This window comes from Treponema sp. R8-4-B8, assembly GCF_054786175.1.
Window position 1 is genome coordinate 1 of the sequence record NZ_BDHE01000002.1, and the last position, 57,671, is coordinate 57,671.

At 39.8% G+C, this 57,671-nt stretch carries 49 protein-coding genes and 2 pseudogenes; 28 read left to right on the top strand and 23 right to left on the bottom strand.

Features of this window, described 5'->3' with window-relative positions:
• Positions 1–68: 68 nt before the first annotated feature.
• Positions 69–290, bottom strand: a pseudogene (locus ACYVRA_RS00350) (leucine-rich repeat domain-containing protein); the annotation flags it as partial.
• Between the two features lie 166 nt (positions 291–456).
• Here ACYVRA_RS00350 and ACYVRA_RS00355 point away from each other — a divergent pair.
• Both ACYVRA_RS00355 and ACYVRA_RS00360 read left to right on the top strand, forming a co-directional pair.
• Positions 457–1,680: a tyrosine-type recombinase/integrase gene (locus tag ACYVRA_RS00355; RefSeq protein WP_461250756.1), complete on the top strand. Its 1,224-nt coding sequence runs from the start codon at positions 457–459 to the stop codon at positions 1,678–1,680.
• A gap of 135 nt (positions 1,681–1,815) precedes the next feature.
• Complete coding sequence (locus tag ACYVRA_RS00360) at positions 1,816–2,013, top strand: hypothetical protein (protein ID WP_461250757.1); 198 nt, start codon at positions 1,816–1,818, stop codon at positions 2,011–2,013.
• 148 nt (positions 2,014–2,161) lie between these two features.
• Here the strand turns inward: ACYVRA_RS00360 and ACYVRA_RS00365 are convergent, their stop codons facing one another.
• Positions 2,162–2,869: a hypothetical protein gene (locus ACYVRA_RS00365; protein ID WP_461250758.1), complete on the bottom strand. Its 708-nt coding sequence runs from the start codon at positions 2,867–2,869 to the stop codon at positions 2,162–2,164.
• 204 nt (positions 2,870–3,073) lie between these two features.
• Between ACYVRA_RS00365 and ACYVRA_RS00370 the strand changes: the two genes are divergently transcribed.
• The 4 genes from ACYVRA_RS00370 (at position 3,074) to ACYVRA_RS00385 (ending at position 5,835) form a co-directional block, all read left to right on the top strand.
• Positions 3,074–3,178 (top strand): helix-turn-helix domain-containing protein, encoded by a 105-nt coding sequence (locus ACYVRA_RS00370; RefSeq protein ID WP_461250759.1) that lies wholly within the window; start codon positions 3,074–3,076, stop codon positions 3,176–3,178.
• A gap of 141 nt (positions 3,179–3,319) precedes the next feature.
• The gene (locus tag ACYVRA_RS00375; RefSeq protein WP_461250760.1) at positions 3,320–3,529 is read left to right on the top strand and encodes a hypothetical protein; all 210 of its coding nucleotides are present in this window, start codon (positions 3,320–3,322) and stop codon (positions 3,527–3,529) included.
• A 226-nt stretch (positions 3,530–3,755) separates the two neighbouring features.
• Positions 3,756–3,998, top strand: a complete 243-nt coding sequence (locus ACYVRA_RS00380; RefSeq protein ID WP_461250761.1) for a helix-turn-helix transcriptional regulator — start codon at positions 3,756–3,758, stop codon at positions 3,996–3,998.
• 91 nt (positions 3,999–4,089) lie between these two features.
• Positions 4,090–5,835 carry a DUF262 domain-containing protein gene (locus ACYVRA_RS00385; protein ID WP_461250762.1) on the top strand — a complete coding sequence of 582 codons (1,746 nt, stop codon included), beginning with the start codon at positions 4,090–4,092 and terminating at the stop codon, positions 5,833–5,835.
• A 79-nt stretch (positions 5,836–5,914) separates the two neighbouring features.
• Here ACYVRA_RS00385 and ACYVRA_RS00390 read toward each other — a convergent pair whose 3' ends face one another.
• The 9 genes and pseudogenes from ACYVRA_RS00390 to ACYVRA_RS00430 all read right to left on the bottom strand — a co-directional run bounded on the left by ACYVRA_RS00390 (position 5,915) and on the right by ACYVRA_RS00430 (position 17,918).
• Positions 5,915–6,460, bottom strand: a complete 546-nt coding sequence (locus ACYVRA_RS00390; protein WP_461250860.1) for a PDDEXK nuclease domain-containing protein — start codon at positions 6,458–6,460, stop codon at positions 5,915–5,917.
• A gap of 45 nt (positions 6,461–6,505) precedes the next feature.
• A pseudogene (locus ACYVRA_RS00395) lies at positions 6,506–6,787 on the bottom strand (DUF1016 N-terminal domain-containing protein); the annotation flags it as partial.
• Between the two features lie 65 nt (positions 6,788–6,852).
• Positions 6,853–7,497, bottom strand: coding sequence for a hypothetical protein (locus ACYVRA_RS00400; RefSeq protein WP_461250763.1), 645 nt, complete (start codon positions 7,495–7,497; stop codon positions 6,853–6,855).
• Between the two features lie 4 nt (positions 7,498–7,501).
• On the bottom strand, positions 7,502–10,495 hold the full coding sequence (locus ACYVRA_RS00405) for an N-6 DNA methylase (protein ID WP_461250764.1): 2,994 nt from the start codon (positions 10,493–10,495) through the stop codon (positions 7,502–7,504).
• The gene (locus ACYVRA_RS00410) at positions 10,492–13,461 is read right to left on the bottom strand and encodes an Eco57I restriction-modification methylase domain-containing protein (RefSeq protein ID WP_461250765.1); all 2,970 of its coding nucleotides are present in this window, start codon (positions 13,459–13,461) and stop codon (positions 10,492–10,494) included. The genes ACYVRA_RS00405 and ACYVRA_RS00410 overlap by 4 nt, the downstream gene beginning before the upstream one ends.
• 172 nt (positions 13,462–13,633) lie before the next feature.
• Positions 13,634–13,786, bottom strand: coding sequence for a hypothetical protein (locus ACYVRA_RS00415; protein WP_461250766.1), 153 nt, complete (start codon positions 13,784–13,786; stop codon positions 13,634–13,636).
• Between the two features lie 798 nt (positions 13,787–14,584).
• Positions 14,585–14,758 carry a hypothetical protein gene (locus tag ACYVRA_RS00420; RefSeq protein ID WP_461250767.1) on the bottom strand — a complete coding sequence of 58 codons (174 nt, stop codon included), beginning with the start codon at positions 14,756–14,758 and terminating at the stop codon, positions 14,585–14,587.
• 584 nt (positions 14,759–15,342) lie between these two features.
• Positions 15,343–15,507 (bottom strand): hypothetical protein, encoded by a 165-nt coding sequence (locus ACYVRA_RS00425; protein WP_461250768.1) that lies wholly within the window; start codon positions 15,505–15,507, stop codon positions 15,343–15,345.
• Positions 15,508–16,193: 686 nt separating this feature from the next.
• Positions 16,194–17,918 carry a leucine-rich repeat domain-containing protein gene (locus ACYVRA_RS00430; RefSeq protein WP_461250769.1) on the bottom strand — a complete coding sequence of 575 codons (1,725 nt, stop codon included), beginning with the start codon at positions 17,916–17,918 and terminating at the stop codon, positions 16,194–16,196.
• Between the two features lie 167 nt (positions 17,919–18,085).
• On the opposite strand from ACYVRA_RS00430, the gene ACYVRA_RS00435 reads away from it, so the two are divergent.
• Positions 18,086–18,427 carry a helix-turn-helix domain-containing protein gene (locus ACYVRA_RS00435; RefSeq protein ID WP_461250770.1) on the top strand — a complete coding sequence of 114 codons (342 nt, stop codon included), beginning with the start codon at positions 18,086–18,088 and terminating at the stop codon, positions 18,425–18,427.
• 220 nt (positions 18,428–18,647) lie between these two features.
• Here the strand turns inward: ACYVRA_RS00435 and ACYVRA_RS00440 are convergent, their stop codons facing one another.
• The 4 genes from ACYVRA_RS00440 to ftsH form a co-directional block, all read right to left on the bottom strand.
• Entirely contained in the window at positions 18,648–19,199 is a 552-nt protein-coding gene (locus ACYVRA_RS00440; RefSeq protein WP_461250771.1) for a hypothetical protein, read from the bottom strand.
• Positions 19,174–19,410, bottom strand: a complete 237-nt coding sequence (locus ACYVRA_RS00445; RefSeq protein WP_461250772.1) for a hypothetical protein — start codon at positions 19,408–19,410, stop codon at positions 19,174–19,176. The genes ACYVRA_RS00440 and ACYVRA_RS00445 overlap by 26 nt, the downstream gene beginning before the upstream one ends.
• A 115-nt stretch (positions 19,411–19,525) precedes the next feature.
• Complete coding sequence (locus ACYVRA_RS00450) at positions 19,526–20,077, bottom strand: hypothetical protein (protein ID WP_461250773.1); 552 nt, start codon at positions 20,075–20,077, stop codon at positions 19,526–19,528.
• Between the two features lie 84 nt (positions 20,078–20,161).
• Positions 20,162–22,108 carry an ATP-dependent zinc metalloprotease FtsH gene (ftsH, locus tag ACYVRA_RS00455; protein WP_461250774.1) on the bottom strand — a complete coding sequence of 649 codons (1,947 nt, stop codon included), beginning with the start codon at positions 22,106–22,108 and terminating at the stop codon, positions 20,162–20,164.
• A gap of 65 nt (positions 22,109–22,173) precedes the next feature.
• On the opposite strand from ftsH, the gene polA reads away from it, so the two are divergent.
• The 8 genes from polA (at position 22,174) to ACYVRA_RS00495 (ending at position 34,742) form a co-directional block, all read left to right on the top strand.
• Positions 22,174–25,077, top strand: a complete 2,904-nt coding sequence (polA, locus tag ACYVRA_RS00460; RefSeq protein ID WP_461250775.1) for a DNA polymerase I — start codon at positions 22,174–22,176, stop codon at positions 25,075–25,077.
• Positions 25,078–25,115: 38 nt separating this feature from the next.
• Positions 25,116–26,057 carry an NYN domain-containing protein gene (locus ACYVRA_RS00465; RefSeq protein ID WP_461250776.1) on the top strand — a complete coding sequence of 314 codons (942 nt, stop codon included), beginning with the start codon at positions 25,116–25,118 and terminating at the stop codon, positions 26,055–26,057.
• Positions 26,058–26,431: 374 nt separating this feature from the next.
• Positions 26,432–27,838 carry a chromosomal replication initiator protein DnaA gene (gene dnaA / locus ACYVRA_RS00470; protein WP_461250777.1) on the top strand — a complete coding sequence of 469 codons (1,407 nt, stop codon included), beginning with the start codon at positions 26,432–26,434 and terminating at the stop codon, positions 27,836–27,838.
• A 201-nt stretch (positions 27,839–28,039) separates the two neighbouring features.
• Positions 28,040–29,140 carry a DNA polymerase III subunit beta gene (gene dnaN, locus ACYVRA_RS00475; protein WP_461250778.1) on the top strand — a complete coding sequence of 367 codons (1,101 nt, stop codon included), beginning with the start codon at positions 28,040–28,042 and terminating at the stop codon, positions 29,138–29,140.
• On the top strand, positions 29,141–30,229 hold the full coding sequence (gene recF, locus ACYVRA_RS00480) for a DNA replication/repair protein RecF (RefSeq protein WP_461250779.1): 1,089 nt from the start codon (positions 29,141–29,143) through the stop codon (positions 30,227–30,229).
• 12 nt (positions 30,230–30,241) lie between these two features.
• Complete coding sequence (locus ACYVRA_RS00485; RefSeq protein ID WP_461250780.1) at positions 30,242–31,141, top strand: DciA family protein; 900 nt, start codon at positions 30,242–30,244, stop codon at positions 31,139–31,141.
• Between the two features lie 590 nt (positions 31,142–31,731).
• Positions 31,732–34,224: a DNA topoisomerase (ATP-hydrolyzing) subunit A gene (gene gyrA, locus ACYVRA_RS00490; RefSeq protein ID WP_461250781.1), complete on the top strand. Its 2,493-nt coding sequence runs from the start codon at positions 31,732–31,734 to the stop codon at positions 34,222–34,224.
• Between the two features lie 47 nt (positions 34,225–34,271).
• Positions 34,272–34,742 carry an META domain-containing protein gene (locus ACYVRA_RS00495; RefSeq protein ID WP_461250782.1) on the top strand — a complete coding sequence of 157 codons (471 nt, stop codon included), beginning with the start codon at positions 34,272–34,274 and terminating at the stop codon, positions 34,740–34,742.
• Between the two features lie 108 nt (positions 34,743–34,850).
• Here the strand turns inward: ACYVRA_RS00495 and arfB are convergent, their stop codons facing one another.
• Both arfB and ACYVRA_RS00505 read right to left on the bottom strand, forming a co-directional pair.
• Positions 34,851–35,282, bottom strand: coding sequence for an alternative ribosome rescue aminoacyl-tRNA hydrolase ArfB (arfB, locus tag ACYVRA_RS00500; RefSeq protein WP_461250783.1), 432 nt, complete (start codon positions 35,280–35,282; stop codon positions 34,851–34,853).
• Between the two features lie 13 nt (positions 35,283–35,295).
• Complete coding sequence (locus ACYVRA_RS00505; protein WP_461250784.1) at positions 35,296–36,207, bottom strand: DUF4349 domain-containing protein; 912 nt, start codon at positions 36,205–36,207, stop codon at positions 35,296–35,298.
• 324 nt (positions 36,208–36,531) lie between these two features.
• Between ACYVRA_RS00505 and ACYVRA_RS00510 the strand changes: the two genes are divergently transcribed.
• The 5 genes from ACYVRA_RS00510 (at position 36,532) to ACYVRA_RS00530 (ending at position 39,654) form a co-directional block, all read left to right on the top strand.
• Positions 36,532–36,735, top strand: a complete 204-nt coding sequence (locus ACYVRA_RS00510) for a hypothetical protein (RefSeq protein ID WP_461250785.1) — start codon at positions 36,532–36,534, stop codon at positions 36,733–36,735.
• Positions 36,736–36,762: 27 nt separating this feature from the next.
• Positions 36,763–37,011, top strand: a complete 249-nt coding sequence (locus ACYVRA_RS00515) for a ribonuclease P Rpr2/Rpp21/SNM1 subunit family protein (protein ID WP_461250786.1) — start codon at positions 36,763–36,765, stop codon at positions 37,009–37,011.
• A 124-nt stretch (positions 37,012–37,135) separates the two neighbouring features.
• Positions 37,136–37,915 carry a leucine-rich repeat protein gene (locus ACYVRA_RS00520; RefSeq protein WP_461250787.1) on the top strand — a complete coding sequence of 260 codons (780 nt, stop codon included), beginning with the start codon at positions 37,136–37,138 and terminating at the stop codon, positions 37,913–37,915.
• A gap of 125 nt (positions 37,916–38,040) precedes the next feature.
• Positions 38,041–38,970: an InlB B-repeat-containing protein gene (locus ACYVRA_RS00525; RefSeq protein ID WP_461250788.1), complete on the top strand. Its 930-nt coding sequence runs from the start codon at positions 38,041–38,043 to the stop codon at positions 38,968–38,970.
• Positions 38,971–39,276: 306 nt separating this feature from the next.
• Positions 39,277–39,654 carry a hypothetical protein gene (locus ACYVRA_RS00530; RefSeq protein ID WP_461250789.1) on the top strand — a complete coding sequence of 126 codons (378 nt, stop codon included), beginning with the start codon at positions 39,277–39,279 and terminating at the stop codon, positions 39,652–39,654.
• A 10-nt stretch (positions 39,655–39,664) separates the two neighbouring features.
• Here the strand turns inward: ACYVRA_RS00530 and ACYVRA_RS00535 are convergent, their stop codons facing one another.
• Positions 39,665–40,366: a DUF2259 domain-containing protein gene (locus ACYVRA_RS00535; protein ID WP_461250790.1), complete on the bottom strand. Its 702-nt coding sequence runs from the start codon at positions 40,364–40,366 to the stop codon at positions 39,665–39,667.
• A 77-nt stretch (positions 40,367–40,443) separates the two neighbouring features.
• Here ACYVRA_RS00535 and ACYVRA_RS00540 point away from each other — a divergent pair, with 77 nt between their 5' ends.
• Positions 40,444–41,277, top strand: coding sequence for a hypothetical protein (locus ACYVRA_RS00540; protein WP_461250791.1), 834 nt, complete (start codon positions 40,444–40,446; stop codon positions 41,275–41,277).
• 172 nt (positions 41,278–41,449) lie between these two features.
• A complete protein-coding gene (locus ACYVRA_RS00545; protein WP_461250792.1) occupies positions 41,450–42,478 on the top strand; it encodes a hypothetical protein in 1,029 nt (342 codons plus the stop codon).
• A gap of 16 nt (positions 42,479–42,494) precedes the next feature.
• On the opposite strand, the gene ACYVRA_RS00550 is transcribed toward ACYVRA_RS00545, so the two are convergent.
• The 3 genes from ACYVRA_RS00550 to ACYVRA_RS00560 are packed head-to-tail and all read right to left on the bottom strand — an operon-like array spanning position 42,495 to position 45,535.
• On the bottom strand, positions 42,495–43,250 hold the full coding sequence (locus ACYVRA_RS00550) for a WecB/TagA/CpsF family glycosyltransferase (RefSeq protein ID WP_461250793.1): 756 nt from the start codon (positions 43,248–43,250) through the stop codon (positions 42,495–42,497).
• Positions 43,235–44,029 (bottom strand): RsmE family RNA methyltransferase, encoded by a 795-nt coding sequence (locus ACYVRA_RS00555; RefSeq protein ID WP_461250794.1) that lies wholly within the window; start codon positions 44,027–44,029, stop codon positions 43,235–43,237. Before ACYVRA_RS00555 ends, ACYVRA_RS00550 begins: the two co-directional genes overlap by 16 nt.
• A 3-nt stretch (positions 44,030–44,032) precedes the next feature.
• Positions 44,033–45,535, bottom strand: coding sequence for a S41 family peptidase (locus tag ACYVRA_RS00560; protein ID WP_461250795.1), 1,503 nt, complete (start codon positions 45,533–45,535; stop codon positions 44,033–44,035).
• A 54-nt stretch (positions 45,536–45,589) separates the two neighbouring features.
• On the opposite strand from ACYVRA_RS00560, the gene ACYVRA_RS00565 reads away from it, so the two are divergent.
• From ACYVRA_RS00565 to pyk, 6 genes are all read left to right on the top strand, one after another.
• Positions 45,590–48,043 carry a CHASE2 domain-containing protein gene (locus ACYVRA_RS00565; protein WP_461250796.1) on the top strand — a complete coding sequence of 818 codons (2,454 nt, stop codon included), beginning with the start codon at positions 45,590–45,592 and terminating at the stop codon, positions 48,041–48,043.
• A gap of 26 nt (positions 48,044–48,069) precedes the next feature.
• Positions 48,070–48,609 carry an SH3 domain-containing protein gene (locus ACYVRA_RS00570; protein ID WP_461250797.1) on the top strand — a complete coding sequence of 180 codons (540 nt, stop codon included), beginning with the start codon at positions 48,070–48,072 and terminating at the stop codon, positions 48,607–48,609.
• Positions 48,610–48,682: 73 nt separating this feature from the next.
• On the top strand, positions 48,683–49,501 hold the full coding sequence (locus ACYVRA_RS00575) for a M48 family metalloprotease (RefSeq protein WP_461250798.1): 819 nt from the start codon (positions 48,683–48,685) through the stop codon (positions 49,499–49,501).
• Between the two features lie 122 nt (positions 49,502–49,623).
• The gene (locus ACYVRA_RS00580) at positions 49,624–50,100 is read left to right on the top strand and encodes an SH3 domain-containing protein (protein ID WP_461250799.1); all 477 of its coding nucleotides are present in this window, start codon (positions 49,624–49,626) and stop codon (positions 50,098–50,100) included.
• On the top strand, positions 50,100–51,011 hold the full coding sequence (locus ACYVRA_RS00585) for a M48 family metalloprotease (RefSeq protein ID WP_461250800.1): 912 nt from the start codon (positions 50,100–50,102) through the stop codon (positions 51,009–51,011). The genes ACYVRA_RS00580 and ACYVRA_RS00585 overlap by 1 nt, the downstream gene beginning before the upstream one ends.
• Positions 51,012–51,063: 52 nt before the next feature.
• Entirely contained in the window at positions 51,064–52,878 is a 1,815-nt protein-coding gene (pyk, locus tag ACYVRA_RS00590; RefSeq protein WP_461250801.1) for a pyruvate kinase, read from the top strand.
• A gap of 4 nt (positions 52,879–52,882) precedes the next feature.
• Here the strand turns inward: pyk and ACYVRA_RS00595 are convergent, their stop codons facing one another.
• Positions 52,883–55,861 (bottom strand): chromosome segregation SMC family protein, encoded by a 2,979-nt coding sequence (locus ACYVRA_RS00595; RefSeq protein ID WP_461250802.1) that lies wholly within the window; start codon positions 55,859–55,861, stop codon positions 52,883–52,885.
• A gap of 3 nt (positions 55,862–55,864) precedes the next feature.
• Complete coding sequence (locus tag ACYVRA_RS00600) at positions 55,865–57,361, bottom strand: HDOD domain-containing protein (RefSeq protein ID WP_461250803.1); 1,497 nt, start codon at positions 57,359–57,361, stop codon at positions 55,865–55,867.
• Between the last annotated feature and the right edge of the window lie 310 nt (positions 57,362–57,671).

Below are 57,671 nucleotides of genomic sequence, written 5' to 3' on the forward strand. Positions count from 1 at the left end.
TTTGCGTAAAAATCAGCAACGCTAATTTCTTATGGGATAAGCATTTACGGAAACTGTATATTTTGTAATTAGGTAAAACGTGCAGTTTTCCTTATGTTCGGTATAGTTATGCTGGTAAGGCTGGCGCATCTTTCAAAAGTGTGAGTCTCAATTCTGATAATACTGTTTGGTATGGTTACGCTGGCAAGGCCGGAATAAGCAAAAGCACTCTCCCCAATGCTGGTAACGCTATTGGGTATGTTTACGCTAGCAAGGTTTTCACAGTTGTAAAAGGCGCTCTCACCAATGCTGGTAACATTGTTGAAATTGCACTAAACAACAGTTGTCAGCGGTTTTACTCTGTGATAAATCTATATCCTGTAAAGAATTAGCGTTGCTGGTTCGGTACGCCTAAAACGCTTGAAAATTCGTGTTATCAGGTATGACATCAATTTTCAAAAAAATAGGAGTTTTGCTATGCACAACGATTTTACTTTGTTTACAAGGGTTGTTCCTTCGGGGAAAACAGTGGTCTATTATTACGCTTATGACGGAGAGGGGAAACGGTTAGGTCCCTGGACTACCGGACAGAGCAATAAGACGGCGGCAAGGAATTATTGCAATTTGTTGAACAGGAAAGGGAAGCTACTTCCGGGACCAAAGGAAATGCCGACTTTTGCCGAATTTTCCGCTGTGTTTTGGGATTGGGAAAAAAGCGAATACTTGAAAGAACGGCGCAAGCGCCGAAACCTGACACAATCTTATGCGGATAAAAATAAGGGCGTGGTAGAAAATATTTTAGTTCCCTACTTTGGGAAAATGAAATTGGACGCTATTACTGGTAAAGAGATTGACGCTTGGCTTGATTATCTGATTTCAAAAAAATATAAAAACTCAACCGCTAACGGCTTTTACGGTTCGTTGCAAACTATGTTGAAATGGGCGGTAAAAAAACACATTATCGAGCGAGACCCATTCAATGATGTGCAAAAATTGTTGCAAGAACAAAAAGAAAAAAAGATTATCACCCATGACGAATTTATGGCGTTGTTTTCTGACGATTGGAGAAAAGTCTGGAATAACGATTTTTTGATGTGTACTGCCCATAAGTTGGCGGCGTTAACAGGAATTAGGTGTTGTGAAATATTGGGATTAAAAGGCGAATATGTTTTTGATGACCATATTTATATTTGCGCCCAACATGATGAGGTGTACGGCTACAGGGAAACTAAAACGAAAACGAAACACCATATTCCGCTTGCCGATGAGGTTATTGCGGACTTGAAAAAACTGATGAGCGTAAACGGACAGGGTTTTGTGTTTTCGCTGACTGGCGGCGATAAGCCGATAAACAGAAACAGCCTTTACAGCGGCTTGATGAAGGCTTTGCAGAATATCGGCATAAGCGAAAAGGAAATAAACGAGAGGGGGCTTAATGTCCATGCGTGGCGGCATTTCTGCAATACGGAAATGTTAAAAGGCGGCTTGTCCGTCAAAAAAGTACAAGCGGTTATAGGTCATAAGACGGAAAAAATGACCGACCGTTATACTCATTTTGACCCTATGGATTTTGGAGAAGTAACGGAGATACAAAAAGCGTTGTTAAAAAAACCTGAAACATCGGGTAAAGAAATACCGCCTTTTACGCTTGTTAAAATGCCGAATGATGAAAAAGCCGAATTGAGTAAACAGGCTTCATAGATTTAAAATTATTCATTTTATGCCCCTGCCGATGATGGCGGGGGCATTTTTTTGCCCAAAACCGTTTTTTTCAAAAACTAAAAGTTGCACGTTTATCCCAATTACTTTTGGTTTTAACTCTGTGAAGGTTTAAGCATGGAAACCTATTGGGATGACGGACAGGGAAAGAAACTTGACACGGACAATAAAATTCATAGCCGCGCCCACCGAATAAATTTAGCGTTTTTCGCAAATCTGCGGCGGGCTTCTTACACGATTACAAGTCGAGTGGCTCTGGTTTTGTCCCGCAACTTTCAAAATCCGCCGCCGTTTGGTTCCCCCCTTCATGGCTAATGACTGATTGTGCAAGCGGTCTAATACCACATGGCAAGAAAAGGGGCTTTCGGACAATGATATCAATCTTAGAAATAAAGAAAATATTGCACATCATGTTCCGATATAATCAGAGTTGCAGTAAAGCGGAGAAGCAATTATTAACCGGTTATGTGACAGTACTTTTTGTTACTACTTTTATCCAATATAAAAAACTTATGAATTTATATAAGAATGAATTATATTCTTTTTTACAAAGGATTTCAAATATCTTCCTATCAATAATACATTTCGGATTTTTACAAAAAATTTCTTCCATTTCACGTTCAATTAACATACTGTTCCAATAGGATCCATTAAAATAGATGTACCTATAATTTAGCAAATCAAAATTTGTAGGATAAAAATAATTGATAAATGTCTTTTTATCATTAATCATATATATTTCTATATAATTATATGGGAAACTATTAGTTTCATTTTCAAAATTTATTTGACGATATGGTACTTCAATTAATTTTTTAGAAACTGGTTTATTGCCAATATCATATAATTCAATAACGTCCTGTTTTACGTCATTTTTCGTATAAACTTTTATTAATAACTTAATGTAATCAATTGTTTTAGAATTTGATTTAACATATATTTTAGGAAGCTGTCCTTTGTCTTCATCATAAATACTTGGTAAATTTAATAAAATAGAAAAACCATGATTTGTCGATACCCACTTGTTTTCAAACGAATGCTTTTTGTAATAATATTTTTGCGACTCAATTAATTTGTTTAAAAATATTTTATTTCTTACGTAAGCATATATTTTTTTTGGAACATCTATTTTTTCCAATAAATATTCTGCTGGTTTTGTAATTTCTAACATATTATTATCCTCCACAAGTAATATTATAACATATTTTACGAAAATTTTGCAAAAGCCCTATTTAATTCTAAATCGGCTAGACTTGTTTTTTTGTATGTGGGTGAGGTATAACGGGTTATGAAAATACGGTTTAAGAATTCTGCCTGAATTCCAGCTTTATTTATGAACCTGCAGACTGTATTTTTTATGTATATAGGAGGACATATGGAAACTTATTGGAAAGTGAGCGAAGTGGCGGCGGCGTTGCAGGTGTCGGTGCAGACCATATACCGCTGGTGGCGAATGAGGGAATACCTTTATATAAATTGAACAAGGCGTTGCGTTATCGGGAAAAAGATTACCAGTATAGATCTTGACGCAACGGACGTGGAACGGAAAACCGCCGAAGAAAACTGGCTTGACAGGCATCCGACTGTTAAGCCTAAAACCTACGGGTAAAGGGAAAAACTGGTGGAACGGATACGTTTTTTAAGGGCGATCCGTCTTGTGGCGGAGGGGGAAAAACACGAATCCGCTCAGAGGAAAACGTGCGTTACAGAAAAAAAGATGAAATTATATGGTAAGGACGGGCAAGGCTGTTTTCCGCCTGATAATTGGAATAATGTTATGGGGGATAAAAAAATAATTGGCGGGGTGTTGGCGCTATCTAGGGCGGCATAACTGCATACGGAGATAAAGAGGCGACTTGAAGCGTTAGGGTTTGAAAATGTTACTGTTACGGACGAGAAAAATAATGCGCTTAATACCGTAATTTGTGGGAGGGATATGATGAATTAAAATGGGGATTGCAGATTGTTCGGGATGAAGGATAGTATGTTTCGCCGAAGGTTCATCGCCTGATTGAACATTGCGAGGAATAGCCAGACACAAAAGCAAAATAACTAAAATGCGGAAGGAATGTCTTGTAATGCTGTGCTGCGGGTGTATTCCTGACCGTATCAGGGAAATATTGAATAAATCCATAAGGACGGTTTACAACCAACTTAACGGTTTATATAACGCTTTTCATGTCAGCAACCGTGGAGAAATGATTGCTCTTGCATGGGAGATGGAACTGGTAACTCCCAAAGATATACATTTTTACAACAGAAAAAAGAATGCTTGCCGCTTCCTGAATGGGCGGTGGTGAAACAAAAATGTGATAGGGTTTATTTTGATTGAGAGGATTTTGGGTCTATCGGCCGGCTTGACAAAAAAGAATAAAAGTCTGAAAATTAGCCATGTCTAAATTAAATGTTGATCATAAGACCATAAAGACTCTGTTCGAGGATAAAAAGTCTGATTTTCTCATACCTGACTATCAAAGACCTTATGCATGGACAGACGAACAATGCCAAACCTTATGGGATGACCTTTTTGCATTTGCAATACCTGATGACGATTACCAAAAATTTGATGACGAAAACGCCGAATATTTTTTAGGCACTATTGTAACTTTCAAAAATAACGAATCTGGTAAGTTGGAAGTGATTGACGGACAACAAAGGCTTACTACTCTGATGTTGCTTCTACGCGCTTTCTATGTAAAACTTTTAAATATGAAGGATGAACCAACAAGAATGACGAGGGAAGCCATTTCACAATGTATTTGGAAAACAGACGCATTTGGTAAAGCAAATCTGGATGTTCTAAAGATAAATTCGGAAGTAGCGACAGATAATGATAAAGATGAATTCCTTAAAATACTAAAATCAGGCGAAGTATATGATGAACAAAAAAGTAACTATGCAAATAACTACCGCTTTTTCAAAAAGAAAATAGATGAATTTGTACTAAAAATGCCAAGTTGTTTTGCGTACTTGCCAAATAGAATACTAAAAAATTGTATCTTTCTGCCTATAGAATCAGAAGAACAAGATACCGCATTACAAATATTTTCAACTCTTAATGATCGAGGTTTACCTCTTTCTGATGCTGATATTTTCAAAGCGCAATTTTATAAATTTTATGGAGACAAAGGAAAAAAAGATATTTTTATTGATGAATGGAAAACGCTTGAGGAAATATGTATAGAAATTTTCCACCCAATTACCGGAACCCCAATGGATGAACTATTTGCCCGATACATGTATTATGTCCGTGCAAAACAAGGAATTAAATCAAGTACAACTGAAGCACTTAGAAAATTCTATGAAAAAGATAAATACAGTTTACTTAAAAAAGAAGAAACATTTGAGAATCTAAAAACACTTGCAAATTTCTGGAAAGATGTTATCGACCAAGACGATGAGCGATTTTCTAATGATGTTTTGAAAAAGCTTTTTGTTTTGAACTACGCTCCAAATGGAATGTGGAATTATTTTGTTTCTGTATATTTTATGCATAATAAAGATAAAGATGGAAAACTTAATGACAAACAATTTTATGATTTTTTAACAATAATTACCGCTTTTATTTGGACATATGCCGTTGTTAATCCTGGGGTAAACGCATTAAGAACTCCGGTATATGCGGAAATGATGAATATTGTTAACGACAAACCAATAAATTTTGACGAATCTAAGTTTGACTTAGACAGTATAAGAATATCTTTTAATAACTATGAATTTAAAAATGGCAGACCAATAACAAAGTCAATGTTGACTTGGTGGGCATTTAGTACCCCTGCTCAAACATTACCAAAGATAGACACCGCTTTTGATATAGAGCATATTTTCTCAAAGAACCGACAGAAAAATGAAAAAACATTAAAAGATGAAAAAAATCTTGAAGTTCTTGGAAACAAGTCATTGCTTGAAAAACGTATCAATATAAGGGCGACCGATTATAGATTTTCTGACAAGGTAAAATATTATAAAGGTGAAATTGTCAGTAAAAGAAAAGCAAAAGAGAAAACGCAAATCATTGAATTGATTAATCTTGCGGAAAACAACACAGATTTTACCGAAAAAGATATTGAAGAACGAAACAAGCAAATTATTGAAGGGTTTTTATCTTTTGTTAAGAAAAACAAACTGATTAAATAATATATTTTTCTATATTTTAGGAAGTCAAGTATAATTTGTCTGTATTTACTCAATTATAAAAAGTAGTTGCAAATTTCAATTAATCGTCATTTACATCTATCACATTAATAATTGCCGCTATTTCATCAGGCGATGGAAGTAAAGAGCGTATGTCTTCTGGTAGGTTGTCATAAAATGAATATGTCGCAACACCAATAGGTTTATTCGCTGTTTTTAATGTATATTCAACTCTTGTACGGTTTTTGCTTTTACAAATGATAATTCCAATAGAAGGGTTTTCTTCCGGTATTTTTTTTGTTTCATCAAGCGCAGTTAGGTAGAATTGCATTTTTCCTGCATATTCCGGTTTAAATTCGCCTATCTTTAAGTCAATCGCAATCATGCATCGCAGTCTTCTGTGATATAAAAGTAAGTCAATATAATAATCATCATCGGCGACATCAAGATGATATTGATTGCCAATAAAACTGAAATCTCCGCCCATTTCGGATAAGAATGAACGAATATTGTTTATAATGCCTGTTTCAAGTTCAGCCTCGCTGTGTTCGATACCCATTTCGATGAAGTCGAAGTTGTATTCATCTTTAACTGCAAGTTTTGCTTGAAGTCTGTACTTTTCTGGCACGGTTTCATCAAAATTTGTTTGATTTGTAAGATATTTTTCAAACGCTTTATTTTCGATGTTGTTAATCAATACATCTTTTGTCCAACCGTAGCGTTTTGTCATTTTTATATAAAATTCACGCTCATTCTTGTCTTTGCATTTTTCGGTTATAACACATATTTTCGACCAGCTTATTTCTGCCACTAATGGTGGCAGAATTGCCATTGGTTTTTCTGGTGATGAGGGCGGCAGATTTGTATTTTGTGAATACTCGATATAAAAACTTTTCATTCTCCAAAGGTTACGGGCTGAAAACCCCTGTATTAGAATGATGATATTCGTCGTAAGGGGGCGTGCTAAAAAGTGTTTATGGAGTAACTCTTACTAGATCTGAGAATATAAGTATAGTTTATTTATATTTTTATCCAATAATGATATAGAGTTATAGTTGTTTTATCTTTTCTTTTATGTACAGAAAAAAAACTGTCACATTTTTTAGTATTGCATTTAACTAAACAATCTTCATTATTCCAAAACTCATTATCTTCATTAATTAATTCTTTTATCCATGTGTTAATTTTCAATAACCAATAATCTGTATTATTTTTATCCTGTATGTAACCAAACATAATAGAATAATGTAAGTTTTTAGCGTGTTTGTTTTCTTTGAAACGTTGTATACCGCCATTACCTTTGAATCCTTTCATCTTGTCAACAATTACATATTCACGTTCATCATCACATTTCTTTCCTCTATCTGGAGTTGGTAATCGTTTAGCTTCTATCCAACAAAATACTTTATGCATACTTCTTAAATAAACACCAATATCTGTTGTATATATCCCTTCCTTATATTGATTCTGAAAAATAAAACCATTATCATTGTCATGAGTTTCTTCGTTTAATAAATATTCAATGTTTTGCGTAATTTTATCTTCTTCAGTTTCTTTTGTTAAAGGCTTATAGTTATATAAGAATTCATCAATGAAAACAAAAAGTGTTTCGTATATTTCTAATTCATTAATAGGTTCCCCTTGTGATGCAATTGGTTTTTCCATCTTTTTATTTCCTGTTTAGGGCATCTTCAAGAGTATCATCGAAGTCTCTTAATGCAATTGATTGTAACCAAAACATTAATTTTTTTGGTTTTACAATTCGGATAACATTATTTCCATAAAATTTCATCACCCTACTAAATTTAACAGTATGACTTGGATTCCATGAATATAATAAATCATTTATATTTTTTTTATACAATTCATGGGTAAAATTATTATCCGTTCCAAATGTATATTCACAAGCAAAGAATGAATCTCCTTCTATAAGTTTTGTAAAATAATATTTTTTCTTTTCTTTAGCATATATTTTATTCAATGAGTCGCAATATACCTTAGAAAAAGGTTTAATGTGTTTTTCGATTCCTGCTGTCTTTTTATGAATGCTCGCATTTTTCCCCTTTCCAAATTCTTCAATGTAATAATTTAACACATCATCAATAATAATTTTTTCTGCAATATTTGGTTTGAAAGTTTTATCTATAAAAAGTGGCAAATTTAACAAATCAATTAAATCTGAAGAATATAGAGACCTAACAATACCTGCTCGTGCACTCGTAGCAACAATATAAAAACGTAAAAAATTATTATTTGTTTTTAGCTGTTTCGCCAAATTGATAAGTTCATTACGACATTTCGGCGGACAATGTATACCTAATATTTCATTCCTGAAAGTAAGATAATCATTTCGTAAATCCATTGGAATACATTTTTTGCCAATAGACTTTTTTATCATAAAATGGGGTGGGCTAAAAATTAATGCTGAATTTGCAGGAATGTCCTTAAAATGTGTTTCATTCTGAATTTCGATTTTTTCAATGCCATTATCTTTAAAAAACCTATCCAAAATTGTAAATTTCCCTGAAATAATTTTATTTTTATCTTTATACTTTTTATTTCCAACAATATAGCCTTGCCCGTAGTCCCATCCTTCCCGTTTTTTTTCTTCTAAGTAGTCTTTCAATTTTTGAAATTTTTTTAGCCTATTGACAAGATGATATACTTGAGCACCACCTAATAAATTACATCTCCACGCATAAGGGGTTGACGCTGCAACCAAAGATGGGATTTCATGAAAGTCATAATGACTTAATTCAAAGTAGGATTTTTCAACAACGGATATGGATTCTCGAATAACAATATGAGTTATTGGGGTATCATTGGCAGGTGAATTATCTATAAAAACAGCCGCAGTTTCTACATTCGATCTGAAGAGTTTCTTTAAAAGTGTAAAATCAATTATTTGTGTAACATTATATTGTTTAAATAGAGCATTACGGAAAATAAAGTTTACATTTTGATTGTTGTCTTCATCACCACTGTATAGAAATGGTCCAGATTTCATGATTAAGCATAATTTTCCAGTTTCTTTTTTCAACAGAAGAAATGAAGTTGATAAGAATAGTAATGCTTCCTGATAATTAGGGATTTGTAAATTAATATTTTCGCATTTCTCAAATTTTGACAATTTTTTCTTGTAAACGGCAAAATCTTTTTCCGGTAATTCTTTGAATGGTGGATTCCCTATGACTAAATCAAAATCTTTATTAAAAAGATCCTCTGACAGATAATCAAAATAATCTTTTTCAATAATATTGCCATCTTTTTCTAAATCATTGAATAATCCTCGTTTTGTCCATATTTGTCTTGGTTTTAACATTGAACATAATGCTAATTGGAGGCTAAATATAGTTAACTGAACAGAATTAAAATGTGTATCAATACCAAAAATATTGTTTTTTAATATTTGTTTTAGTATTTCAGGTTTAGGGTCAGCTAATTTGCCATCGTGTCTATTTTTTATTCTCCATCGTTGAACTAAGCGTTTAAATGCAATTACCAAAAAAATACCTGAGCCACAAGCAGGATCAATCAATTTTATATTTTCATTTGTATCTTTAAAATTCAACGGTAAACATTCATCAATTAAAAGATTTACCAAAAAAGAAGGAGTATAAACCGCTCCATTTTTAGGAGTATCCTTATCCTTTCCCTTTCGATTTTTTTCTCTAGGTAAAAATTCCTCATACAAATTGCTGATGAGTTCAATGGGTATATGTTCAAAAGAATATTCTGTCCATCCAAAAAGATTTTCATTTGAACCTGCTTCAAAAAAAACTGCTAATTTATTTTGTTTTAATTTTATTATATCATCATAAACAATTTTATATGGATTCATTTTATCAGTCATTGAAAATATTCCACCATTGAAATGTTCTGACAATGATTTTAAAAGTTCAGTTAACTTATTATTGCGTAATATTTCTGTTAATGATCTAAAACCAGTTTCTTTATAAAAATAATCTTGAGCAAGATTATTTCCCGTTTCAGAATCTATTCCATTCTCTTCTAAATATTTGATTAAAATACACATTATCAATAAACGGTCAGACAGTTCTGATTGCTTTTTTCCTATCAATCGCTTAAATTCATACCTTACCCCTCTTAAACTGTTAAGTAGCCGTTCAGCAACGCCTGTACTATGTAAAAAATGATTTTTTGCGGCATCGGTTTCCCAAAATGCTCCATTATTAAATAATTGAGCATGATATTTTTTCAAAGCATCATTTTGAATATCTAAATCAATAATGTCTATGGGGCTTGTTATAATTTTGTCTTTAATAATATCAACAGGTTTGCGACTGTCAAAAACTTTAATTTCTCTTTGATTAACGATCATGTAAAGTGGTATCTCACAACCACTCCATACAGCGCGGTGAATCGTATTATAATCTTCCTGTGTTCGATTTCTTAAAATATTATCATATATGTATATTTGAGCCAATGGGGGGCGTCCGTCGTCAAAAAAACGAAAATACACGGCATCAACATCAAATTCTTTTGCTTTGTCCAATGCTACAATAATATAAGGAATATAAGGAGATTCGTTTCTAGAAATATATTCATTTTGTCTATCTACAATATAAACAGATGAGTAATCAGGTTTTTCTAACTGAAAGTCAAGAGTACTTAAATTATTAATATAACCATTATTACTCACTCTTTCCCCTCCACCACCTTAATCTCCTCATTAGTCAAATTGTACAGTTGATACACCGCTGTATCTATTGCCTTATCAACACCATCAATTTCTCCCGAAATAATTGTTTTTACTTGTTTGTTAGGCTCGGCGGCTTCTTTTTGCTTGAGATCAAGCATTTTGTCTACAAGAGAGACGAGAGCGTCGTGTTTGGTCTTGTCAGCTTTTACAGAAAGATCGAGAGTTGGAATAGGCAGTTTGCCTACGCCATTTGGAAAATATTCAAAACTACCGCCGCCTGTCTGCTTACCTATTGATCTGTATCTGTATGTTAATAATTTTGAATTGAGCAAAGCCATAATATATTTCAGCGATAATTTTTCATTTGTCCCAAAAACAACGGTCATGTTAGAAAACCCCAAACAACTAAAACCTTCATCATAACAAAAAGCATTTCTAAATGAACGCCGCGAACAATAGAGTTTTGGCAGATCATAATACTCTTTATGCATTGCAAAGGTATAATTCCACCACGGTGCTGATGGCCGTCTCCTTTTATCCGCCCTTCCTTTTAGCATTTTTCTGTTATTATTCAGATGATTCTGTATTGAGACTGGCAGGTCTTGGAAGTTTTCGACATCTTCAAAATAAAGAACGTATTCACCTTCATCGCTTATAAAATACCGGTCAATATTCTTTCCGGTTATTCGTTTTTTGATAAACTTTTTGGGAAATTGCTTGGGGTATTTGTCGAATAAAAAAACATCATCAGCCGCAGTTTCCATTCCTTTGCCAATAAGAAAGAGGTCCTGTAACAGGGAATGAGTGCCATCAATTTTATTTATTAATTCGGCGGTACGGGAATCCACTAATGCAAAAACAGCGTCTTTTTCAAATTTGACTTTGAAATAATGTGCGTTGTTGTTAATATAATCCTGCAATTCCTTAACGCTGTATGTTTTATCTTTCAGCACTGCTGCCTGAATTTCTGTATGCTCACTTTGAAAAATAAAAACACCCGTCGTTATGCTCGCTCCTTCAAAAACTTGAAATTGTTCAAAATTAACGATTTTTGCAAGCCTGCCGTCATCAATGATTTTATTTCGCAATTTCTGAGCCTTATCGGAAAACAAGAACGCATTAGATAAAATAAAACCTATATTTCCTTTTGACAACTGCATTGCCTTAACAAGAAAATAGAAAAGAATATCGCTTTTATCTTGCCAAATATAATCATATTTCTTTTGGATATACCGAGCTATTTCAGAACCAGCTCCCAAAGTTTGTATATTGAAATACGGCGGATTACCAATAACCACATCAAAACCGCCGTTTTTCATAATCTCCGAAAAACCGTTTTTCCCTTCCCAATCAAAACAATTAATTTTAATACGGTCATCATCAGTTAGTTCAAGGGAAGGCTGATCGTAATAGTCTGTCCCAATCAAGCTGTTGCCGGACTTGATGTTGTTTTCAAGATACGGAAGAAGCGTTATATCGGAATACTTAAAAAGTTGCTCTGAGCTTTCCCTGCTTTCATCTTCCAGTAGTTTTAGATATAAGGATAGTTTGGTAACTTCAACCGCCTGATTGTCAATGTCAACGCCGAAGATTGAATTACACAGGATACGCTGTTTTTCGTCTATGGTAAGTTTATAAGTATTATGCCCTGCCTCGAATATTTTTTTATTTTTCAATGAAGTCTTTATGTTCTTCTCCTGCGTGTAGTAATCAAGATGGTAATTCAATAAATACTGATACGCACCAACCAGAAAAGAGCCTGAACCGCAGGCAGGGTCGCATATTTTTATGGCGGCTATTTTTTCTGGTTTCTTGTTTTTTATTTTTTCGCCTACCGTGTTTTGAACGATGTAATCGACTATGTACTGCGGCGTGTAATATACTCCGCCCGCTTTTTTTACTTCGGGTTTTTCCTCTACTGCCGCAGTATGTATAGTGCCTTTAACTGATTTAAAATGAATCGTGTTGCCCAGAAAACGTTCGTAAATACTTCCCAGAATTTCTATGGGCAATACTGAAAATTCATAGGGACATTCAGGATAATATAAATTAATAATAATATTGGATAATACTTTATCCTCAATAAAAACTTTTTCTAGCCATTCTTCATAAGCGAAAAGACCGGAATTATATTTAATGTTAGCTTTTGTAAAAAGCAAGTTTAATTTTTCGTATATATTTGATGTTTTAGCGACGGTCAGCAGGATATTTTCACCTTCAATGCCTCTGTCTTCGGCAATGCGTAAGAATACAATGCGGTCGATGATTTTTTGTACTGCCGTGTTCAGGTTGTAAAGAGACAGGTCGGGATTGTTTTTAGCAATGCTTTTTGCCAATGTCATACGCCAGCTTTCGATAAGGGCAAGCAGTTCGGTATCTACTTCCGACGTGCCTTTTTTGTTTTTGTTGTCGATGACGTATTTGTCGAAACTGCCTTTGTTAATGGCAAGCTTTGAAAATGTATTGTAAAGAAAATCAAATTTCTGCTCATATTCCTTAAATGTAAAATAATCAATACGGGCTACGCTTGCCTTATCGTTTTTGTCAGGTTTTATCCGAGTATCGTAAATGGCAAATTCTTCAAAATTAGTTAAAATTGAAAGCGGCAGTTTGGCGGTGTAGGCATAACGGCGTACTTGAAAAGCAAATTCGGCGGCTTCTTTGATATTTACCGAAGGTTTTTTTGCTTCAACAAAAAATTTCCTTATTCCGCCTATTCTGAAACTGTAATCGGGGGCTTTTAGAGTGCCTTCTATTTTTACCTTGTCCTCTCGAACAACATCACGGTAGTTTTCGCCAAATGCCTGATTATTTGCCACATCCCAATCGAGCAATGTAAAAAATTTGTCGATAAAGTCGGTTCTGGTGTTGGATTCGTCATATTTTACATTTTTATACTCTGCGATATTTGCCGAAAAATTGGAGACAAGGGATTTAAGCTGTTCAAGGCGGTCGTTTTCGGTCATGGGTTATTATAGCATATATTGATTTACTAAGGCAAGAAATGTAAATTACCTATTCACTTTATAAGTGACACAATTAATGCGCCTCTCTCGTTCTTTACCCCTAGTGGTAGACTTTTTTCGTCCAGAATCAATATGTAATACCGCATAGTTAATGTTAGCGATTAAACCAGTTTTATCCAAATTTAACTTCTGCTTCAGATAAATTCCAACCGTCGTTAATTAAATAATTAGGAAACAAATTTTCTTTCATAACTTTTGCCAAATACGGAAACATAGGAACTATTTTCATAAGGCGGATATACCCTTCTTTGTCCCTGTTTTCCATAATTCAGTAAGCAGTCTTACCTGAAAAGATAAGTTTTTCATCTAAAGTCATGATTTGCGCTTGTGGCATATTTGGCTTTTTCGTAGTCGTTTCTCCTTATCCTTATTTTACTTACTTTTGGAAGCTTACGGTAACTCGGAGGGAAATTGCACCTTTTACCTAATTACTTGTAGAAAGCGGATTTTAAGATACGCTATTATTTATTTATTCAGAGTTAATAAATACCTCGCTTTGACCGCAGCGCGGACGGCTTGCTAAAGCAAGCCTCATTTTTTCATCGTTTTAATCTGTTCGGCGCTGGAACGTGTTGAATTTTTCATCTACACCCTGCGGGTGCGGTTTATTGTTCCCCCTGCCCCCTCAATTTTTGGTAGTGAAAACACGAATTATAATTTGTTTTATTTTTGTATTACTCCTTGTTGCTCTGTATTGCTATTTGTTAGCGATAAAAAGTAAAAAACAGAGCAAAAAATCTTTTACTACATTGATAAAATTTCCAATTACAAAATTATGACTTTTTTAAGAGACGCACACGCCCCCTGCAATAAAAATGGCTTCCATGCTGCCAAGAGAAAAAAATGCAAGAAAGTGTATTTAGGTGTATGGTTTTGTAGGATTAAAAAGAGTTTATCATACACTTTTTTTCTTACTCCCTGTTGCTCTTTGTTACTCTTTATTATTCCCTATTATTATATTTTTATTTATTTGTGTATCTTAAATAAAAAAAAGGAAACTTATAAATATATATTATATATATAGAAGTGGCAAATTCGCCTTTTATGCTGCATAGATACACTTTCAATGCTTCATTTTCTGGCAGTTTTTTACCGAGGCTTTTTTGTCGGCGGCTGTGTGCAAATTATCAGAGGGAACAATATTATCATCGGGGATTGTTGCCGCTAATCCGACTGAACGAAGTGAAGGAGTATTAGCGGTTTTAGCGGATAAATGTTTCATTACGGTTTGTCTCATTACGGAATAAACGCCTTACCTATCATAGCCCCTGCGCTGTCCCCGAAGGGGGCTGCGCAGGGGTTTCACCGAATAAATGCCTTTGCGTTACCAATGCCCACCTACCGCTAGGTGGGTGGGTCTTACCGTGTCTCGCTGTCAGGCTTATGTTAAGAATTATTTTTTAAAAGCGTCTGGTTTTTTATTTCTGAAAAAATCAAGAGGGGCTGTTTTTTTTATCGGGTTTTTTCGCCGTATATCCGCTTGGGAGCGGAGCGGACAAGCGGATTTGCGGCAATAGGGATTTATTTTTTACTACGGATTTTGGGAACTTTTAGCGGATAGCGAAGGCTGTTTTATTTACGTCAGCCGTGTGCATACTTCGCTCCGCTTCTTGTTATACGAAAAGCCGGGCGGGGATACTACGCTTTTTTGTGGCTTTGTGGCGGCGGGGCGTGAGGATTAGCCTGTATCATAAAAAAAAGCAAACATGGATGTTTGCTTTTTTTTATTCCTTACAGCGTATTGCCAACGGCAATACGCTGCCTCCCCCCCTTTGAGCCGGTTTATAGTGAGTTTTGCGCCTGTAGCCTGTCCACATGGCTTTAGCGGTTTATGCTTTTTCTTTTTATTATTTTATCGAGGTCGGGCATTTTTGATTTTTTCGGGTCTTTTGCCATGTGGACAGGCGGAAGGCGCAAAAGTTTCCCTATTAAAATAGGGGGGGTAGCTCGGCGGCAGGGGGGGGGACAATAAAATTCCGCCGCCACAAAGCCACCGTATTACTCTCCTCTTGTGGGTTTCGCTGGCGGGTGGGGATATTACGACTATCTCACACGGGTTTTATGACTGCTGTTATGCGACATTTTGCGAGATACAGGCTTTAATGATTTGAAAAAAAAAGTAGTGGAGCGAAGCGGAACTACTTTTTTTGACCTTATTAAAGATACTGATAAATTACCCCCTCAATTTTTCGCATACGGGCGGGTGGGTCGCTTTTTATCAGGCTTTCATGAGCTATGATAGGTGGGTAGTATGCGAAAAATTGAGGGGGTATTAGCGAACTAATTTATTTAGTCGGGTGTTCTTACTTTCGTTTTATCTTAGGGCGAAGCCCTACCGCCGTAGGCGGTTCTATTTCTTGTGGGAAATCAGTTTAGCGTTATGCGACATTTATTAAATATAAGAGGTTTTAAGAGGGTAAAGGTTAAAAAAAAGTAAAAAATGGTTTGTAACGGCACTAATGGCTTAATTATGCTATATTTGGGGGTGTTTTTTGGTAGGGCGCAAATATTATAAAATGTCGATTTGATGAAAGCGTTAAGTGAAATCATTTAATATGTTATCAATTATGACATCAATTTTTAATAGTAACAGGGGGTAATAGGGAGTAATAGGGAGTAATAAGTATTGACATAATTTCTTATCTGGTATAGAATTAGAGCAATAGGGAGTACTACAGGGTAATAGGGAGTAATGGGGTACGAACTCTGGTAACTCTGTTGGGTATGTTTACACTGATAAGGCTACTGCAAAAAGAAAAAGTCCCATCCTCAATGCTGGTAATGTTGTTCGGGATGGTTACGTTGGTAAGACTAATACAATAGGTAAAAACACCTCCTCCTATGCTGGTAACACTGTTGGGGATGGTTACACTAGTAAGGCTGTTGCAATCGGAAAAAGCGTATGTCCCAATGCTGGTAACGCTATTGGGGATGGTTACGCTGGTAAGGCTGTCGCAATTGGAAAAAGCCCAACTCCCAATGATCGTAACCGGTTTTTCGTTTATCTGCGCCGGTATGGTTACAGCGCCTCCGGTTCCATTATATCCGGTAATGATCACCACGTCTCCGATTACATAAGAGAAACCGTTGTATGTACCACTGCCGTCGTATTTTGTATATGTCGTTGTATATATCTCCGTTCCTTGTTCCCAAGTATACGTAAAAGTCAAAGTAAGCGTAACGCCATTTATTGAATAAGCCGCCGACACGCTGTCCCCACCACTTACAACCCATTGTCCATTATCCCAATAATGGGTATTTTGCATTATTATCTGGTTGCCACTGACAATATAAACCCCCTTTCGCCCATTTGGTATTTCAAAACTACCATTGTTGAAAATAATTGTTCCTTCACCGTACCACGTTCCGTCAAGAGTAGTTGTCCCTCCTCCGTCAGTTTTACTCCCCGCTTGTCTCTGTCCGTTAAAAACTGTTGTTGCCGTTTCCAGTGCAGTTTTCGCATTGTCAACTGAGGCTTGATCCGCGTTTGCATTATCATATACAGATTGAGCGGCAGCGATTGCCATTGTAAAGGTATTCATCTGAGGTTGGGTTACCCAATAGACCGTTGTCAAAACGTCTGTTCCGTCCGCACTGGTTACAATACCTTCCTTTGCGGAATTTGCCAATGAAATACTGTTTTGTAATTGGCTTTTGTCAATAATTATATTTTCTGTTTTTGTCCCAAGTTGTTTCTGTCCGATAAAAACTGTCGTTGCCGCTGTCAATGTTATTTTTGAGGAGTTCACCATCGACTGATCCGCTTCTTCATCATCATAAAAGGCTTGAGCGGTAGCGATTGCGGTGGTGAAGCTGGTCATCTGCGACTGCGTGACCCAATATGCCGTTGTCGGAACGTCCGCGCCGTTTGCGCTGACGGTAACGCCGTCTTTTGCCGTATTAGCGGCGATTAATGCCGTTTCCAAAGCTCTCTTGTCAATAAAAACACTCAAGGTTTCAGGCGTGTCTACCACCTTTTGACCGCTTTCATTAACTATGTCTCCGGTGATGACCGTCATTTCCGTGCCGCTTATGGTAACGGTTAACGGCTTGTTGTTCACGGTAATATTGATAACAACATCAGCTCCGCTATTTTGCGCCGAATTAATCGCGCCGGAATAGGTAAGCGCGACGGCGTAAGTTCCGTTGTTAAACAGTTCAACAGTAAGCTTGAAGAAATCTCCCTTCTTTACGGTATAACGCGTCGTCCTGCCTTGCAGTTTCCCGGTGATTTCAAGCGTGTACACGTTGCCTCCGCCGTCTTTGCTTACATAGACGGCTGTCTGCGGCTCATTGTCATTGGGAACAGGGTTGCCGCCTGTTGTTTCGTTATCGCAGGATACGGCGATACATCCGATGATTGCAATTAAAATGATTGCTAACCAGTTGTTTTTCATGTTGAAAACTCCTATTTCTTGTGGGCAAAATAATTTTTCTGCCCAGAATCGAAATTTATTCATATTTCAATACAGAAACAATGAATAAATTCATACTATAAAACAATATAACATTAATATATTCATATTGTAAAGAGGAAAATATGGATAATTTCATATTATGAGTTATGGGATTCAAGGAAAATCTCAAAGAGCAGCTAAGTTTTTCCGGTATGTATGTTAAAGAATTGGCGGCCTTATCAGGTGTCAAAAAGCAGACCATTGACACTTACTTAAATGTACATAACTGTATGCCCTCGGCAGATGCCGCCGTAGCAATAGCGCAGGCGCTTGGCGTGTCAGTGGAATATCTTGTTACCGGCAAGGATGCCAGGCAAAAAACAGCCCAATATCCCCCTGAGGCCAAAATGGTTGCAGATATAACCGCGCAAATGGAAAAGAAAAACCGTAAAATGGCAGTCGCCATAATAAAGTCCATGAAAAAACAGGAAGATGAAGAAAAAAAATGATCCCTTGAGAAGCTTATCAAACATTGCTTGAATGTTCCTTCTTCCATATTTTATGTTATAATCCCTTTGTAAGGTGATTTACACCATTATTGCTAATTAGCGTCTGACCACTAAAACACATAAACAGGGCTTTTTCTATGATACTTTTTTCATGTGTTTTAGTGGTCAGAATGTATGCCGAATAAAATCCTTGAGTACAAGTGAGCAAGCTTTACTTTTTTTATTTTGTCAATGCTTTTTTCTGTTTCTCCACATACGCTGTTTGCGCTGTAGACATATTGATTAAACGCTGTTTGAGCAGGGCTTTTTCCATTGGGTCTATGCCGGGTGCTTTCAATATGTTTTGTATTCGGGTTTTATGTCCGCTACAGGCGATGTGAAAGGAGTCCTTTGGGAACCCTTTTACACGGTATTTTGTATCATGTGGGTGGGTTTGTTCTGCTATCTCGTAATGCAAGCTTTCAACGGCTTTAAGGGCAAAAAATGCGTCATCGAAAAATCGAACGGCTTTTGACAAGCTGCTTATGCTGTCTTTATCTGACTTTTCCAAAAATTCTAACTCCTGCGATAAGAAGGTGTATTCGGCTAAAATAATGGATTGAGGGTCGGCGGAGGCTTGGGCTTCTTGAAAGGCGGTCATTGCAACTTCAATACCATATTCATAGTTAATACGCCCTTCTCGTTCTTTCCCTTCGATGGCAAAGCCTTTACGACCTGAATCAATATTTGTCGCTGCTTCATATATACTATTGACTAGTAAAACATGGTCCAAATTCAGCCTCTGCTTCTGATAAATTCCAACCGCTCTCTATAAGCGGCTTCAGACCAACCTTTTCCTTGTAGATTTTTGCTAAATAGGGCGGCATGGGGATTGATCTTGTTAGACGACTTGCTCCTTCTTTATCTCCGGCTTTCCATAATTCTGCGGCTTTGCAGCCAATGGCTAGTTTTTCGTCAAGGGTCATCGTTTGCGCTTGCGGCATAAATTTCTCCTTATCTTAAATATACCGGAATTGACAGTTATGAGCAATTATCAATGAACAAATGCGTAGTGATATCATTGCACACGCATTACAGAAAGTTGTATTGGGTTGGTTCTTATGACTCTTCTGTATCGCCTGAATCACCTGTATCGCCGGAATCACCTGGGTCTCCTGAATCCCCCGGATTTGTCTGATCTCCTGGATTTGTCTGATCCCCTGGATTTGTTTGATCCCCCGGATTTGTCTGATCCCCTGGATTTGTCTGATCCCCCGGATTTGTTGGTGATATTGGTGTTATAGGTTCTTCTTTTTCTATTAAAACATAGCCTTCTCTCTGTGTAACTATTAATATTTGGGCACCTACGGGAGAATTATTCAACAGTTCAGTCAAATCGTCTATTTTTTTGTCGCTCCAGTCTATAGTGGACAGAGCATTCTTAGAATAAACTAACTCTCTTACTGTTTTTACCGGTTTTTTATAATCATAAGAGGATGGTTCTAATAGTTTAGGATCTAGACCGACAGAGGCTGAATATCTGAATCCATAATAAGCCGAATACTGTCCTATCAAAACCTTATCGTTGTACTCTTCTTCTGTGTTTTGATTAAAATCACAGCCAGTAAAATATAATGTGAATACAGTTAATATTAATATTAGTTTTTTCATTTTATTTCTCCTATTCTCATATATTTATTATAATATTTAACGTAAAAAAAGTAAAGGTTTTCTTAAATCTTTTTCATCTGTCTTTTATACCACTATTGATATTCCCTCTCCGATGAGGGCTTTAAATTCTTTTTCATCCAGGGTTTCTTTTTCCAATAAAGCGGCAGAAACGCTATTCAGAATATCGCGTTTTTCTTCCAAGATTTTTTTGGCTTTCGCGTACTCGCTCTCTATAACACGGGCAATTTCTTCATCCACATACTGTTGTGTGGTTTCCGCGTACTCGCGTTGGAAAGACGGCTCCTGCCTTTCCTGCCCGGTCATGCTCATGCCGCGCGATGTCAACGCTACGTTGCGGAAACGGTCGCTCATGCCATAATCGGTAATCATTTTGCGGGCGATGTCTGTCGCCTTAGTTAAATCGTTAGCCGCGCCTGTAGAGTATTCGCCTGAAATCATTTCTTCGGCGATACGCCCGCCAAGAAGGATGTCAATCCGTCCCAGAAGATCAGACTTGGTTACCGTATAACGGTCTTCAAGGGGAAGCTGCAAGGTGTAACCCAAAGCAAAACCGCGCGGAATAATCGAAATTTTCTGCACAGGGTCGGCGTTAGGTGTAAATGCCGCTATTATGGCGTGTCCGGCTTCGTGATAGGCAGTTAATGTTCTTTCCTTCAGCTTGAGTACTCTGGTCTTTTTTTGCAAGCCCGCTACGGTTTTTTCAATCGCTTCGTCAAAGTCACGCTGCGCCACCATTTTCCGTCCAGCCCTGACCGCCAATAACGCGGCCTCGTTTACAATATTCGCCAAATCCGCCCCGGAAAAACCGGATGTTACGCGAGCTACAGTTTCCAGATTAACAGAGGGGTCTTTTATTACATTTTTTGAATGAATTAATAAAATTGCCTCCCTGCCTTTGAGGTCGGGTTTGTCCACAAGCACCTGCCTGTCAAAACGTCCGGGGCGCAGGAGCGCGGGGTCTAACACGTCGGGTCTGTTTGTGGCGGCCAGGATAATCAGCCCGCTGGTATTGTCAAAACCATCCATTTCTACAAGGAGCTGGTTCAACGTCTGTTCGCGCTCGTCATTACCGCCTGCGATATTGTTTATCCTGCTTTTACCGATGGCGTCTAACTCATCAATAAAAATAATACAGGGCGCTTTGTTTCTTGCCTGCTTGAACAAATCGCGCACGCGCGCCGCGCCTACACCGACAAACATTTCTACAAAGTCGGCACCGCTCATGCGGAAAAAGGAAACTCTCGCTTCTCCGGCGACAGCCCGCGCCAGCAAAGTTTTCCCCGTCCCCGGAGGTCCCACCAAAAGCACTCCCTTGGGTATCTTGCCGCCAATCTCCTTGTACTTCTGAGGACTCTTTAAAAAATCGACAACTTCAACCAGCTCCTCTTTAGCTTCATCAACTCCGGCAACATCGCTAAAGCGCGTAACAATGTCCCCCTCCGCGACAATAACCGCGCGGTTTTGTCCGATGGAAAGCACATTGCCGCCCATATTCCCCAAACGTCTGAATACGAACCGCCAAATAAAAATGAAGAAAGCAATTGGCAACACCCAGCTAAAAATAAAATTTAAAACCGCGTTACCTTCGCGTGAAACCGCGCCGTAGGAAACATTATGCGCGTCTAAAAAATCAATAAAACCTTCAGTAAGAATTGAAACAGTACGGTACACTTTATCATGCTGACCCGGACCGTATGAGCGTGTAATTGATCTTGCAGATTCTTTTTTGTCGGGATTTGTAAAACCTGTAAAATAAGATTCTGTTATTTCCACGCGTTTTATTTCGCCTGTTGAAATACGGGTTTTAAATTCAGAAAAATCTATCGCCGGATTCATCTTGTTGAGAAACACATAATTAAAAAGACTCATTCCAATAATCAGGATAACGACATAGACAAGAAGGAATTTCCATCCGCCAAACCCTTTAAAATCAGGCATTTTAGGCGGTCCGCCAAATGGAAACATGGGACCGCCTTTATTATCATTCTTGTCACCGGAATTTTCACTCATATATAGAATTATTGCATAAATTGACTGTCGTTGCAAGGTTCGCTCCTCTTGTGTTACTATATAATATGAAAAATTTCGCTTTACCGCCTCTTTATTTGATAGATGCATACGGTCTTATTTATCGTTCATATTTTGCCTTTTTAACCCGTCCTCTGCGTAATAATGCCGGAAAGAACGTTTCGGCTTTATTCGGATTTGCCCGCGCTGTAATTTCCCTGATTGACGAAGGCGCTCCTGCCGCGGACAACGACGGTAAATGTCTTGATAACCTCATAAAGCCTGTCCGCCTTGCCGCGGTTTTTGATTCGCGAACTCCCACTTTCCGCCACAAGATGTACAGCGAGTACAAGGCAAACAGGCAAAAAACTCCTGAAGACCTTCACGAACAGGTTCCGTTAGTTGAAGAATTTTTATCGGCGTTAGGCGTTAAAAGCCTTAAAGTTGAGGGCTTTGAAGCGGACGATATTATAGCGACTCTTGCGGAAAAATGCCGCACTGAAAAAAGACAGTGCTATATTCTCTCGTCTGACAAAGACTTGCTTCAACTTGTCGGCGATGGAATATTTGAACTGCGCCCCTCAAAAATTAACAGAAAAAATGAAACCGCCTCAACGCCAGGTCCCGCGTGGGAGCTTATCGGTCACAATGAAGTAAAAGAGGAATGGGGCGTAGAACCGCCAAAAGTGCTTGATTTGCTTTCATTAACCGGCGACAATTCCGACAATGTTCCCGGTGTGGCTGGAATAGGAGAAAAAACAGCCGTCAAATTGATGGCGCGTTACGGTTCTTTAGATAATATATATAAAAACATAGCGGCAATTGAAGGCTCTGTCGGAAAAAAAATTGCCGAAGGAAAAGAAAACGCCTATTTTTCCCAGTCACTTATCCGCCTGCGAAATGACGTTGAATTGCCGATAAGTTCCGTTGACGAGTTGTCTGTAGAAAACATTGACAGATCTGCGGGAGCGAGAGTGCTTATCCGCGAAGGCATAAGGCAAAGCGCCAAGCAGCTTGATCCAAACGTGAAACCTGCCGCTCAGGCGGCTACCGTTCAGAAGGCCGCAGAGCAAAGCCCCGTTACGCAAAATTCTTCAGTTCAGGAAATGACAGATAACGCAAATCAAGCTGAATCAATTTCTTTTCCTTCGGCTGAGCAGAGTCTTCTTGGAGACGGAGTATACAAAACAATCCTTGATATTGACGAATTAATTTCTATTTTAGAAAAAGCAAAAAAACAAAAACTTTTAGCGCTTGATTTTGAAACAGATTCCCTTGACGCGTGGCATTCCCATCCCGTTGGCATTTCACTTGCGGTAAAACCAAAAGAGGCGTTTTATGTGCCAGTCGCTCCCCACGGCATTGGCGACGTGCTTTCAGAATTTAATAATCCTGAAAAAGTCCGCGCCCTGCTTTCCCCCCTGTTTGCGGATAACAAAATGACAATTGCCGCGCATAACGCCAAGTTTGATTACAAAGTGAGCCGTGGCTGGGGAATTGACCGCTGGAAGTGCAAAATTTGGGATACAATGACTGCGGCATGGGTTGTTGATCCTGAGCGCAACGCTTATTCATTGGACTCGCTTGTCGCCTACACTTTTGACTGCACTCCCCTAAAATATATGGACATAGTGCCAAAAGGTATGACGTTTAACGCTGTCTCTTTGGAAACCGCGACGCGCTATTCAGGGGAAGACGCGGACTTTTGCCTCAGGCTGAAACATCATCTTGAGCCAATGTTAAAGAAGACTGAATCTATCGCTCTTTTTGAAAATCTTGAAATGCCTTTGCTTCCCATTCTTGCAGAAATGGAAGGAGAAGGTATAAAAATTGAGCCAAAATCGCTTACAAGTTACGGAAAAGAGCTTGCAATTGAGCTTGATAAAATTCAAGCTGACACATGGAAAATTGTCGGACACGAGTTTAATCTGTCCTCGACAAAACAACTTCAGGAAGTACTTTATGTGGAGCGTAAACTTACTCCCGGCAAGAAAACAAAAACCGGCTATTCCACAGACGCGGCCGCGCTTGAAGAACTGGCGCGTGAAGACCCCGTCCCCGCCCTTATCCTGCGCCACCGCACTTTGTCCAAATTAAAATCAACTTATGTCGACACGTTAGCTGACATGGCTGACGGCGAAGGGCGGCTGCACACAAACTTTGTGCAGACCGGAACCGCTACAGGCCGCCTTTCCAGCCGCGAGCCTAACCTACAAAACATACCGGTCCGCGCCGAAGAAGGCCGGCGTATCCGCGAAGCTTTTATCGCTAAAAGCGGTTGCGTCCTCATTTCCGCCGATTACAGTCAGATAGAACTGGTAGTACTCGCGCATCTTTCGCAAGATAAAAATCTTATTTCCGCATTCAGGGAAAACCGCGACGTTCACGCTAAAACAGCGTCGTTAATCTTTGGCATTGATGAAAGCGAAGTAAAACCCGAACAGAGACGCATGGCAAAGACGATAAACTTCGGCGTAATTTACGGAATGAGCGCCTTCCGCCTAGCCAATGAGTTAAACATCAGCAGAACGGAAGCGCAAAATTTTATAAATGCGTATTTTAACACATACTCAGGCGTGCGGCAGTTTATAGAAAACACAATTAAAAAAACGGAACAGACAGGCTATGTTACGACAATTTCAGGCCGCCGCCGCTACGTCCCAACAATTAATTCGCATAACAAGACCGAAAAATCCGCAGCGGAGCGAATCGCTGTCAACACTCCCATTCAAGGTTCAGCGGCTGACATTGTAAAAATGGCAATGCTCAATCTGGACAAACGGCTTACCGCGGAGAAAAGCAAGGCGCGTCTTTTGCTACAAGTCCACGATGAACTGATCCTTGAGTGTCCAAAGAGTGATGCCGAGAAGACTTCGATATTGATTAAGACGGAAATGGAACAAGCGGCACCTTTAAGTATCCCTCTGCGCGTGAGTGTGGAGACAGGAAGCCGGTGGGGTGATTTTCATTAATACCTAGACAAGTCATCTAAAAAAATTTAAAATAAACTATGAATATCGGTATTTTATGGGACATAGAAAACGTAACTCCCCCTGTAGGGACAAACTATATACAATCTGTAATAGAAGCCGTATGTAAAGAAGGGCGTTTGTCTTACGCGATGGCGTTTGGAAATTGGAACAGCGATTCAATCAAAAATATTGCTTCTGATCTTGCTTCAAATAATTTTGAATTAATACATATTCCTAAATCCAGCGCAGGGAAAAAAAACAGCTCTGACATGTCTTTAATAGCGCATGGAGTCGAGTTAATTTTTCAATATTCGCACATTGACAGATATGTGTTAATTTCCGGAGACGGTGATTTTAGGCCGTTATTATTATCATTTAAAAAACACGGAAAAGAAACATGGGTTATTTGCGACGTAAATAATAACGCGTCCGAAGAATTGGTAAGGATGGCTGATTTTTCCATAGATTACAGAACGATAATTAAAAACATGGATGACTTTACCGAGAATGATAAAGATTTTATCGAAATTAAGGATAATGAATTAACAAAAGAAAAAGCGTTTGAATTATTCAGAGAGGCTGTCGGAATAATAATAAATGAAAATAAAAAACCTTTATCGCCTTCTGTAAAAATAAAAATGAAACTTTTAAATGATCAATTTAATGAAAATAAAATGGGATATAATTCATGGCTGGAATTTGTACAAGACGCTAAAAAAGCGACAAATATAACCTATGAAAATAATTGTTTTGTAATAAACAACAAAGAAGAAAACACCATTCCGGAAATATTTAAAGAGTTAATTAAAGAATTAGAAAAATACGATGATTGGGTTTTATTTCAGGTTATCGCTCAATATATAAATTTTAAAAATTCAGGATATAAAAAATTTAAAGACTTTGCCCTTGACGCGGAGAAACGTGGTTATATAAAGATAAAAAATAACAATCTTGACTGGTATATGAAAAGTAAAGAATAAGAATGAAAAAATCAGCAAATACATTGCAACAAATTTTTATTTTTCACTTGCAAAAATAAAAGTTTTGGGTTATATTTACCCTCTGTCTAATACGGCATTTTAAAAAATAGGCTATTCCATAGTGCAAAATCTGTGGATAAATCTGGAAAAAATCGAGCCGTTTATGACAAAAAAAAGGAGATAAAAAGTTAACCTGATTATATGTATTTGATTGTTGCTAATTCTTTACAGGATAAGGATTTAGCGCGATTCTACCATATCAGGTATTAAGTAAATGTTATAAAAATTCATACAAATTTTAGTTTAGATATCGAATTTATCAATATTATTCCTGTGGATAACATGTTGATAAAATAGTTTTTAAGGGCGAATAAATGGCTGATTTGGATTATGAGGGTTTTTGGAAAGAAACCCTAGTCCAACTGCGGAATAACCTAGGGGAGGAGGAGTTCAGCGGCTGGTTTTTAGATATAAAATACCTGCGTTGTTCAACAACAGATGCCGGAAAAACCAGCATAATAGCGGGGGTTCCATCTGCTTTTCACCGTGATAAGGTGAATTCTCATTATAAAAAACAAATAATTTCAATTTTAAGAGAAGTTTCAGGCCAGGAAATTGATTTTGAAATGGAAATAACCGGAAAAACCGCAAAAAAGGCTGAATCTCATCATAATCAACAAAAAAATGATAAATCTATTCCAGTAACACCTGAAAAAACTCAGAAAGTAAAGGAAAAAAGAGGGCAGCACCCCCAAATGAGGGATGATTATACCTTTGAACGGTATGTAGTCGGGGAAAATAACAAATTTGCCGCAAACGCCGCCTATGCAATAAGCAAAAATCCCGGTAAAGCTTACAACCCATTCTTGATTTTTGGCGGTGTAGGGCTTGGAAAAACACATTTAATGCAGGCAATAGGGAATCATATTTATGAAAATACGGATAATCGCGTAATATGTATAACTTCTGAAAATTTTTTAAATGAATATCTTGAAGGCCTACGCGAAAACAAAATGAGTGATTTTAAAAACAAATATAGGGAAACCGATGTTTTATTAATCGATGATATTCAATTTTTTACCGATAAACCCGGCGTACAAGAGGAATTATTTCATACTTTTAACTCTTTGCTTAACGCTAAAAAACAAATTATCTTTACTTGCGACCGCCCAATAGAAGAATTAAAAAAATTTCCGGAGCGAATTACCTCACGTTTCAAACAGGGACTAAAAGCTGACCTTCAACCCCCGCGTTATGAAGAACGCTGCGTAATTTTAAAATCCGTAGCCCAAACCAGAGGCGTAGTTTTTCCGGACGAAGTCATCGACTTGATTAGCAAAAGCATATCTTCAAATATCCGCGAGCTTATTTCCGCTTTAAACAACCTTATCGCTTATTCCGAGCTTATGGGAAAACCAATTACTTTGGAAATAGCTCAAAAACACCTAAAAAATATTTTTAATGATATAAGACCGGCAAATCTGTCAATGGATAATATAATAAGGGTAACTTCTGAATACTTTGGGCTTACTCCAAACGATTTAAAGGGGAAGAAAAGGTCTCAAAATATCGTTTTTGCCCGTCAGCTTTCCATGTTTATTGGCCGTGAAATGACAGATTATTCAACAACGGAGATTGGGCAGGAGTTTGGCGGCAAGGATCATACTACAGTAATGTACTCTATAGAAAAAATTAGGAGTAAATTACTGACTGATCCGACTTTAGAGGCGACTATTGAAAGCGTAAAGAGGTCTATCAAAGAATTTAGTGCAAAATACTGAAAAACATGTTAGAATAGTGTAGAAAAGCCGTGTTAAAAAGACGGCTTGTGTAAATTGTGGATTTTATTTAATAATTATCCATAGTTTTGTATAAATGTAATTATATAGCAGGTATAGAAATAAGTGAGTTATTAACATATACTGCTTATTATTGTTATTATTATTGTATATATAAATTTATAAAAATAGGAGGATTAAAAAATGAAGTTTACTTGTAATAAAGAGGTTCTGCTTAAGGAAATTTCCATCGCGCAGGAAATTATTTCATCAAAAAACGCTATTTTAATTTTGTCAAATATTTATCTTGAAGCTGTTAAGGATCAACTGATAATTAAAGCGAAGGATATGAAAGTTAATTTTCAATCTGAGATACCTGTTACAGTTATAGAAGAGGGATCGACAACTGTTTATTGTGATAAATTTTTTGGAATTATTAGCACATTCCCTTATGATGAAATTGAATTTTTTCAAAAAGAAAATACTGTCATAATTAAACCTGTAACTCAAAAAAAACCTGAATATAAACTTAAATGCATTGCTTCAGATAAATTCCCTGAGTTTCCAGTTTCAACAGAACCTTTTTTTGGAATACCCATTAAAGATTTTAAAGAGATGGTTCAACAAACGGTCTTTGCCGTTTCTGATGATGAAACTCGTTATTTTATGAACGGCGTTCTTTTAGAAAAAAGTGAAGGAAAAATAAATATGGTCGCTACAGACGGAAGGCGTCTTGCTTACATTGGAAAACCATTTAGCGATAAAATAAATGATTTTTCCGGTATCATCATTCCTCCAAAAATTCTTTCTACCGTTATAAAAAGATCGGGAGATGAAGGGCTTATAAATCTTTCCATAAGCGATAAAATGATATTTATCAGTTTCGCGTCATATCAATTTTCTTCAGTCTTAATCGAAGGATTATTTCCAAACTACAAAAAAGTCATTCCCGAAAATCAGGAATTTTCCCTCTCCATAAATCGCAATGAAATGCTTGACGCGCTGCGGCGCGTATCACTCATGGTAGAAAAAAAATCGCACAGAATTTATCTTGGCATTGCACCGGGAAAAATGGCTGTTTATTCCGAGGAGAGCGAAATTGGAACGGTAGAGGATGAGATTCCCTGCAAGTACGATGGTGAAGACGTTAAAATGTCCCTTAATTACCGTTATCTGGAAGAGCCTTTTAAAGTAATGACAGAGGACGAAGTTAAGATTCGTTTTAGTAGCGCGACAAAGGCGATAACAATAGAACCTGTTCCGGAAAAAGACTTTTTCCACATTGTAATGCCAATGCAGTCTTAAATGTTTTTTTCCTCTCTGCGGACAGCGTCTTTTAGAAACCTTGCGGATACTGAAATTTTCACAGGCGCGAAGGATGTTTTTCTTGTCGGGGAAAACGGCCAGGGTAAAACAAATTTTTTAGAAGCGTTGTATTTCTGCGCCTACGCTTCGTCCTTTCGCTCTGTCCGCGACGCGGAAATGGCGCGTAACGGAGAAAAAGACTTTTCTGCGGAAGTAAAGCTTTCCGACTCAATAAATGATCAAATACTTGTTAAATCCGAAAACGGTAAAAAAACAGTCTTTATAAACGGAAAACGCGCCGAGGACCGCAAAGAATTGCTTTCAATCGCTCCCAGTATAGTTTTCTGCCACGAAGACATGGAGTTTGTCAGCGGAAACCACGAAAAACGCCGTTGGTTCTTTGATCAAACATTGAGCCTTTACGACCCTGTCTACCTTGAAGACTTTCGCCGTTTCCGCCGTGTCTTAAAAACACGAAACACGTTACTGCGCGACCATGCCCAGCAAAAAAATCAGTCAGAAGGCGTAGAATCAGTTTTAGACGCTCTCGATCCGCAGTTTGCAATGTACGGTCTTAAATTGATGGAAAAGAGGGAAACCGCCGCCCGGGATTTTTCCGGTATTTTTAGCACGCTCTACGAAGAAGTCTCCGGTATTTCCGGAATCACTGTTCGCTACATTCCCTCTTGGAAATGCGATGACTTTCCTTCCCACCTGCGGGAAAGACGGGCTACGGAAATGGCGGCGGGGCTTTCACTTTCCGGTCCGCACCGTGACCGCTATCAATTTACACATAACGGCGCGGATTTTACAGTAAAAGCCTCCACAGGACAAAGGCGTCTTTTAGCCCTGTTACTGCGGACAGCCCAAGCTAGACGCTATTCTCAAGAAACCCGCCTTAACCCCATACTGTTACTAGACGACGTTCTCCTAGAAATGGACGGCGAAAAGAGACGCAAGTTTTTATCAGCGCTTCCCTCCTACGACCAGGCTTTTTACACCTTCCTCCCCGAAGAGCCATATCAACGTTATAAAAAAGTAGACACCCTTATTTACAACGTAAAAGAAGGCAAACTAGAAAAATTATGATATGCTGAGTTAATGAAAACCGCAGGGGAAATATTTTCAACTCTCTTTGATGAACAATTCATGAAAAAAGCCCAAAAATACTCAAAATTTTTTGACTCATGGAAAGACATAACCGCTAAAAACGGAATAGCCGCCGCGGCGGACCATTCCCGAATCAAAGACTTGGACAGAGGTCTTTTGCTAATAGAAACAGATCACCCCGGTTGGAAACAGATACTCCAGACAAAACAAAGCAAACTGTTAAACGATTTCCGCATCCGTTTTCCAGAACTGGAAATATCAAGCATAGCCCTTATACTAGGAAAAAGTGAGCCTGACAGCGGTTCGCAAAATAGTAAACCGCAGGAAATCGCGCATAAGACTGAAATCGCAGAGGAGCCGTCGCAAGAAGTTATATCACAATCCGCAGTTACAGGACTTGACGCTATCAAAGACGAAGAATTTAAAGAAACGCTAAAAAGACTTGGACAGAGCATAGCTATGAAAAATATAGTTAAACTTTTCGGGATTATTGCCTTTGTAGCGGTAATAGTATTCTCAATAGCTGCTTGCGGCGATGACGGGGACAATTCGGGGTCTAATGTTCTTACGGTGGACAATGTTCAAGGGACATGGACTTATACATTTTCAAGTGGCGGTTATAGTTATGTAAGTTTTAATGTAACCGAGCGAAATGATAATGGATATGCGGTTGGGACTTTGGGCTGGGGTTTTAACGGCACTTGGGTGATTGGGGAAGATACGACAGACGGCAATATAGTTAAACTTAAATGCGATATTACCTATGCCGTTATAAGTGATTTGGTAGGTAGATACTCGGCGGTTTTGTCTAATGGTGGCAAAACAATGACTTTGACAAGATTTGAAGGCACGGGGGTTGAAACCTTTACACTTACCAAAGGTCAATTATAATCATTTGTGAAAACGGCGGTAATTCGCCGTTTTTTGAAACTTGCCAATGAGGCGCAGGAGTAACTGACACCCAAATTTCATAGTAGTCAGTAACATCTAAAACTTTACAAAGCATTGTTCCCAAATTTTCTCTCGCAAAGGCGCAAAGGACGCAAAGTTCCTGTCCGATAACCCATTATTGATCTAAATATATTAGTTTAACTACAAATCTTGAAGGAAAAACGATAATCTCACAAACAACAACCTTTGCGCCTTCGCGCCTTTGCGAGAGGTCTTTTGTAAACATTTAGTTGTTACTGACTAATAGTGCCGTCAAGAAATTGGCGGCACTATCTTTAGTACATGCCGAATGTCTGTCACCTATAGCTGTTTGTTAATTTCCTCGGCTTTTTCTTTGAATGATAGTATACTATAAAGCATATTATATGATATTCCCAAGAATTATGCAAAGTTCGATTACACCCCTCTTCCTTAGTGTTCTTTGTCCCTTCGTGTTCTTCGTGTGAACCTTTAACAGTATAATCCCGTTTGATCAAATTCCGCAAAAATAGTATAATACCAGCAGTATTTAATCATTTAAGGATAAAAAAGTGGCAAAGATCGATACAACTGGCGAATTACCCATAAACGAGCCTACAGGCAAAGTAATTCCCATAGCGATAGAAGACGAAGTAAAAACAGATTATCTCAATTACGCAATGTCGGTCATTGTCAGCCGCGCCCTGCCGGATGTCCGGGATGGACTTAAACCCGTCCACAGAAGACTGCTCTACGCCATGGATACCCTGGGTTTGCGCCCGGGCGGAGGCACCAAAAAAAGCGCCCTCATCGTTGGCGAAACAATGGGTAAATACCACCCACACGGCGACTTGTCCTTGTACGATGCCCTTGTTCGCATGGCGCAGGATTTTTCCCTTAGATACCCGTTGATAAAAGGGCAGGGAAACTTTGGCTCAATAGACAATGACCCACCTGCGGCCATGCGCTACACCGAAGCAAAAATCTCAAAAATTGGCGATGAGATGTTGCAGGATTTGCAAAAAGAAACAGTCAATTTTGTCCCCAACTACGATGAATCCTTTATGGAGCCTTCCGTACTACCCTCTGCCATTCCCAACCTGCTGATTAACGGCTCCAGCGGAATAGCGGTCGGTATGGCTACAAATATGGCACCCCACAACCTTGGTGAAATTTGCGACGCTATTTGCGCCCTTATCGATAACCCCGACGCTAATAACGAAGACCTTATGCGCTTTGTTCAAGGCCCCGATTTTCCTACAGGCGGGACAATTTTTGGCAGACAGGGAATAAAAGAGGCTTACAAAACAGGGCGCGGAAAACTTCTTGTCCGGGGCAAGTTTAACGTAGAAACAACAAAACAAGGAAAGGAAAAAATCATTTTTACTGAAATTCCCTACAATGTAAATAAAGCCCTCTTACTTGAAAAAATCGGTCAACTTATGCGTGATAAGGTTATCGATGGCATTGCCAATGCAAACGATGAATCCGACCGTGACGGCATTCGCATTGTAATCGAGTTAAAAAAAGGCGCAATTGTAAAAGTCATTCTAAATCAGCTTTTCTCTAACACCCAGCTTCAAACCAGCTTCGGTATCATCAATTTGGCGCTGGTCGGGGGCAAGCCGCAGTTACTCACATTGAGAGAATTGGTTCATCACTTTGTTGAACATCGAGTCGATGTAGTAACCCGCCGTACCCGTTATGATTTACGCAAAGCCGAGGAACGCGCCCATATCCTAGAAGGGCTTTTAATCGCTCTCGCGAACATTGACGAAGTTATCGCCGTGATTAAAGCCAGCCGCGATGTGGCGACAGCCCGCCTCAAACTGCAAGAACGCTTTCTGCTCTCCGAGGCCCAGTCCGAAGCCATTGTCGAAATGCGTCTTGGCCGCCTAACAAGTCTTGAAGTTGAAAAGATTGAACAGGAACTCGCCGAACTAAAAACCCGCATCGCTTACTATAAATCCCTGCTGGCTGACGAGAAAAAACTTCGTGGCGTAATAAAAGATGAGACAAGAGAAGTCGCGGAAAAATACGGCGACAAACGCCGCACGGAAATTGTTGCCGGAGAAGTCGAAAATATCAATATTGAAGACCTGATTAAAAAAGAAGAGATGACGATTCTCATATCGAATTTGGGCTATGTAAAACGTGTTCCTGTCTCCGCTTACAAAAATCAAGGCCGTGGTGGCAAGGGAATGCAGAGCGCGAAACTTGTTGAGGATGATTTTGTCCAGCAAATATTTGTCGCGTCAACGCACGAGTACATTATGTTTATCACAAGCGCGGGCAAGGCGTATTGGATGAAAGTCCATGAGTTGCCGGAAGGGAGCAAAATCAGTAAAGGCTCGCACATTAAGAGCCTGCTTACTGTTTCGCCGAATGAGGACATAACAGCGATAGTCTCGCTCAAAGATTTCAGTGACACCGAATACTTGTTCATGGGTACGGCTTGCGGCGTTGTTAAAAAAGTAAAAACAAGCGAATTCTCCAATGCCAAAACCCGAGGCATAATAGCGATAAATCTTGACGAAGGCGATAAATTGGTCAGCGCGTTGTTGACAAAGGGCAACGATGAAGTAGTACTAATTTCCCGCAGGGGACAGGCGCTGCGAACACACGAGGAGCACATACGCGCAATGGGGCGTTCTTCGCGCGGAGTTACCGGAATGAAGCTGTCAAAGAGCGATGAATTAGCAGGAATGTTGAGGGTAGACGAAAAAGAAAAAATGCTAATTCTCTCTCAATATGGATATGGCAAACGTATCGAGTTTAACGAATTTACTTCGCATGGACGCGGCACTGGCGGACAGAAAATCTACACGGTAGCGGAAAAAACAGGCGAAATTGTCGGTTGTGTAAACGTGCTGGATAATGAGGATATAATGTGCATCACTAGCCAGGGCAAGTCAATAAAGCTAAAGGTTGACGATATTCGTATAATGGGACGCGCCGCTCAGGGTGTGCGAATACTAAGCATTGATAAACCGGACTTTGTAATCGGTCTGGATAGAATAGTAAAAGAAGACGAACCTGCGGATAAAACTGATGAATTAGTATAGTGGAAATAAATTTAATTTAGGTGTATTATTTATTAAAGGAGAAGAAAATGAAAAGACAAATATTATTATTTTTATTGGTTATCGCAATGGTAATGAGTTGTAAGACGACAGTCAAAGGATCAGCTTTCTCAAACGTTACCGGGAAAGACTGGAAATTAATTGAGGTTCAACTTGACGGTACGCCGTTTAACAGAATCGTTCTTTACGATCGAAATGATCTAAAAAAGAACAATGTTGGCGGCGTTTATACAATGAAGTTTGATGCCCAAATGGTCAGCGGAACAGGTGCGCCAAATAAATACTCCGCCCCATATACTTTAGGGGATGGAAATGCCATTAAAATAGATGTAATCAAATCGACCTTAATGGCACCAATAATTCAACCGGAAAAACTGCAAGAACAGGCTTTTTATAACTATATGCAAAATGTTGAACAATGGAGCATAGATAATGGCAAATTAGTCCTACAGTCAAAAGCCGAAAATGGCAACGTTATAAAACTGATTTTTGTTCTGTAAGCCTAAAAATGTTTCACGTGAAACACTTTTATTTGTAAAGACCTCACACTAAGAACACAAAGTAAGAGAAGATCACAAAGAATCCTTTGTGATCTTCGTGTGAACTCTTTACGAATCATCCTTTTTAGCCCTTTCAGCCTTTTTAATCCCCTGCTTCTTCTTTGACTCAAGTCGCTTTTCTTTGGCGGCTTTGCTTGGCTTTGTTGGCTTTCGTTTTTTGGGCAGTCTTGCCGCAGAGGCGACTAGGGTATTCATGCGGAAATAGGCTCTTTCAAGATTGACTTTTTGGGAGCGTTCTTCATCTGAGGTTATTACTATTTCGCCGGTTGCGGAAATACGGTTTGCAAGAAGGGTTTTTACCCTATCCAGTTCCGCTTCTGAAAGACCGGCTGATTCACTTTCACCGCTGGCGGGAAGTCGCCACTTTAATGTAACTTTAGTGTTGACTTTGTTTACATTTTGCCCACCCGGTCCGCCGGAGCGCGAAAAGGCGGCTTCGGCGAAAGAGTGGATAGATTGGCGCAAAAGTGATGCGTTCATGTTGATAACTACGTTAAGACTTAATCAACCGCCACAGTTTTTTGGCGAGTCCGATTTTGCCGAAGAAAAGCAGGAAGAGTAATCCCAAGAGCAGAAGGACAGGAATTCCGTAAATGACGATACCGATTAAAATAACCGCTACTGCGGACAGGAAGTCGCCGAAGCTGCCGAAAAGCTGTTTAACACGCTCACCTAAGGTTAGATTCGGGTTTTGCATAGATGAGGTTACAGGTCCAAAAAGGCTAAGGTCAATTGTGGCATAATCTACATTATTGGCAAGGTTACGGAATTGTATCCCTGTTCCTTCGATTTCGTATTGAAGTTCTGATATGCGGGCTTCTACCGAAAGAATTTCCTCGATAGTTTTTGCCTTTCCAAGATAGGCTTGAAAAGTTTTAAGAAGTTCTTTTTTTGTCGCAAGCCGCCCTTCAAGGTCATAATAACGGAGGGTTACGTCTTCCGTATTTTCGTAGCGGTTTATTAGCCTTCCCATGCCGCCTGTTTCGGAGAGAAAAGTGTCGTAATAATTTGCCGGAACCCGCAGTGAATAATAACGGGAGTTTTCCTGAATATTTGACGATGCCGCGTAAGCGTTGTACTTTTTCAAAAGGGCATTAACAGAGTCTTCGGCGGCAGACAAATCTTCTACCCTGATACTGATGTTTGCGCGCTTAATCAACTTGCGTTCCGCATCGGGAAAATTTGCATATAGCGAATCATCATCGCTTGCCGCTCCCGCTCCGTCATAAGCTGGAGATTCAGCAGTCGCCCTGGCCTCTCTTGGAGTGGCAGCTTTCGTTTCTTCATAGGCGAACCCTTGGGCAGTGTCATAACCCGCATTTCCCGCCGCTCGGGATTTTCTGCTACAGCCTGCCGTGAATAAGAGCGCCGCAGTTAGTGTCAATAAAATTAATTTTCTTTTCATAAGGTTATTATAACGCTTTTGCGGTATAAAATCTGAAAATGAAAAAAAGACTAATTTGTATTTTTATCGTTAAATAAAGACGGTTCTACTTTTGTATTTTATACAAATACAAGTAATTATGTGCCATTTTGATCGAAAAATATGTATAAAAAAGTATACATAGGCCTTTTGGCATATACGAATTTTGGGCTTTTTTTGCAAAATAGGCCTTTTGGCATATAGACAAATTGGATTTCTGCGTTAAAATTTATGTTATGTTCCCGCATTGCTGAAGGATAAAAACGCGCCGTTGGCGAAGGCGGAATTATTGAGGAGGATAAAAACATGAAGAAAGCAATAATCATATTTTTGTTATTAGCTATTACCGGATTGTCTTTTGTTTCTTGTCAGTTTGACGATACAACTTACTGCCCCTATTGCGGCTCGTCATTCATAAAAGAAGACCATAAAGAAATATATAACGGCAAAGAATTTCAAATATATAGGTGTCAAAATTGTAATAAACGTTTTGGCGTTGACAAAAAGTAACATTTGGCCATTATAGGGAGGCTTAAAATGAAAAAGTATACTGTTTTTTTATTGGCGGTTCTTGTTTTTATTGCGGGAATTATTTTTACAAGCTGCGACCTCAATTGGAGATCTGAGGATCCTGTTAGATATTGCCCATATTGCAATTCCATGTTAATAGAAGGAGTAGAAGGCAAAGGCCAAACAATAAATCATGGGAATGGAAACGTAGAAAAGGTATATAAGTGCAAATCTTGCGGTAAAGAATTTGGTGTTTTTATATGGAATAATAATTAAGAGAATTTGCCTTATGTTAAAATAGGGCCTGTCAGATTTTTTTGGTGTACGGACAAACGTCGTATAATATAAGGACATACAATGCGCCTTTGGCGTAAGCAGGATTATTGAGGAAGGTAAAAACATGAAGAAAGCAAGTTTAACCGTATTTTTGGGAATAGCGGGCATTTTTATTGCTATTAGTTTAACTGCCTGTGAGGTAAGTTCAGATCCTTTTGGTTGGGGTACGTGGCTAACATACGACGTGAAAATAACAAAAATGCCGAATAAATTAACTTATGTTGCAGGGGAAATGTTTAATGCGTCCGGTTTGGTAGCAAAGGAAACGAAACGTCAGAGTAAAACCGGAGAAAAAAGAGAAGAAAAACCTGTCAGTTATGATGAGTACCCAACTTGGTTTGATTTAGGTGAATATAAATATAATCAACTTTCCGCGGGTATGGAAAATATTTATGTTATGTTTAATGATCACGCATTAAAAATACCTATTACAGTTACTCGGATAAATGAAGGCGACTTCGACGCATGGCTTAGGCTTCCTCCATATGAGGATACATTATCAATTAACCGTTATTCCGGAACCGGCGGTATTATAACGATACCTTCAACGATAAACGGAAGAACTGTTACTGCCATCGAGCGTAATGTGTTTAAATATAAACAAATAACCGGCGTTACTATACCTGACAGCATTACTACTATTGGTGAGTACGCGTTTAAGGATAACCCGCTAACCAGCGTTACTATTGGAGCGGATGTCGCTCATAAGGACAAAAACCATATCAATATCAATATCGACATATTCCCTGAAAATGATTCCTTTTGGAGTCGATATGACAGCAGTGGGGGTAAAGCGGGGACTTATATTCGGGCTAGTGGCGGAACAGGCTGGACTAGGCAGTAAAACCTCTTGACAGTCACCTATCAAAAAATATGTATAAAAAAGTATACATAGGCCTTTTGGCATATATACAAATTTATTTTCTGCGTTAGAAATTAAGTATGGGCAAAAGCCCAAAGGAGTTTTTTATGAAAAGACATTTTTTCGCTTGCTGCCTACTATGCGTAGTTTCGCTCGTTACCGCCCTTATTGTTACATCGTGTGAAGATCCCTTTTATTACCCCCCTATTCAAGGCACTCTGTCAATAAGTCCGAGTTCGGGTCCAGTCGGTACGACATTTACTGTGAAATATAGCGGTTTGGACGGGGATAAAATTGCGCATTTCAATTGGTATTATGAAGATGGCAGTTATGCAGCGGTGGGTTCTACGTGTACTCCGCAAAAAAGCGGAATGTTAATTGCATATACGGAACTTAGTGCTACACATTATTCAGGCATAAGCGCCAGAGTTAGGGTATCGGAGAAAGAATATATACCGCCAACTGTTTATAGTGTAAGAATTGGAACATTAACAAACGACAACGGCAGCACTGTAGAGGCAAGCCCTCTTGAGGCAACGAAAGATACGGAAATAACTGTAAAAGTCTATGAGGCTATTGGTTACCGGCTTAAGCCCAATACTCTTAAATACAACTACAGTGATAATAATGGTTCAACGATTAGTAACAACATAAATGAATCGTCAAAGAAATTCTATATGCCTGAAGCTGGTGTAACTATTACTGCCGAATTTGAATCGGACGGAACCATTGAAAGCGGCGAGGCTTTTATCGGGACATGGCGGTATGGGTATACTGACGGGACGAATGTCCAATCGCTGACACTAACTATTAATAGGAACAAAACTTCTTCCTTGTTTCTGACTTCAACTAATACGACGGTTGATGGGACTTATTCACAATATGATGGCAGCAAAATGATAGTGTTTACATTTAACAACGGTACTACTACAAGGATGACTAGCGCAACGTTGGTTGTAAACAATCTGGTGTTCACGGCAGGAAGTCTTGATTTTATCGGCTGGGCGGGGCGGGTAGAACTTAAAAAGATTGAATAGGTTTGGAGGGAAAAATAGCTATGCCAAAAAGGTGTCGGACATACATTTTAGCAATTATTGCCCTAGCAGCGATTACTGCGTGGCGATCATAAACTTTGGCGTGCCTACGCCTAATAGAACTATTTCGCAAGTTCGAACCACCATAACTGCATACGAAAGAATAATGTTTTGTAAGGTTTTAGATATTAATGACAAGTAGTTTTTTTATTTGATTGATATAATATTATAAATAATATGGAACAAACCCCTTTAACTCTATTAAATCTTTGTACCCCATTGCAATATATCAAATCTAAATCTCAAGATATGTCGATTTTAAAGTATGAAAAACTTGAAAATGAGGAGATTCTCCTCTGTTATGAAGTAAATCCAATTCAAGGCAGTAGTATTGAGCCGGATCGGGATTTTTTCCTTAGTAAGCTATTGTTCATCGGGGAAAAATCAACTGTGAGCCAAAATAATGGTACAGGAGAGACAGATAGTAATGTTTTGCTTCCGCAGGGGAATTACCTGTTTATACAGTGCCGTTCTGAGGCGGTTTTAAGCAGTGATGAATGGCTTGATTTGGCGATAGAACAGCAAAAAGATGGTCTTTGGGAACGGAATAAGCCGGGGAATCTGCTTTATATACGGTTTTTATTTGAGGACGGCTCTTTTGTTACGCAGGTTTTTAGGGCAGTCTGAAACTAAAGTTTTAAAGTCTTACGGCTTCTACCATGTAACGGATATCGTAGCCGTTGGTGGTGGCGCGCATCATCTCTATTACAAAAATAACCGAGCTGCCGGTTGAGTCAATTAGGACTCTTTTAAAGTTGTATTGTACAATCCCTTGACGGACAAAATTTGGGGAGCCGACTTTATATGTTTTGCATTGGCCGTCTGGAGAATTAACTTCGAGGTTTATGAAAGACTGCGATTTTGCGTTTTGCCCGCTGCCTGTAATTGTGGAAATTATTTGCGCTTTATATGACTTTCCGGAAAGGAAGTCGCGAAAATCAATTTTTTCACCACGCGGTGGAGGATTCACATCTCTGGAGATGTAAAGAGGGAGTCCCTGATTTTGGAAATTTATACAGTATCGGTTTGAAAGAGTTGAATTGTTGGCGACTAATCTGTGTAAAATGCCTGAACCGTCTTGTCCCGCTTTTATCGGAGTGTTCTCTGTAAGCGATACTCTGCCGTTTTGGGCAAAAGTGTTGCCGGCTACGTCTACGACGTATAAATCTGCCCAGGGGCGCAGAGACGGCGACAGTACTCCGTATTGGCCAAACATGTACATTTTGCCGTCGGGGGAAAAACCCAAATCGACAAAGACGGCGGAATCCCCCGCCCATAGAGCGGAAACAGTTGTTAAGAGAAGGATAAAAAGCATAAATACCGTCTTTTTCAATAACATAGAGTTCCCCTTAATTCTCATTATCGGTATTATATTTTCCGTCTTGAGATAAAATTTTAATTAGTATAAACTGCGATATGACGCTCTCCGAAAGAAATACTTTCTTTAAAGCCGGAATTGTTTTCTGCTCAATATGCGCTTTGTTTGTTGTGGCGGCCTCTTTTTTGATAATTCCTGTTTATTCTAGAATAATGGAAGAATATACGCGCCGTCCTGTCAATGTTTTTCAGATTTTAACCGGTTTTTTTATGAAAAACGATTATTATGCCGTTTATGTCTCTTTGGCGGCATCAGTTTTATATTCTCTAATCGGTATAATATTTATTTATTTCTTTTTTGAAAGGACTTCGGCGCCGGAAATACTGTATATTGCCATTTTTACTGTTTCTTTGGCTTTTGAGGCTATCCGTCTTATTCTTCCTTTATATTGTGTTTATATTTTTTCTTTTTTTTATGTAAATTTGGCGTTAAGGGTTTTGCTTTTTGCAAGGTTTTTCAGTGTTTTTTCGCTGTTTGCCGCCGGTTTATGCGCCGCAGGGCTTGAGGTACAGAAGACACGCAATGTCATTTTTGTAATGATTATCGCCGCTTTGGTTATTACATTGTGGGTCCCTATCGACGGTTCAAATTGGGATACCAGTTTGAATATTGTCAACAGTTATATTTCCATGTTTACTTTAGTTGAGTTGGCGGCTTTCATTACAACTATGATAAGTTTCTTTATTGCGGCTAATATACGCGATTCAAAGGAATATTTTAATGTCGCGATTGGTGTTATGCTTGCCCTTGCCGGCAGGGGTTTCCTTATAAATGTTGATAACTGGATAGGGTTTGTCCCGGGAATTTTACTGCTGTCAATCGGAACAGGGTTTCTTTGTATAAAATTGCACAAAATACATCTTTGGCTGTAATCCGGCTACGCCGGATTACTTAGGAGTTTTGCCAAAGGGAAAACAACAGTCTTTTTTTGTATTTTTTTCTTTGGTAAAATTTCATGTTTTTGTATATTGTTTTGTGTTTGGCAAAACTCCAGGCTCTTCTAATATAGAAGAAAATCATCTTTTCTGCCGATAATTAATAACCATGTTATTGGCTAAAAAAGCACTATGTTTTTCCATAGTTATTATATTTGTTTTATGCGCTGTTTATCGTCTTTATGCGGCTTCAGGCGATGATTCATCTTCGGGTACTGATATTACTTATATGACTGCGCCGATTTTTCCCCATATGCTTTTTACAGAGACGGTTGATCAATGGAAGAAAATCGATAATTCACGGCCTTATTGGGTTTATACAAAAGAAGAGATAGAAAAATTAAATCAAATAGCGGATTATCAAATTTCTTTTTTGTTGAATAACGATATTCTTGCCTATTATGGCCATCCCAGTTCGCGCAACATGGGAATTTTAGGCCGTTATTCAATTGAAGAGCTGGACAGGATGCTGACTGCCCTTGCCGTTGATTACGAAAAAGTTAATGGCGGGCGGAAAGTGCGTAAGGCGTTTTATCTGATTTATGGGACTGTTTGGCCTAGGGGCGAAATAGGGATAATCGGGAATAATGTTCTTATGAAGTATATTGAGTATGGGATGAAGAATGATATATTGGTTTTTATTGATCATCAAATTGGCCGTTATGACCCGATAGATTCGTTGAAAAAAATGCTGCCGTATTTGCAGTATCCAAATGTACATCTTGCGCTTGATCCTGAATGGCGGACAAAAAGACCGATGAGAGATATTGGCAGTATCAAAGCGGAAGAAATCAACATGGCGCAACAAGTAATGGAAAACTACTTAATAGATAATAATATTCCCGGCGAGCGTATGCTTGTTATTCATCAATTTGAACACACAATGATTAAAAATCGAGCGCAGGTTAAAAGCAATTTTAACAGGGTCAGATTGATTCATTGCGCCGATGGTTTTGGTCCGCCTGACGTGAAACGCGATTCTTATAATTACAATGCGATTGCTTCCAATATGCCGATTAAGGCTTTTAAGCTGTTTTATAATTTTGGAATACCGGGCGCGGGTTATGACCATCCTCTGATGACGCCAAAAGATGTGTACAAACTTAAACCTCGGCCTTATATAGTGATGTATCAATAGCGTATCAGACTGACTTTTATTTAACAAAAAGACGGTAATACAGTAATAAAAACTTGTATCCTATGTACGGGAAAATTCTAAAAAATTTGAATGGATTGTGAAAACAATAGCCTATCCATTCAAGTCCAGCGTTAAAAACGCCGCGTGACGGATATTTTTTTCTTTCGGCGAATACGTCAAAGATGTCACTGCACCATAGCCTCATGCCGTCCCCAAGAGTGAGATTGTTTCTGGCAATCCAACGTTCTTCGCCGCGTATGCCTTTACCCGCCAACAACAGTGACGGCGATGATTTTTTTATAGCTTTGATGATTGTCGCTTCTTCGTACCGTTTAAAGTAACCGGGAAAGCGCCCGACTATGCGAAGGCGAGGAAATGTCTGCCTGATATTTTGTTCCGTTTTAATTAGAACTTTTGTTTTGCCGCCCAATAGGTAACAGGATAATTCCCGATTTTCCAGAGCGGTAAGTATACTGATAATAAAATCGAAAGGCATATAACGGTATGCTTTTTTCCCTGTAAGGAATTTTATTCCGCTGATAACGCTTTTAGAAATAGGAATAACCAAAGACGCCCTTGTAATGTATGAACGGTACTCGCCGCTTCTTCTTGCGCGTAATAGATCCCATAAAGAAAGAAGCACAATATTATGCTCTTTTTTTTCTTTTAAAAGATCATACACTATAGAGCTAAGATTCTCCGGCGCGACAATATCAACCGGGACTTTAAGAAGGCTTGTCCGCTGCCGGATTTCGGTTACTTCAACTTCCACGAATCTTTCTCCAGTAATAAAACGCGTATTGCCGCCGCGCAATAAAGAGCGGCAGTTTCTGACCGTAAAACGGTATCGCCAATGGTTAGGGGTTTAAAACCGTTTTCCATAAAGAGGGCGACCTCTTTGTCAGAAAATCCCCCTTCCGGCCCGATAGCAAACGCTACAACATGGGGAATACTATTAAGATAACCGTGAAGGCTCTCATTTTCAAGCCCCTTTTGATGATGAAATAATAATCCCAGTGTATTTGAAGCGTCTTTTTCCCGGAGTTTTTTCCAGTAGTCAAATAGTTCATTCCTTGTTAATGGCTGATGAATAGCAGTCGCGGTCTTGGAGCCGCTCTGCTGTCTTGCCTCTTTAATAATTCGTTCCCAGCGTAAAAATTTTTGCCCTTTTTCGGCTGCGATTTTCGCTGTCGAAAACTCCGATACAAACGGGACAATCTCCGTTATTCCGCCTTCAGCAGCCTGACGGACTATTAAATCCATCTTATCACTCTTGGGTATCGCCTGAAATAAAATTATTGGTGGTAAATTAAATTCTTGCCCATGAGGACTTTCCGTAGTGCTGCATTTTCCGGTTAATTCGCCGCGTTCAATAGAGAGCACTTGTACAAGCGTCTCTTTGCCGTCGGGTAAAAGTGCGGGAAAAAATTCCCCTGTCGCAAGGCGGCGGACATTGACAAGATAGTGATAATCATTGCCCTCAAGCTTGACAATGCCGCCCTCGTCTCCTTGCGAAAAATCCGGCTCTTTATTTAAAATAAATTGTTTCATGCCTCATGAAGCAATAGCCAGATTTTTCTCGGCTTCTTCCTGTAACTCCTTCAATGTTTTTGAGTTCTGCATCAGGTTTTGATATGTTTTGCTCTCAAAAATTTTCATCGCTTCCTGAAGTTGGACATCGTATTCCAAATCATAAACTGGAGCGATAGTTGTCCTGTTTAGTTCATTTCTGATTAGCCGTTTTAGCAATGACAGGTTAAGATTGTATTCACGTTCAAGTTGCTGCGCAAAAGCGTCAATTTGCGCCGGTGTCGCCTTTGGATTTTTTTCGGCAAATTCCGGAATTTTATTCGCGTTTATCAGTATGTTCAGTTTTTCCGCGTCCGCTTCTGTGTATTCGGGGAATTTAACTTCGCGATCCGGCGGGATGCCGATTTTATCAATATTTACATCGCTTGGCGTATAGTAACGCGCCGTGGTTATTTTAAAACCTGTTCCGCTTAACGGATAAACCTGTTGTACCGAGCCTTTGCCAAATGTATTTTCTCCCACCAGATAAGCCCTGCCGCGGTCCTTAAGCGCTCCGGCGACAATTTCTGAAGCGGAAGCAGAACCCTTGTTTATCAGTACAATTACCGGAATGTCTGGGGCAACAAGAGTGGAGCGTCTGGCGTTAAAATCGCGGTTTTCCGTCGCAATTCTGGATCTGGTACGCACGATAAGCCCGCCATCCAAAAACAGATTTGAGATTTCTACAGCCGCGTCAAGGCGTCCGCCGTAATTGTTACGCAAATCCAGTATCAGGCTGTTGTAATTTTTTTCCTTAAATTCGTTGATAGCGTCTCTTGCCCTGTCCGCGGACATTGGGGTAAAAGTAAGAAGTTTCAGGTAGCCGGTTTTGCCAATCATGGCGTGTTTGACGGTTGGCACTTCTATAATTGCCCTTACTATTGTTACAGGGAACTCCATTTTTTCGCCGCGCCTGATAACAAGGTTTACGCTCTCTCCGGGCGTTCCCCTAAGTATGGCAAGCACTTCATCCATAGTGAGATTTTCAGTCGGTTCTCCGTTAATTTTTGTGATAAAATCGCCCGGGTTTATTCCGGCGCGCCAACCTGGCGTATCTTCGATTGGAGAGACAACTTCTACCCACATCGGTTTTCCGTCCGGTCTTGGGGTAGTAGCTTTTATGATATTAAGCCCTACGCCGCCAAAACTTCCCTGCGTTGTATCGTTTAAATCTTTCATGTCCGATTCAGACAAAAAAGTCGAATACGGGTCTTCCAAAGCGCTGAACATACCGTTCATTGCGCCTTCAAAAATGACTCTTGGGTCTACTTCTTCGACATAATTGCGAATGATGAAGTCATATACATTCTGCATTATGTTTGTATAGTTGCGAACCTGATTCTGCGTGTTTCCCGGCCCGGAAGGCTGTTGTAAATTACCCTGAGCGGCTGCGCCCGGAATTAACGCAAAAGTAAATAAAAGGCAGAAAATAGCAGTTGTTGAAATCCACACCCATTTATAAGGTGTTTTTTGGTACTTTATATCCATAAGAACTCCTGTTATAATTATGATATATTTTTCAAAAAAAAGGTAGGGAGTATTATGGCAACAAAAAAAAAGATAGGAAAAAAGCTTACTGCGGTTATATTCGCAGGATTAGTTTTTTTTGTAATTACCGGTTTGCATTTGCTTGGGGTTTTTCATTTTCTGGAATACAAATCCTATGACATGCGGGTCAGATTCTGGGCGGACTCAATTTATGGCCGACCATCTGACGAAATTACCGTAATCCTGTTGGATCAGGACAGTATTGACTGGGCGCAGAAGGAAAGAGGCTGGGGCTGGCCGTGGCCCAGGCAGGCATACGCGGAAGTTGTTGATTACATGAATTTAAGCGAGGCACATTCAATAGCTTTCGACGTTATCTTTTCTGAGCCTTCTGTTTACAGAAACTCAAGGCAGGATGAGATAATAGATAACGCCGTTAAAACTCTGGAACAAGCCGAAACAGAAGACCCAACGCCTAATAGAAATGAATCAATCCGTGGCGCCGGAAGGCAACCCAGGTCTGACGGCAATACCGGGCAGGCTAGAAGATCGGTATTTAGAGTAGCAATAGAAGCTTTACGCAGTTTAAGCGCCAGAGATGATGATAACGCGTTTATTAGGGCGTCTAAAGATTTTGGCCGTGTGGTGCAAACAGTCATGTTTAGCACCCAAACAGGTAATGTCGCCGCTTGGCCTGATGATGTAAAAGCGCCCTTATTCCAGCCTGAAAATTTCGGTTCCATGTTGGAACGCTTCAGCGTAGGAAGCAATGAAAAAGCGCAATTTCCGATTCAAGGATTAAGAGACGCCGCCGGCGCTTTGGGGAGCGTTACAGGCGTGCCGGATTCTGACGGAATTATAAGACGGATTAGGCCTTTTACCCTGTTTGACGGAAAAGCGATACCAGGTCTTTCTACCGCGTCGCTTGTTGTGTCAGGGAAAGGGCGGCAATTATTCTACAATAAAAAAACTAGTTCAATTGAATGGGAGGGGGCTTCGATACCTGTTAATAAAAACGGTTATGCCCTGTTACGTTATCACGGACCTTTAGATAAATATATTCCTTACAGGGCGATGGATATTCTAAAAAGCGCAGAAGCGTATAAAAACGACGATGAAGAGTATATGGAAAGCGATTATTATCTTCCGCCTGAAAATTTTACGAACACTTATGTTTTCTTTGGTTTTTACGCGCAGGGACTTTTTGATATTTTTAATACGCCGATTTCTTCCGTGTATCCGGGAATGGGATGTCACATAACAATGCTGGATAATATGCTCTGTGGCAATTTTATACGCGAAAGCGACGAGTGGCTTAACTTGCTGATTCTTCTTGCTGTTATAGTTTTGGTGGTATGCCTGACTATTTTTTCAAACCGTATTTCTCTTTCTGTTACGGGGATGGCTATTATCGTTATAATAACAATTATAGGCTCTTTTGCCGCTTATCAGTTTGGCGGCCTTTGGTTGCCCATGGTGACATATCTTGCCGGTACGCTTGCCGCTTTTATCACCGTAACGCTTTACAATTACGCGACAGAAGGCAGCCAAAAGCGGTTTATTAAATCCGCCTTTTCACAATATTTGTCGCCTAAGGTTATTGAACAGATCATACACGATCCTTCCCAATTAAAACTTGGCGGTGAAAAAAGAGAGATGACCGCGATTTTTACGGATGTCCGCAGTTTCTCTACAATCTCCGAAGCTTTGGGCGATCCGGCAAAACTTGTAGAACTGCTTAACTTCTATCTTACAAGAATGAGCGACATCGTTCTTGATAATCAAGGAACAATTGATAAATACGAAGGAGACGCGATTATCGCTTTCTTTGGCGCGCCTATTCACATGGCAAACCATGCCGCCCTTGCCTGCCGCGCCGCAATTAATATGAAAAAAGCGGAAGTGGATATTAATCGGGAAGCGCTTGAAAAAGGGTTTATTAATCAAGATGTTATGAAAGCCATGTTTGGAAAAGGGATAATAAGCAGCATTGACGATCCTAGCCCGATGTTTACAAGGCTGGGTATCAATACGGGGGATATGGTAGTAGGTAACATGGGTACGCCCAATAAAATGGACTATACAATCATGGGAAACGCGGTAAATTTGGCGGCGCGATTGGAGGGGGTTAATAAACAATATGACACGGGCGGTGTCCTGATTAGCGAATATACAAAAGCTAGTATTGGCGATGAATTTACCATACGCCCATTAAGCAGGGTTCGTGTTGTCGGGGTTAATACCCCATTGCGGCTTTATGAACTGCTGGGAATCGCCTCTGAGGCCTCGCCCGAACTGCAGGAAATGGTAAAAAATTGGGAGCAGGCCTTTGATTTCTATGAAAAACGCGATTTTCAGGCCGCACAAGGTGTTTTTCAAGCAATTTTCGATAAAAATAATAAAGATTTTGTCGCAAAAAAATACTTAAATAGATGCATAAAATTTGTCTCTTCGCCGCCAGATGAAAAAAATTGGGACAATGGGGTAGACAATTTAACGGAAAAGTGATATATATATTAATTAGAGGTGAAAAAATGAAAAGAAGTGTATTTATTTTTTGTTTAATTATTTTTGTTACCGGACTTGCGGTGGCGCAGACACAGACACAGGGTCAGACGCAGGGGCAAACGCAATCTCAAACGCAAACTAAAGCTAAGGCGGAAACCTATCTTTATGTTGCCGTTAAAACATTGACGCTTAAATCAGGTACAGGAGCCTTTGACGGCAGTAAGGGAACTTTAAAGTACGGAGACAAAGTTGTGGTAATAAATGTTGACGGTAAATTTACTGAAGTCAAAAGCGCCGAAAATCCTTTAATAACCGGATGGACAGCGACAAATAATCTGTCCAAAAAACAAATAACGGCGGGAAGTACAAGTACGACAACGGCAAAAGAAGTGGCTCTTGCGGGAAAGGGCTTTAGTCAGGAAACTGAAAAAGCAATGAAGACTCAAAAACCTAATCTTAATTATGCCGATGTAGATAAAACAGAAAAGATAGTAGTTCGCGAAAAAGATGTTAAAAGATTTCTGGAAGACGGTCAGTTAAGAATGGGGAATAATAGTGAAAAATAAAATACACCTAATCTTTTTATTAATTTTTATTTGCTCCGGAATGATTTCCTCATGTAAATCTATTTCAAATCTTATGAAAAAAGGTCAAACATCCAAGAATGCGACGGTAAAAAATATTGCCTATGCCATCGGCGCATCCGCAGACGCAATCAGCACCGCTTCGGAAGATATTGATCCCGAACAGGAATATTATATCGGCAGGGCGGTAGCTGCAAATTTACTTACTACTTATAAACTCTATACCAAGAAACCGGCTATGACTAATTACTTAAATGAAATCTGCGCCGCCATAACAATTAATTCCCCAGTTCCCGATATTTATAACGGTTATCATGTAGCAATATTGGACAGCGATGAAGTTAATGCCTTTGCGACTCCCGGTGGGCATATCTATGTCACACTCGCGCTTGTTAACGCCGCTAGAACTGAAGACGCGCTTGCCGGAGTAATCTCGCATGAAGTCGCCCATATTCAATTAAAACACAGCATAAAAGCGATTAAGAGCAACCGACGTACACAGGCTATGTTAGTCACAGGTACCGCTACAGCCGGCGTTGCTGGAGGAACGGATGTCAAACAATTGACTGATGCTTTGGAAGAGTCTTTTATGGAACTTGTGCGGACGCTTGTAAGCAACGGTTATTCACAGTCTCAGGAATTTGACGCTGATAATACAGCGTTGTCGCTTATGGCCGGCGCCGGATATAACCCGACAGGTTTGACTGATATGCTCATGTCATTAGGCAGCGTCATAAAGCCTGACTCAGGTTTTGGCAAAACGCATCCAGGTCCCGCTGAGCGCATAGCTAATGTTCAAAAGTCTATAGGAAAATACAAAGTCACAAATACAAGCGCGTCAAGACAGAAGCGGTTTGCTGTAGCGATGAAATAAAATCGCGTATTATTTTATATAGATGCATTAAATTTGTTTCTTCGCCGCCGGATAAAAAACTGGGATAATTGTGTGGATAGTTTTACTGAAAAGTGATATATTAACGCTATTAGGGACTAAAAATGAAAAGAAGCGTATTTATTTTTTGTTTAATTTTATTTGTTACTGGTTTTGCGGCGGCGCAGGTTAAAGCCGGCGGCACTCTTTATGTTTCTATAAAAACATTGACGCTTAAATCAGGCACAGGCTTCTTTGCCAGCAATAGAGGAACTTTAAATTACGGAGACCGAGTCACGGTAATACGTGTTAATGGTAAATTTGTAGAAGTCAAAAGCGCCGCAAATTCTTCACTGACCGGATGGGCTGCGACGGCTAACCTGTCCGCAAAACAGATAGTGACAGGAAACACGAGTACTGCCACCGCAAAAGAAGTTTCGATTGCAGGAAAAGGTTTTAATCAGGAAGTTGAAAATTCTTACAAGAACCAGAAAAGCAATCTTAATTATGCCGATGTAGATAGAGCAGAGGCAATAAAATCTCGCGAAGATGATGTCAAGAGGTTTCTGGAAGAAGGCCGTTTAAGAATGGGGGATAATTAATGAAAAACAAAATTTGTTTAATTTTATTAATTTTAATTATTCTTGCAGGCGCTTTATTTTCTTGTGCGTCTGCAGCGAAAGCCGCTGAAACCGGCGCAAGAATAGCCAAAGGCGTTGGAGTGATAGATAAAAATACAGCCGATGCCATCAGTACTTCAGCAAGGGCTATCGGCTCCGCCGCGGAAGAAATTAATCCCGAACAGGAATATTATATCGGCAGGGCGGTTGCTGCAAATATCCTTAATACTTATAGGCTCTATGGCGGAAAACAGGCTCTAACCTATTACTTAAACAATATCTGCGCCGCTATCACAATTAATTCTCCGCGTCCCGATGTTTATAACGGTTATCATGTAGCAATACTAGACAGCAATGAAATTAACGCCTTTGCGACTTCAAGCGGACAAATCTTTGTAACGCGCGGACTTATTAGCGCCGCTAAATCCGAAGACGCGCTTGCCGGAGTAATCGCGCATGAAGTCGCCCATATTCAATTAAAACACAGTATTAAGGCGATTAGAAACAGCCGTATTACACAGGCTCTTTTAGTTACAGGCACGTCGGCAGCCGGCGCCGCAACAGGAATGGATGTCAAACAACTGACTGATGTTATGAATGAATCAGTCGGGGAGATTGTACAGACGCTTGTAAACAACGGTTATTCGCAGACTCAGGAATTTGAAGCTGATAATAACGCATTGTCGCTTATGGCCGGCGCAGGGTATAATCCGTCAGGTTTGATAGAAATGCTCAATTCATTGAGCAGCGTCCAAACTTCCGGTTCGGGTTTTGGCAAGACGCATCCAAGTCCCGCTCAGCGCATAACCAATGCTAAAAGATCAGTGGCAAAATACAGAGTCAAAGATACAAGCGCGTCAAGAATCGCGCGGTTTAACGCGGCGACAAGATAAACTTGCATATCAACATAAGTTCACTTAGTTTTTATAAAAGGAGATATTTTAAATGATTAAAAACAGGAAAACAAAAATTGTATGTTCTTTGGGGCCAGCGTCATCCACTGATGATGTTATTCGCGATCTTATACTTGCCGGAATGAATGTGGCGCGGTTTAATTTTTCTCACGGCACTCACGATTCGCACCGTGATTTAATAGAACGTGTCAGGCGTATTTCCGGCGAATTGGGAATACCTGTCGCGATTCTGTTGGACACTAAAGGGCCGGAGATACGGACAGGCATGGTAGAGAATGACGGTAAAGTTACGATTAAAGATGGAGACGAGGTTATTATTTCTACCGATGATAGTTTTACCACGGAGGCAAAGGACGGAGTTCCCGCGCATATCGCGTTGTCATGGAAAGAAGCGGGATCAAAGTTGCAAAAAGGACACCGCGTTCTTATTGCGGACGGGCTTCTTGAGCTTGAAGTGATTGATACTGCGGGAGGCATCAAGTGCCGCGCGAATAATACCGCCGTTATTGGCAGCAAGAAAAACGTCAACCTTATCGGCATTCACGCAGGGCTTCCCATTATGGGCGAACAGGACAAGAAAGATATAGAATTTGGCATTAGAATGAATATTGATTATATCGCGGCTAGTTTTTTAAGTTTTCCACATGAAGTAACCGATATAAAGAAATTCCTTGAAAGCCACTCTACCCGCATTAAAATCATAGCCAAAATTGAGAGCGGCGAAGGGTTGGAAAATATAAAAGAAATTGCCCGCCTTGCGGACGGCGTAATGGTAGCGAGAGGTGACCTTGGCGTACAACTTCCTACCGAGCAGATTCCTCTGGCGCAAAAACACATTATCAACGCGTGCCGCAAAGCCGGAAAACCCGTAATTACCGCGACACAAATGCTGGAATCGATGATTGTGAATCCGCGTCCCACTCGCGCTGAATTAACCGATGTGGCAAACGCGATTCTCGATGGAACCGACGCGATCATGCTTTCAGGCGAAACATCGGCTGGAGCGTATCCGGTGGAAGCGGTAAAAACAATGGACAAAATAGCGTGTACTATTGAGCAATCTGAAGAATTCCATAAACGCATGAAAAAATTGCATGAAGAATGTCATTCTGAAGTACATAATCCAAAAGAAAACTTAGGCATCATCATGTCACGGGCGGGAGTTGAAACCGCGACGGCGGTAAACGCTAAAGCCATTGTAACGCCGACCCGCAGCGGCAATACAGCGAGAATCCTCAGCGTATTCAGGCCGGATGAGCCTATTCTTGCCGTAACTACCGATGATCGCGCTGAACGTATTATGCAGCTATACTGGGGCGTTTATACCTGTCTTAGATCGAAAGTATCTGATTCTGATAGCATGATACTCGACACTATGAAGGTTGTTTCAGAGAAAGGTGTAGCGGGAATATCTGATAAGATAGTACTCATTGCCGGCTTGCCGCTTGAAAGCCCAAACATGATAAATACTGTCCGTGTTGTCATTATCGGGACGGTTCTTCTGCGTTCAAACGCCGGCGGTTTCGCAAATCCTACCGTTACACGCGCTCAAGGCAAGATAATCCACGCCACATCTCCCGATGAAGCCCGCAGGAAAATCATGTCTTCCGGCGGCGGTGATATACTTATTTGTAAAGAGCTTACAGAAGACTACACGTCTGTTATCAGTATGGTGAAAGGAATTATTTGCGAAGGAGTTTCGGTAATCAGCGAACAGAAATTACGCCTAATAAATCCCAATCTTGTCTGGCTTACCTACATCAGAGACGCGGCAAAAAAACTCGAACCAGGATTAATGGTAACAATAGACGGAAAAGAACTGCTTGTGTACGAAGGAGCGATTTAACTAATTATGAATTCGCGCTATTAGTGCGCGACCTAATCGGTCTTAATTGCGCGTTTGTTACTTTCTTAGGGTCATTAACGCCAACGGGTAATTCTCTTCCCGCTTCGGGAGGAACATCCTCTTCCTCAAACTCACCGTCAGCGTCCCACAGTTCGCTTTGAGGCGGCGGTCCGTCGGTAATATCAAGTTCTCCCTTTTTAAGCCGCGCTGTAATTAATTTTGTTACGCCGGATTCCTGCATTGTGATACCGATAAGAGTTCCCGCTCCCGTAGTGGTTTTTTTATTATGAGTGATAATAATGAATTGGCTCGTGTCGCTGAACTCGTTAAGGAGGTGGACAAAACGCCCGACGTTTTGTTCGTCAAGGGCGGCGTCAATTTCGTCCAGAAGACAGAAGGGGCTTGGCTTTACCATGTAGGTGGCGAATAAAAGGGCTACTGCCGTCATTGAACATTCGCCACCAGAGAGCAGGCTTAAATGTTCCAGTTTTTTTCCCGGCGGCTGGGCGAAAATTTCTATGCCCGATTCCAATACATGGTTCGGGTCGGAAAGCCGCAGTTCCGCTCTGCCGCCGCCGAAGAGACGGCGGAACATATTGTGAAAATTTTTCTTGATACGGTTGTAAGTGTCGATGAATAATTGCGAAGTTTCTTGGCGTATTTCCGCCGTAAGGTCTTCAAGGTCTTTACGCGCTTTTTGAAGATCCGCCATCTGATTGTTAAGAAAATCGTAACGTTGTTTTGTTTCAGCGTATTCTTCCGGGGCCATAAGATTTACGGAACCAAGTTCTTTTGACTTTGCGCGGGCGGCGGCAAGTTTTTCGCGCAACACGGCGGGCGGCGTTGTAATGCTAAAGATGCGTTCTTCAAACTCCATTAAATCCCTGGAATGAGTCTCCCTGAAATTTTCCTGAGTGTTTTTTATTTCCATTTCGGACTGGACAAGTTCCAGATGAATTTTTTCCAGCGCTTCTTGCACTTTGGAAAGTTCAGCCATCCGCTTATTGATAATTTCTTTTTTACTGGCGACATTATCGTTTCTTTTGCGAATATCATTTTCCAATTTTTCCAATTCTGAAGAGAAAGCTTTAGTCTTTTCTTCGATACCCGCTATTTCAGTTTGAATTCCGGTAATGCGAGCGTTGGTTTCTTCCAGTCTTTTTCGGTAAAGGGAAAGTTCATCGCGGATATTTTTAAGGAGCGCTTCCTGACCGGACAATTCACGCCTGATAAGACGCGCCTGATCTTCCGCGGCTTGGGCGCGCGCGTTCATGTGGGCGCGGTTAATTTTCATGTTCTCCAGAGTTGTGCGATATTCGTCGATTTTTGCCAAAAGACTGATGTTATCTTCGCGCAGTTTTTTAATACGCTGCCGTCTTTCATCAATGCCGTCTTTCGCGGTTCTGATTTGCGCGTCCAAGGCGCGTTTTTTTGTAATAATTCCCTGAGGGGCCAAAAATTCGTCAATAAAGGTCGGCGAATGTTCGCGGTAACTGTTAAAAAGTTCTACTGCTTTATTCGCGCCGGCGGCGGCTTCTGAAAGGCTTTTTAGCAGAATATCGGTAATACGCTTTATTTCCGCCGCGTCCACGCCGCCTGTCGCGTTTGCGGCTGCGGCAAGGTCGCCGATGAGCGCTTCCCTGCCGGAGAGGAGGGTATTAAGGCGGACAAGCGTTTCGCGTAAAGCTTCTTCCGCATTTTTGCGTTCTGTGGCGGAGTAGCCCGCTTTTTTTAAGCCGGCGTCCAATTCCGCTACTATGTCGTCTGTTATTATAGCAAGCTCTTTTTCCAGAGCGGCAAGTTCTTTTTCTATGCCGTGAATCTCATTTTCCGCCCTGTGAGATTCTTTGTCGTTTTCGCTGATACGCCCTGCGGCAAGCTGGATATTTTCTTCAAAAGAGTGAATATTTTCTTCTATGCTTTTACATTGTTTTCTTAAATCCTGTACAACCGCGTCTTGTCCCTCAGCGTCAGCGTTTAGTTCCGTTATTTTTTGAACAGCCTGCTTTTCTCGTTCTTCGTTTTGCCCGATTTTTATTTTATTTTCACCGCGTTGTTCGTTGAACAGGCGCATTTCGTTTTCCCTTGCGTTTTTTTCCAGCGCAAGACCGTAAATATTTTTTTGAAGTTCTACAAGCCGCGCCTCCATGGAGTTTACTTCGTCCATGTGCGCTTCCAGAGCCTGATTTTCCGCTTCCATTTCGGCGCGTATCCTGTCGCGGTCTTGCGTTCTGCGCCTTAAAGTTTCGTTTTTTTCGTCTCTTTCGTACTTAAACTGCTTTAACCGTAAAAGTTGAATATCCAATTCATAATTGAAAATTTCATCGCGAAGCGTGCGGAATTTTAGCGTTTTTTCCGATTGTATTTTTAAACTGTCATGGGCGCGTTTTACTTCGTTCAGTATCAAATCAACTTGGCGCACATTTTCCTCAGTTTTGGCTAGATTTCGCTCCGCCTCCGCTCCCCGTTCCCTGTACCGCGTGATGCCCGCCGCTTCTTCAAAAAGATAGCGCCGTTCTTCCGGCTTTGAAGAAAGTATCTGATCGATTTTTCCCTGTTCCATTACCGAATAGGCGGTTTTGCCTACGCCGGTATCCCAAAAAAGTTCGCGTATGTCTTTAAGACGCACCTGCGCTCCATTGATGAAGTATTCGCTTTCCCCGGAACGGTACAAACGTCTTTTAATTTCGATTTCCGGCATATCCATTGGCAGAAGGCCTGTTTCATTCGCGATGGCGAGGGTAACTTCCGCCACATTGAGTGGTTTTCGGGCTTCTGTGCCGCCAAAGATAACGTCTTCCATTTTTTCCGCGCGGAGTGACTTGATAGCGTGTTCGCCCAAAACCCACTTAATTGCGTCTACTACATTGGATTTTCCGCAACCGTTTGGCCCCAAAAGGGCGGTAATGCCGTCGTTAAATTCTATATCTGTGCGGTCTGCAAAAGATTTGAAGCCGAGAATGGTGAGCCGTTTAAGAAACATAAATTAAAGCTGTCCTTCCTTAATAAATCCCGCGGAAAGCCTTTCAATCAACGCTTCGACTTGTTTTTGGTGTTTTAAACCGTAGTTTTCCAGCGGACCTGGTTCTAACTGATCATAGCTGATATTTTTATTTTCATACTCGCAGAACATATTGGCAAGGTAAACGGTATCAACCATATCTTTACAATCAAAAGGCGCGGATTCAGGGTCGTGATGATACCGAATTGCCGCTACTAACTTGTCGGGGAAATTCCACTTTTCAGCGATAAGGGCGCCAAGTTCCGCGTGGTTCATGCCTGCGGAAAGATCTTCAAATGTGGATATGGGAAGGCTTTTTTCGCCGCAGAAGCCCTTAATTTTGTCTAATAAATCGGGATGCACATTGGAAAAAACGATTTTCCCCATGTCGTGTAACATTCCGCCAATATATACGTCGTCCAGAAGGCCTGAAACATTTTTAAAATTCTTAACCAAATTGTAGGCATAAAACGCGGTTTTGTACGAATGTTCCCACAGTTTCTTTTTTTCTGCGGTATCGTCACCTAATACTTTTTGCGTTCCGTAGGAATATAGCAGGTTTTTTATGCCATTTATACCAATCATTTTTACAGCATCCGAAATATGATCAACTTTTTTGGACAACATGTATTGCGCTGAATTGACAATTTTTAACAGATCCGCCGTAAGCGCCGGGTCCATCGAAATTTGCTTTGCAATCATCGGCATATCGGAAGCCGGGTCGTTAATAAGTTTTTGTATAAGCAGGACATTTTCCGGAAATTGCGGCAGACTGTTAATGTTCTCTACAATTTCCGCCGACAGAACCGACATATTTTCTATCATTGTTTGATCAAGAGGAATAGAAATGCTTGCGATTGTACAGTTGTTTTTTGTTTTAATTGTAAAAGCGTCGTCATCAAGACCTATTTTTCTTAGCATAAGGACAAGGATAACAAGCCCAAGCCCGGCGCCTTCGGAATCATCAAGTACTTGGGACAATGCGTCTTCCAGACTGTCGTACTGTCTTGACCTTGCCATCTTGTCCTGTATCCGCAGTTGTTCCATTTTATTTGCAGAGACATTATTGCGTATTTCAATAATAATTGTATTTCGTTTAACTTGTAAAATTACTTTTATAAAAAGCCCTTTTTCCTTTTGTAACTGAAGATAATAGGCAATATTGCTGATTGTATCTTCCTTAAAATTTTTCATTCCCGAACTGTAATCGTTATCATTGTTTATATCCAATCCGCGTTCTTTAAAATATACCCGTTTTGTATTGGCTTTTTTTGCATTAATTACAAGTTCCTGTACGCAGTAGACAATGTAGTCCTTAAGTTTGATTTGATTTATATGTTTAAGAAACGCATCTATTACCTTTTCTATGTAAATCTCTATTTCTTTGGGGTGTGTATATGTTGTAATTGTCAGCGGGAGTCCAGACTGTATGGCTTTTTTGATTTTTTCCTCATCCACTACCAGTTCGGAAGCAGAACTCATAATTAAACCCGCCTTTGATAATCTGATATGCGGTGTTTAGCGCCGCTTATCATAAAAATATTTGCTATTATTATAGCAAATATTAACCTAATAATAATATTAATTTTTTCCATACAAATCAAGGTATTCAATATTAATACAATGCTTGATATGTGGGTCAAAATGACACAGTATTTTGACACATTTTGGGCTTTGTGTCATTTTCCCCAAAACGTGAATAATACAGATAAAAAACCTTGAAAAAACGCTTGAATTGAGTGTAAAAACGAAAAAACCACTTGGCATGGATATTGCTACTAGATATGTATAA

Bases quoted from the DNA above. Each gene is read 5' to 3' on its own strand.
- ACYVRA_RS00355 (WP_461250756.1), top strand. From the start codon at position 457: ATGCACAACGATTTTACTTTGTTTACAAGGGTTGTTCCTTCGGGGAAA.
- ACYVRA_RS00360 (WP_461250757.1), top strand. From the start codon at position 1,816: ATGGAAACCTATTGGGATGACGGACAGGGAAAGAAACTTGACACGGAC.
- ACYVRA_RS00365 (WP_461250758.1), bottom strand. From the start codon at position 2,869: ATGTTAGAAATTACAAAACCAGCAGAATATTTATTGGAAAAAATAGAT.
- ACYVRA_RS00370 (WP_461250759.1), top strand. From the start codon at position 3,074: ATGGAAACTTATTGGAAAGTGAGCGAAGTGGCGGCGGCGTTGCAGGTG.
- ACYVRA_RS00380 (WP_461250761.1), top strand. From the start codon at position 3,756: ATGCGGAAGGAATGTCTTGTAATGCTGTGCTGCGGGTGTATTCCTGAC.
- ACYVRA_RS00385 (WP_461250762.1), top strand. From the start codon at position 4,090: ATGTCTAAATTAAATGTTGATCATAAGACCATAAAGACTCTGTTCGAG.
- ACYVRA_RS00400 (WP_461250763.1), bottom strand. From the start codon at position 7,497: ATGGAAAAACCAATTGCATCACAAGGGGAACCTATTAATGAATTAGAA.
- ACYVRA_RS00410 (WP_461250765.1), bottom strand. From the start codon at position 13,461: ATGACCGAAAACGACCGCCTTGAACAGCTTAAATCCCTTGTCTCCAAT.
- ACYVRA_RS00415 (WP_461250766.1), bottom strand. From the start codon at position 13,786: ATGGAAAACAGGGACAAAGAAGGGTATATCCGCCTTATGAAAATAGTT.
- ACYVRA_RS00420 (WP_461250767.1), bottom strand. From the start codon at position 14,758: ATGAGACAAACCGTAATGAAACATTTATCCGCTAAAACCGCTAATACT.
- ACYVRA_RS00430 (WP_461250769.1), bottom strand. From the start codon at position 17,918: ATGAAAAACAACTGGTTAGCAATCATTTTAATTGCAATCATCGGATGT.
- ACYVRA_RS00435 (WP_461250770.1), top strand. From the start codon at position 18,086: ATGGGATTCAAGGAAAATCTCAAAGAGCAGCTAAGTTTTTCCGGTATG.
- ACYVRA_RS00445 (WP_461250772.1), bottom strand. From the start codon at position 19,410: ATGCCGCAAGCGCAAACGATGACCCTTGACGAAAAACTAGCCATTGGC.
- ACYVRA_RS00450 (WP_461250773.1), bottom strand. From the start codon at position 20,077: ATGAAAAAACTAATATTAATATTAACTGTATTCACATTATATTTTACT.
- ftsH (WP_461250774.1), bottom strand. From the start codon at position 22,108: ATGAGTGAAAATTCCGGTGACAAGAATGATAATAAAGGCGGTCCCATG.
- polA (WP_461250775.1), top strand. From the start codon at position 22,174: ATGAAAAATTTCGCTTTACCGCCTCTTTATTTGATAGATGCATACGGT.
- ACYVRA_RS00465 (WP_461250776.1), top strand. From the start codon at position 25,116: ATGAATATCGGTATTTTATGGGACATAGAAAACGTAACTCCCCCTGTA.
- dnaA (WP_461250777.1), top strand. From the start codon at position 26,432: ATGGCTGATTTGGATTATGAGGGTTTTTGGAAAGAAACCCTAGTCCAA.
- dnaN (WP_461250778.1), top strand. From the start codon at position 28,040: ATGAAGTTTACTTGTAATAAAGAGGTTCTGCTTAAGGAAATTTCCATC.
- recF (WP_461250779.1), top strand. From the start codon at position 29,141: ATGTTTTTTTCCTCTCTGCGGACAGCGTCTTTTAGAAACCTTGCGGAT.
- ACYVRA_RS00485 (WP_461250780.1), top strand. From the start codon at position 30,242: ATGAAAACCGCAGGGGAAATATTTTCAACTCTCTTTGATGAACAATTC.
- ACYVRA_RS00495 (WP_461250782.1), top strand. From the start codon at position 34,272: ATGAAAAGACAAATATTATTATTTTTATTGGTTATCGCAATGGTAATG.
- arfB (WP_461250783.1), bottom strand. From the start codon at position 35,282: ATGAACGCATCACTTTTGCGCCAATCTATCCACTCTTTCGCCGAAGCC.
- ACYVRA_RS00505 (WP_461250784.1), bottom strand. From the start codon at position 36,207: ATGAAAAGAAAATTAATTTTATTGACACTAACTGCGGCGCTCTTATTC.
- ACYVRA_RS00510 (WP_461250785.1), top strand. From the start codon at position 36,532: ATGAAGAAAGCAATAATCATATTTTTGTTATTAGCTATTACCGGATTG.
- ACYVRA_RS00515 (WP_461250786.1), top strand. From the start codon at position 36,763: ATGAAAAAGTATACTGTTTTTTTATTGGCGGTTCTTGTTTTTATTGCG.
- ACYVRA_RS00520 (WP_461250787.1), top strand. From the start codon at position 37,136: ATGAAGAAAGCAAGTTTAACCGTATTTTTGGGAATAGCGGGCATTTTT.
- ACYVRA_RS00525 (WP_461250788.1), top strand. From the start codon at position 38,041: ATGAAAAGACATTTTTTCGCTTGCTGCCTACTATGCGTAGTTTCGCTC.
- ACYVRA_RS00530 (WP_461250789.1), top strand. From the start codon at position 39,277: ATGTCGATTTTAAAGTATGAAAAACTTGAAAATGAGGAGATTCTCCTC.
- ACYVRA_RS00535 (WP_461250790.1), bottom strand. From the start codon at position 40,366: ATGTTATTGAAAAAGACGGTATTTATGCTTTTTATCCTTCTCTTAACA.
- ACYVRA_RS00540 (WP_461250791.1), top strand. From the start codon at position 40,444: ATGACGCTCTCCGAAAGAAATACTTTCTTTAAAGCCGGAATTGTTTTC.
- ACYVRA_RS00545 (WP_461250792.1), top strand. From the start codon at position 41,450: ATGTTATTGGCTAAAAAAGCACTATGTTTTTCCATAGTTATTATATTT.
- ACYVRA_RS00555 (WP_461250794.1), bottom strand. From the start codon at position 44,029: ATGAAACAATTTATTTTAAATAAAGAGCCGGATTTTTCGCAAGGAGAC.
- ACYVRA_RS00560 (WP_461250795.1), bottom strand. From the start codon at position 45,535: ATGGATATAAAGTACCAAAAAACACCTTATAAATGGGTGTGGATTTCA.
- ACYVRA_RS00565 (WP_461250796.1), top strand. From the start codon at position 45,590: ATGGCAACAAAAAAAAAGATAGGAAAAAAGCTTACTGCGGTTATATTC.
- ACYVRA_RS00570 (WP_461250797.1), top strand. From the start codon at position 48,070: ATGAAAAGAAGTGTATTTATTTTTTGTTTAATTATTTTTGTTACCGGA.
- ACYVRA_RS00575 (WP_461250798.1), top strand. From the start codon at position 48,683: ATGAAAAAAGGTCAAACATCCAAGAATGCGACGGTAAAAAATATTGCC.
- ACYVRA_RS00580 (WP_461250799.1), top strand. From the start codon at position 49,624: ATGAAAAGAAGCGTATTTATTTTTTGTTTAATTTTATTTGTTACTGGT.
- ACYVRA_RS00585 (WP_461250800.1), top strand. From the start codon at position 50,100: ATGAAAAACAAAATTTGTTTAATTTTATTAATTTTAATTATTCTTGCA.
- pyk (WP_461250801.1), top strand. From the start codon at position 51,064: ATGATTAAAAACAGGAAAACAAAAATTGTATGTTCTTTGGGGCCAGCG.
- ACYVRA_RS00595 (WP_461250802.1), bottom strand. From the start codon at position 55,861: ATGTTTCTTAAACGGCTCACCATTCTCGGCTTCAAATCTTTTGCAGAC.
- ACYVRA_RS00600 (WP_461250803.1), bottom strand. From the start codon at position 57,361: ATGAGTTCTGCTTCCGAACTGGTAGTGGATGAGGAAAAAATCAAAAAA.